The sequence below is a fragment of the Bradyrhizobium nanningense genome, assembly GCF_004114535.1.
In the GTDB taxonomy this organism is placed as follows: Bacteria; Pseudomonadota; Alphaproteobacteria; order Rhizobiales; family Xanthobacteraceae; genus Bradyrhizobium; species Bradyrhizobium nanningense.
Genome location: NZ_LBJC01000072.1, coordinates 1 through 46,007, shown reverse-complemented (window position 1 = coordinate 46,007; position 46,007 = coordinate 1). Strand labels below are relative to the sequence as shown.

Here is a 46,007-nt window from a genome sequence, read left to right as displayed (position 1 = left end):
GGCCGGCTGCGGTGCCGGCGGATTGCCGGACGCCGGGGCCGCGGGCTGGGCGGCCGCGGCCGCCGCCTGCTGCGGCTGGGCCGCCGGGTTGATCCAGCAGGCGTGCACGCGGCTGTCCAGGGTCTCGGCGACCTTGGGGTCGATCTGGCCGCCGAACCGGGTCAGGCAGCGGAAGGCGGCCTGGATGTGGCCGCCGGGGCAGCCGAAGCGATCGTAGAGGTCGAGATGGCGGAACGCGGTATCGAGGTCGTCCCGCCACATCAGCCGCACCACGCGCCGGCCGAGCCAGACGCATTCGGGATTGCCGGCCGGGCCGTTGATGACCTGGGCGGCTTCCGCGAACTCGTCGGTGCGGCGCTGGTTCTGGGCGGCATCCTTGGCGGCGTCGGCAGGCTGGGCGGCGGCCTTGCCCTGATCCGGGGCCGGCGTGCCGCTCTGGGCGGAGGCGCCACCGAGACCGGCGAGAGCGAGAAGGCAGGAGACGGCCAAGGTGGCGGCGAACTGCCGCAGGACCGCATTTCGTGACTCGAACACCCGTTGCCGCATGAATTCCCCAATGTATCCGCTTGCCGTCCGCGTCAGGATCCCGCGGACGCGTCGGTGATGGCGTCCAAATGGGTCTCCAATGCGGCGGAAAAGTCTTTGGGAGTCCATGGCCTGTATTTGGAATTTTGTCCAGCAAAGTCACGATGCTAGGGCCCGGCCGAACGGCCGCGGCCCGATTCCTGTAGGACAGGAGCATATCCGCACCCGGACACCCCCTTGGCAGACGGCGTGCAAGCAGGTAATCGACGGGCCCTTCGCGGAGGACGGAACCGATTTCTCTTCGTACGCCACTGGCGCTTCTGCTCGTTTCACTGGGTGCGATTGCTGCCGTGTGGTGGTGGTTGGCGACGCCGATCACGCTCGCGCGCGCCCCGATCGATCCCGCCGACAAGGTCCAATGCGTCTCCTACGCGCCGTTCCGCGGCGAGCAGACGCCGCTGAACGCGTGGACCCATATCGAGGCCGAGCAGATTGAGCAGGATCTGCGCCAGCTCAAAGAGATCACCGACTGCGTCCGCACCTATTCGATGGAGAACGGGCTCGACCAGGTGCCGGCGATCGCCGCCAAGGTCGGCGGGCTGAAAGTGCTGCAGGGCATCTGGCTCTCCAGCAACCGCACCAAGAATTTCGAGCAGGTCGCGCTCGCCATCCGCCTCACCAAGCAATTCCCGGACATCATCACCACGGTCATCGTCGGCAACGAGGTGCTGCTGCGTGGCGAGATGACGACGGCGGATCTCGTCTCCATCATTCGCCTCGTGAAGACGCAGGTCAGTGTGCCCGTCACCTATGCCGACGTCTGGGAGTACTGGCTGAAGAACCGCGAGGTCTCCGACGCCGTCGACTTCGTCACGATCCACATCCTGCCCTATTGGGAGGATTTCCCGGTGAAGGCGAAATTCGCCGCCGGTCACGTGGAGACGATCCGCGAGCGCATGGTGGTGGCGTTTCCCGGCAAGGAAATCCTGATCGGCGAAACCGGCTGGCCGAGCGAGGGGCGCATGCGCGACGGCGCGCTGCCGTCACGCACCAACCAGGCGCGGGTGGTTTCGGAAATCCTCAGCCTGGCGAAGGCGCAGAAGTTCCGCGTCAATCTGATCGAGTCCTACGACCAGCCGTGGAAGCGCAAGCTGGAAGGCACTGTCGGCGGCTATTGGGGCCTCTACGATTCGGTGCGCCGGAGCCTGAAATATCCGCCGGGCGAGCCGATCAGCAATTTCCCGTACTGGAAATGGTACATGGGCGCGGGCATGGGCCTGTCGGTGCTGGTGTTCGCGGTCGCCCTCATCACGCTGCGCCGGCGGCCGTGGACGCCGCGCTTCTCGGCCTGGCTCGGCGTCGCCATCTCGGCGACGACGGCGGGGAGCCTGCTCGGGATCGGCGCCGACAAGATGTATTACGAGAGCTACGGCATCGGCGGCTGGCTGCTGTGGGGCGCGCTGTTACTTGCCGGCATCCTGTCGCCGATCTTCTGTTCGCAGGCCATGGTGATCGGCCGCAGCCTTCCGACCTTCCTCGATTTGCTCGGTCCGCGCGAGGGGCGCAAATGGTCGAAGCTCACCGCCGTTCTCGGCCTGACGCTCGCGGCGACGGCGGTGATCGCGGCCGCGACCGCGCTCGGCTTCGTGTTCGACCCGCGCTACAAGGATTTTCCCTACGCCGCGCTGACGATGGCGGTGGTGCCGTTTGCGCTTCTGATGCTGAACCGGCCGCAGATCGGCCAGCGTCCGATCGCGGAATCGGTGTTCGCGGGCGTGCTGGCGCTGTCGGCCGTCTTCGTGCTCTTCAACGAAGGCCGCGACAATTGGCAGTCGTTGTGGACCTGCGCGATCTATCTGTTGTTCGCGCTCACGCTGTGGCGGGCGCGGGCCGAGCAAACCCAAGAATGAACAGGCCGATCGCAAGGCCCGACAGCACGACATTGTAGAGCACGATGCCGAGGCCGGCCGCGATGATGCCGACCGTGAGCAGCACGATCGACGGCCGCATCAGGTTCAGCGTCGCAACCACCAGCGCGACGATGCCGAACACCGAATTCTTGAACAGCACGGTCGAGACCGACCGCGCCTTGCAGAGCAGCGTCTGAAGCCCGGCGTCGCAGGCCAGAGCGACCTGCGACAGCTCGATCGCGAGGTAGCGCAGATAAAGCGCATAGCCGACGGACGCGAAGCCGACGACGATAAGGAACTGCACCTGGTAGGGCGTGAGGCGGAAGGGCTTTTTTGTCATGGCCGCAATATGGTCGGGATGGCGCGGGCAGGCAACAGGGGGGATGATGTTTCTGCTGATCCGGCCGGCTTAAGGCGTGCGCGAGGAGCCGTCAAAGCCGACGTTGCGTCCGTTCTGTTCCGCCAGCCGGCGCTCGTATTTTTCAGCCAATGCGAGCAGTCGCTTCCTGATATGGGGATCCGCCTGGTCTGCCAGCTCGCGGATCAAGGTGAGTTGCTCCCGCAGAAACTTCGCGTCCGCCGTCATCTCCGCTCCGAATCAAATCCGTCGCGGATCATGCCGGATTGCGCCGGCTCTGTTGGTGTCATTTGGTACGTTGCCATCGCTCGGAGCTTGCGATGCGGGCGGTCAACGCGACGGAGCCGACCATGTTGGTCAGGCGCCGTCGGCAAAAGTTGAATGATCCTGTCGCAGCACCATCACTTCCTGTGGGTGTTCGAGCCGGTGGTGGTGGTGTGGTGGCGCATTTTCTGTCCGGGCGCGCTTTCCGAGTGGCCCGGGCCCGCGGCGGTATTGGTCTGGTGACCAGGCGCGTATTCGGAAGCGCCGGGACCCGTCGAAGGCTTCGTCGTGTTCTGCATCTGCTGACCCGGCGCGTAGCTCGAAGCGCCCGGCGATTTCGTAGTTTGCGCAAACGCCGAGGATGCCGCCAGCAGCGCGGCCGTCGCGATGATCAATGTCTTCACGCGTGTTTCTCCCTTGGTCATGGAGGCGGCGGGCGATTTCGTATGCGGGCCGCTCCCGTTTACGACCGGGATAACTTGGCAATCGGCGGGTGGTTTCTCTTGCCGGGCCGAAATTTAGGTCCATTGCCGCGTGCAACAACGCGCCGGCATTCACCGTGCGTTCAGGTTGAGGCTGCGTCCGCCCCGGATCGGCGCGGCTTCATCGCCTGAAGAATGACGACAGCGTCGATCCCGCGGACGCCGACGCGGTCTCTGGCTTCGCCGGCGCCGGCTGCGCCGCAGGGGCGGGCGCGGGCTCCTCGCGCTTGGTGCGTTTCGAGGAGTAGCTGCGGCGGCGCTGCGGCTTCTCGGGCTTGGTGCTGGGCGTGGGCGCGGTTTCGGTTTGCGGGGCCGCGTCCTGGTTCTTCTCCGCGTTCTTCTCTTGAACCCTGTCTTGAGATTTCTCTTGTGCCTTGTCTTGAGACTTCTCTTGCCCCTTTTCCGAGCCACGCATCGACAGGCGCTGGCCGTCGAACACGGTGGTCTCGCAGTGACGATTGTTCTCGGCGAGGCTCGCGCAGAATTTCGCGGCGGCGGCGGCGTTGACGAGGGGCCCGGCGCCCAGGCGGAGCTGCATGCCGAGCCCGGTCGTGCCTTCCTTGATCATGATGATCGGTCGCAGCGCTGCGACTTCCGGATTGGATTTGGTCACGCCGCGCCAGAGCGCGCGCAAGGCATCGACCGAATTGGCGCCGCCGAGATCGATCGCGAAACGCGTCTGCTGAACCGCGATCGCGGGGGATTCGCTTTCGGCGGTTTCCGCCGGCTTGGCGGCTGTCGCGACGACTTCGGTCGGGGCGGACGCCGGCTCGGGCTTCTTCTCGGCAGCCTTCTCGTTTGTCTCGGGCTGCATCAATTTCGACGCGGCCGGATCGGGCGGCGCCATCATCGACTTGGACGGGACCAGCGGAATGGTCGGCAATGCCGAGTTCGTTGCCAGCGGTTGTCGCACGAGCGAGGCGGCAGCGGCGCTCTGCGGTGGCGGGCTCGACGGCTCCTTTGCAGTTTCCTTCGACGTTTCCTTGGGTGTCTCCTTGGACGTGTCCTTGGCGGCGTCGGTGCGGGGCTTGTCAGCGGCGGAAGCAGGCGTCGAGGCAACCGGCGCGACGCTGGGAGCCGTGGGCGCAGCATCCTGCGCCTTGCCGGACTGCGGCGGCGGGGTGGTTTGCTTGGCGATGGCGCCGGTGACGGAATCGAGCCCTTGCTCCAGCACTGTGACGCGCGAATACAACCGGTCGCGATCCGTATTCAGCGTCTCGATGGCGGCAGTGAGCCGGCGAGCCTCGATCTGGCTCTCCTTGGTGAGCACCTGGAGCCGATCGGCCTGGCGCGCGAGATCGGCGGAAGCAACCTGGTCGCGCCGCCAGCCGAGCTGAGCCTGATTGGCCATCACCGCGATGGTGACGGCGCCAACGGCCGCCACGCCCCACGAGCCAAGCCGCCACAGCAGGCGGCGGTCGAACGCGCTTTCCTCGGCCAAAAGTCCAGAGAACAGCCCGCCGGTCTCCTTGGCGCCGAAGGCATCCGCCAGTGGGTCGGAATCCTTTGCCATGAACGTTAAGTGCCCAGCCCCGAAGCTGCCCCGAATCAATCAGGGAACATTAACAGGAAAAGCGTGTCGCACTTGAATTCCGGGCGTTTGCGGGGGTAGCAAGGCGGCAGCTTTTGAGGGCGGCCCGCCCCATTTGATTCGGCCGAATCTGACAGGATTTCGATGACCGCCCGTTCCAGCCTCACGATCGTGCTCGCCGCCGGCGAAGGCACGCGCATGCGATCGAGCTTGCCGAAAGTGCTGCATCCGGTTGCTCACCAGACGCTGCTGGCCCACGTGCTCGGCGCGGCACCCAAGGGAACCGGCAGCTCGCTCGCGGTCGTGATCGGTCCCGACCACCAGGCGGTCGCGGACGAGGCGAAGCGCATCAGGCCCGACGCGCTCACCTTCGTGCAGACCGAGCGGCTCGGCACCGCGCATGCGGTGCTGGCGGCGCGCGAGGCGATTGCGCAGGGCGCCGATGATCTGCTGATCGCCTTCGGCGATACGCCGCTGATCTCGGCCGAGACCTTTGCGCGGCTGCGCGCGCCGCTCGCAAGCGGCGCTGCGATTGCTGCGCTCGGCTTCCGCGCTGCCGATCCCACCGGCTATGGCCGCTTCATCGTCGAGGGCGAACGTCTGGTCGCGATCCGCGAGCAGGCCGATGCGAGCGCCGACGAGCGCAAGATCGATCTGTGCAATGCCGGCGTGATGGCGATCGACGGTCGCCGGGCGCTTCAAATCCTTGGGCAAATCGGCAATGCCAATTCCAAGGGCGAATATTATCTGACGGACGCTGTCGAAATCGTCCGCAAGCAGGGATGGGAGTCCGTGGTGATCGAGACCAGCGAGGACGAAGTGCGCGGCATCAATACCAAGGCGCAGCTTGCGGAAGCAGAAGGCGTGATGCAGGCGCGCTTGCGGAGAGCAGCGATGGAGGCCGGCGTCACGCTGATCGCGCCGGAGACCGTTTATCTCGCCGCCGATACCGTGTTCGGCAAGGACGTGACCATCGAGCCGTTCGTGGTGATCGGCCCAGGCGTGTCGATCGCCGACGGCACCGTGATCCATTCCTTTTCGCACATCGTGCAGACGACACTCGGCAAGAACGTCTCGATCGGTCCCTATGCGCGGCTTCGGCCCGGCACCTCGCTCGGCGACGGTGCGCGGATCGGCAATTTCGTGGAGACCAAGGCGGCGACGCTGGAGGCCGGCGTCAAGGTCAACCATCTCTCCTATATCGGCGATGCCACAATCGGCGCCAATTCCAACATCGGCGCCGGCACCATCACCTGCAACTACGACGGCTTTAGGAAGCACAAGACGGTGATCGGGCAGGGTGCCTTCGTCGGCACCAATTCGTCGCTGGTCGCCCCCGTCAAGATCGGCAAGGGCGCCTATATCGGCTCGGGCTCGGTGATCACCCGCGACGTGCCCGATGACGCCATGGCGCTGGAGCGTAACCAGCAGACCATCCGGGAAGGCGGCGCGGCGCGCTATCGCGAGATGAAGACGGGCGGCAAGAAGCCGGAGAAGTGAGAAGCCAGGCGGTTCTTCTCTTGCGAGGGCTGCGCGCGCATGGACGAGGACAAAGAGGCCGCCTTCTTATTCGAGTTCTTCGTCGAGAACGTCATCATGCCGCCGGGACGATGGGTGCTGGACCAAGTTGGAGTGCGCCACACGCATGAGCATGAGATCGCGGCGCTTTTCACTGGACTGGCGTTCTGGGCGTTCGCCGTTTTCCTCGTGTTCGCCCTGGTTCTCGGGTGGTGAGGCGTCCGCTATTCGTCGTCGGCGAATTCGGAGAAGATCGCGCGGGTCAGGCGCCAGCCGCGCGGCTTGGCGCGCTTGACCGGCTCGCCTTCGGGATGCTTCACGAAGACGGGCTTGCTTTCCTTGCCGCGCTGGGGCGGCGGCCAATGCGCCAGGTGCGTGCCGGTGGTCTCGCTGGCGCGCAAATACATCGATGACAGACCTTTGCGGTCGGACGAGCCTTTCATGGCCTCAACTCTCCTGCACCGGAATCGTTGGTCAAACATGTTGACAACAGGTTAACGCGCGCGGTTTAAGGCCGGCCAATTCGCCGCAGGCAAAGCTCAGGTTGCGATCCATGCTGTCTCAATTCGCAATAATTATTGAGTATATGGTTCCTTCCGAATTTCGCTAAAAACCGGACGTGTCGTTTAGGCGATTTTTCGACGATTTGGGGGATAGTGATCCGCATGTGCGGGATTGTCGGCATTCTCGGGCGCAAGCCGGTTGCAGAGCAGCTGGTGGATTCGCTCAAACGTCTTGAATATCGCGGTTACGACTCGGCCGGCGTCGCGACGCTCGAAGGCCGGCATCTCGAGCGCCGCCGCGCCGAGGGCAAGCTGAAGAACCTGGAGAAGCGGCTGGAAGCCGAGCCGCTCAAGGGCACCACCGGCATCGGCCACACCCGCTGGGCCACTCACGGCAAGCCGACCGTCAACAACGCCCATCCGCACGCGACCGAGCGCGTCGCCGTGGTTCACAACGGCATCATCGAGAATTTCCGCGAGCTGCGCGAGGAGCTCGAGAAGAAGGGCACGGTGTTCAACACCGAGACCGACACCGAGATCGTGCTGCATCTCGTCGACGATCTCTTGGCGCGCGGCAACAAGCCCGTGGAAGCGGTCAAGCTGGCGCTGGGGCGCCTGCGCGGCGCGTTTGCGCTTGGCTTCATCTTCGCCGGCGACGACGACCTGATGATCGGCGCCCGCAATGGTCCGCCGCTTGCGATCGGCTATGGCGACGGCGAGATGTATCTCGGCTCGGACGCCATCGCGCTCGGCCCGTTCACCGACACGATCAGCTATCTCGAGGACGGCGATTGGGTCGTGCTGACCCGCAAGAGCGCGACGATTTTCGACAAGGACGGCAACGCCGTCCAGCGCGACAAGATCAAGCACGCCGCCTCGACCTCGCTGGTCGACAAGGCCAATTACCGCCACTTCATGGCCAAGGAGATCCACGAGCAGCCGGAAGTGGTCGGTCACACGCTGGCGCGCTACGTCGACATGGCGACCGAGCGCGTCGCGCTGCCGGTCAAGCTGCCGTTCGACTTCAGGAACGTCCAGCGCATCAACATCACCGCGTGCGGCACCGCGAGCTATGCCGGCTACGTCGCAAAATACTGGTTCGAGCGCTTTGCGAGGCTGCCGGTCGAGGTCGATGTCGCCTCCGAATTCCGCTACCGCGAGGCGCCCTTGCGCAAGGGCGATCTCGCCATCTTCATCTCGCAGTCGGGCGAGACTGCCGACACGCTGGCGGCACTGCGTTATGCCAAGGCCGAGGGCGTGCACACGATCGCCGTCGTCAACGTGCCGACCTCGACGATGGCCCGCGAGAGCGAGACCGTGCTGCAGACGCTTGCCGGCCCCGAGATCGGCGTCGCCTCGACCAAGGCCTTCACCTGCCAGCTGATGGTGCTGGCCAACCTTGCGATCGCGGCCGGCAAGGCGCGCGGCGAATTGTCCGACGAGGACGAGACCAAGCTGGTCCACGGCCTGGTCGAGGTGCCGCGCCTGATGGCGGCTGCACTCACCACCGAGCTCCAGATCGAGAAGCTCGCGCATCGGATCGCCAAGTCGCGCGACGTGCTCTATCTCGGCCGCGGCACCAGCTTCCCGCTCGCGCTCGAAGGCGCACTGAAGCTGAAAGAGATCTCCTACATCCACGCCGAGGGCTATGCCGCCGGCGAGCTCAAGCATGGACCGATCGCGCTGATCGACGAGACCATGCCGGTCGTCGTCATCGCGCCCCACGACCGGGTGTTCGAAAAAACCGTCTCCAACATGCAGGAGGTCGCCGCCCGCGGCGGCAACATCATCCTGATGACGGACGCCAAGGGCGCGGAAGAGGCGACCGTCGAGTCCCTCGTCACCATCGTCATGCCCGATATGGCGGCGGCGTTCGCGCCGATGGTCTATGCCGTCCCCGTGCAGCTGCTCGCCTATCACACCGCTGTCGTCATGGGCACCGACGTCGACCAGCCGCGCAACCTCGCGAAATCGGTGACCGTGGAATAGGCAGGAGGGATCCGGTCGGAGCGCTTCGTGGTCTTCCAAAACCTGCTAGAAGACCCTAGCTTGTGTGCTGCGACCGACTTGGAACCCGAATGACCCCCCGCGACGACGCGCCTGCGCCTCTTGATCCCATTCCGGAACCGCATACCGGCCTGATGGGCCGCTTCCGCAATTATTTCCTGACCGGCCTCGTCGTCACGGGGCCGATCGCGATCACGCTGTACCTGGTGTGGTGGTTCGTCACCTGGGTCGACGGAGTGGTGCGGCCGTTCGTGCCGCTGGCCTACCGGCCGGAAACCTATCTGCCTTACGTCATTCCCGGTTGGGGACTGGTTGTCGCGTTCTTCACGCTGACGCTTGTCGGCTTCCTTGCTGCTAATCTGATCGGCAGGACGCTGGTCGATGTCGGCGAGACCTTCCTCGGCCGGATCCCGGCGGTGCGCGCCATCTATCGCGGCCTGAAGCAAGTCTTCGAGACGCTGTTCTCGGGCAAGGGCTCGAGCTTCCGGAAAGTGGGCCTGGTCGAATTTCCCTCGCCGGGCATGTGGTCGATCGTGCTGATCTCGCAATCGCCGAACGAGGACATTGCGCGCAACCTGCCGGGGCAGGAGGAGCACGTCTCGGTGTTCCTGCCGTGCTCGCCAAACCCGACCACCGGCTTCTTCTTCTATGTCCCGAAGAGCAAGATCATCGAGGTCGACCTCACGGCCGAGGATGCGGCGACACTGATCATGTCGGCCGGCGTGGTGCAGCCGGGCTCGGCGCCCGATCCGAAGAAGGCCGCGGCCCTCGCGGGCATGGCCAATGCCGCGCGTATCGCCAACGCGTCGGCGCTTCAGCCTGAGCCTGCGAAGGTGGAGTAGGGCCATTCCGTTGCGGGATGGCGTCGGTCACGCGCACGTTGGCATCCTCTGCTATTCTCCCGTCGAGCCGAGCGCCTCGCTCGGCGCTCGACCTGGAGTGCATGATGTCCAAGACCATTGCGATCCTCGCGCCCGGCGCCATGGGCAGCGCCGTCGCCCGCCGTCTCAGCGAGCATGGCGCGCGCGTGCTGACGTCCTTGAAGGGGCGGAGCGAGGCGACGCAAAAACGCGCAGCGGATGCCGGCATGATCGGCGCCGATGACGATGCGATCGCCGGCGCCGACATCATTCTTTCGATCGTGCCTCCGGGCGAAGCCGTCGCGCTGGCTGATTGGCTGGCCGGGCTGATCGTCAGCCGCGAGCACAAGCCGGTCGTGGTTGATTGCAACGCCGTCAACGTCGACACCGTGCGTGGGATTGAGGAGATCATCGGCTCGGCGCAGGCGCCGTTCGTCGATGCCGGCATCATCGGCTTTCCGCCGCAAGCAGGGGCTAAGAGTCCGGCCTTCTACATGTCCGGCGAGCACGCCAAGGACGTCGCGGTGCTGAAGGAATTTGGCCTCGACGTGCGGATCGTCGAAGGTCCGGTCGGCGCGGCCTCGGCGCTGAAGATGTCCTATGCCGGCATCGTCAAGGGCCTCGCCGGCATCGGCTCGGCCATGGTGGTCGCGGCCACGAAAGCGGGCGCCGCCGATGCGCTGCGCGACGAGCTTGCGCTCAGCCAGCCTGCGATCCTGGCCCGGCTCGAGGTCGCTCTGCCTGACATGATTCCGAAGGCCTATCGCTGGGTCGCGGAGATGCGGGAGATTTCAGGTTTCCTCGGGTCCGATCATCCGGCCAGCCAGATCTACGAAGGCTTCGCGCGCTGGTTCGAGCATCTGGCGGAAGATGCGAAGGGCGAGGCTGTGGATGCGGAACTGATGAAGGCATTTGCCGCGGGGATCGCGCGGAAGAAGGCCTGATCGTTTTGGCTCACTCGCCGTTCAACGAAACCGAGTCCAGAAAGCCCTGAATGTCCCGGTCGCGTCTCAGGCGCACGACGGGGACATGGGGGCCGTATCGCAGGCGCTCGGCCTCGATGACGGGCACGCGCTCGGTGTCGTAGCGCCAGGCCTCCTTCATCAGCTTCCAGTCGAACTGTTCCGGACACCCCTCGGGCAGATCGGGCCGAGTCGTGTCGCGATCGAAGGACGAGCGCCAGAGAATGCGCCACTGGCAGTGCCAGCGCGGACGGTCGATGACGACGAGAATATCGGCGCGCCCGATCGTGAGATCGAAGGCCAGCCCCGAGAAGCTGCCGTCAACGACCCAAGCGTCGCCCGCGATCGCTTGCGTAACGCGCGCCCGAAAGCCGGCCGTGTCGGAGGGGGTCCATCCCGGCCGCCAGTAGAGCACGTCGAGATGCACCACGGGCAGGTCGAGCTTTCGCCCGAGCTTTAGGGCAAGGCTCGTCTTTCCGCTTCCCTGCGAGCCAACGACGATGATCCGGCGCATGGCGGGAAGGTTTGCATGAAGTCGGCCCGTGGCGAAAGGGGCAGTCTTCTGAACCGGCTCCATCCCCGTCATTGCGAGCCAGCGGGTCCGCGCGAAGCGCGACCCGTTGGCTCGCAATGACGGGGAGCAGACGCCGCGGAGCCCATCTGTTATTGTCTCTGCGGAGCAGTTCGTGTGCAACGGGAGTTCGAATGAGAGTGCTCGTCATCGGCGCAGGGGCGCTTGGCGGCTATTACGGAGCTTGCCTGGTCCGTGCAGGCCGCGACGTGACCTTTCTCGTGCGCGAGACGCGGGCCGAGCAATTGCGGCAGAACGGATTGCGGGTCGTGAGCCCGCACGGCGATTTTGCCGTGCAGCCGAACACCCTGCTGGCAAGCGATCTCAAGGAGCCATTCGATCTCGTGCTCGTCGGCGTCAAGGCCTACTCGCTCGATGACGCGATGAGCCAGTTTGCGCCCGCCGTCGGCACGAGCACGATGATCCTTCCGATCCTGAACGGGCTGAAGCATGTCGACGCTCTCGCCACAAGGTTCGGCGCCGCTCGCGTCCTCGGCGGTCTCGCCAATGTCAGTGCCGGGTTGGACGCGGATGGCCGGGTCGTTCAGTTCATGGCCAACCAGACCATCATCTTCGGCGAGATCGAGGGCGCACTAAGTGAACGCGCGCTCGCGCTGGAGATGCTGCTCGGTGTTCCCGGTATCGACGTGCGCGCCAGCGAAGCGATCATGCAGGACATGTGGGAGAAGTTCGTGCAGCTCTCGACGCTCGCCGGCATCACCTGCCTGATGCGTGCAAGCATCGGAGACATCCTGGCCGTGCCCAACGGCGAGCAGTCGATTTTCCGCCTGTTCGCCGAATGCTGCGCCGTTGCGACGGCCTCGGGATACGAGCCGCGTGCACCGTTCATCGAGTTCGACCGCAAACTGTTCACGACGCTGGACTCGCCGCTGAAGGCCTCGATGCTGCGCGACATCGAACGCGGTTCGGTCACCGAGTCCGAACATATCCTCGGCGACATGGCGAACCGGGCCCGCAGGCTTGGCATCGAGACGCCGCTGCTGGATCTCGCCCGCGCGCATGTGGCGGCTTACGAGGTCGGGCGACGAAGGGCGGCAGGTTAGCCCGCCCCGATCAGCGGAATCGCCTCGTCTCGCTCATACAGATACAGCAGGCACCGCAACGCCTCGCCGCGCTCGCCCTTCAGCTTCGGATCCTCCTTGAGGATGCGGAGCGCTTCGTCTCTTGCCTGGGCGATGAGCTGGCCATGCACCTCCGGGCGCGCGATGCGGTAGCCGGGCAGGCCGCTCTGGCGCACGCCCAGCACGTCGCCTTCGCCGCGCAGCTTCAGGTCTTCCTCGGCGATGCGGAACCCGTCGGTGGTCTCGCGGATCACTTTCAGGCGGGCCTTCGACATCTCGCCGAGCGGCTCCGAGTAGAGCAGGATGCAGGTCGAGGCCTCCGAGCCGCGCCCGATCCGGCCGCGCAGCTGGTGCAGCTGGGCAAGGCCGAAGCGCTCGGCATTCTCGATCACCATGATGGTCGCCGCCGGCACGTCGACGCCGACCTCGACCACGGTGGTCGCGACCAGAAGGCCGATCTCATGGGCGGCGAACTGGCCCATGACCCGGTCCTTCTCGGTGCCCTTCATCTGGCCGTGGACGAGGCCAACGCGGTCGCCGAAACGCTTTTGCAGGCTCTCGAAACGCTTGGTCGCGTTCGTGAGGTGCTCGATGCCCTCGGCTTCGGATTCCTCGACCAGCGGGCAGATCCAGTAGACCAGCTTGCCCGCTTGCAGCGCGCGTCCGACGCCGTCCATGACCTCGCCGAGCCGGCTCATGGCGACGGCGCGGGTGTCGATCGGCTGCCGGCCGGCGGGCTTCTCGCGCAGCTCGGAGACGTCCATGTCGCCGAAATAGGTCAGCACCAGCGTGCGCGGGATCGGTGTGGCGCTGAGCACGAGCACGTCGACGGCTTCGCCCTTGGACGTGAGCGCGAGCCGCTCGCGCACGCCAAAGCGATGCTGTTCGTCGACCACGGCGAGCGCGAGATCGTGAAAGATCACGTCGTCCTGGATCAGGGCATGGGTGCCGACGAGCAGGTCGATCTCGCCTGCGGCGAGCTGGGTGACGATCTCGCGCCGCTCCTTGCCTTTCTCGCGGCCAGTGAGGATCGCGACCCGCATGCCGGCGCGCTCGGCGAGCGGGGCGATGGTCTTGATGTGCTGGCGCGCCAGGATTTCCGTCGGAGCCATCAGCGCGGCCTGCTTGCCGACCTCGGCGACGGCGGCGGCCGCGAGCAGCGCCACGACCGTTTTGCCGGAGCCGACGTCGCCCTGCAGCAGTCGCAGCATGCGCACCGGCTGCTTCAGATCCTCGGCGATGGCCGCCGCAGCGCTGCGTTGCGAGGGCGTGAGCGCGTAGGGCAGGGCGTCGATGATCTTGTTGCGCAGATGTCCGTCGCCGGCATTGCGCACGCCGGCGGGGCGGCGGAGTTGCGCGCGGATCAGGGCGAGCGCGAGCTGGCCGGCCAGGAGCTCGTCAAAGGCGAGGCGCGACCAGAACGGCTGATCGGGCAGGATGTCCGTCAGCTCGACCGGCTGGTGCACGCGGGTGAGCGCTTCGGCGATCGGCGGAAAATTGCAGCGTCGCATCACCTCCGGGCTGATCCATTCCGGCAGGGCCGGCAGCTTCTGCAGCGCCTGCGCGATCGCGCGGCGGAGCGAGCCGAGCGCGAGGCCTTCGGTCAGCGGATAGACCGGATCGATGCCCGAGAGCTTCGAGATCGCTTCCTCGTCCAGCACGCGGTCCGGATGCACGATCTGCGGGATGCCGTCGTACATCTGAAGCGTGCCGGAGACGTAGCGGTTCTCGCCGACCGGCAGCAGCTTTTCGACATAGCCCGGCTTGGCGCGGAAGAAGGTCAGCACGACGTCACCGGTGTCGTCGCTGGCGTAGACCAGATACGGCGCGCGCGCGTTGCGCGGCGGGGGCGGGCGATGACGGTCGACGGTGACCTCCAGCGTCACCATGGTTCCCTGCACCGCGTCACGGATTTTCGGCCGCGCCCGGCGGTCGATCACCTGGCTCGGCAAATGCAGCAACAGATCGACCAGCCGCGGCGTCTCGCTCCGGCTGAGCAAATACTGCAGCAGCTTGTCCTGTTTCGGACCGACGCCGGGCAGGCTGGTCACGGCAGCAAACAGCGGATTCAGGAGACTGGGGCGCATGGATGCGAATCTAGGATCGTTTCGGCCCGTCATGCCCGGCTTTGTGCCGGGCATCCACGTCTTTTTTCGTACCCCGCGCGGGCCACCGGGCCATGCCAAATCGAGGGCTGACACGGCCACCCCGAGTGGCTATATCACCCCGGCCCGGCACGTCCGGGCTTTCTGCGTTTGACTGGATTTGAGACATGACGGGAACGACACGATCGAGCAGCGGGCTGGACGATCGCCGCAAGCGGCTGCTGTTCCGCTGCTGGCACCGCGGCACGCGCGAGATGGACCTGATCCTCGGCCGCTTCGCGGATGCCGAGATCGGCAGTCTGTCGGACGACGAGCTGACGCAGCTCGAGACGCTGCTCGAGGTCAACGATCCCGATCTCTATGCCGCCATCACCGGCGACAAGGTGCTGCCGGCCGATGTCACCGGCGCGGTGTTTGCCCGCATCAAGTCCTATCCGATCGCGGACGGCGGCGTATGAAACCGGGGATGAAATCTCCGGCCGAGCTGCTTGCGCCCGGCCGGGCGCTGACGCTTGCCAATGTCGCGGAAGGCGCCGAAGGTCTCGTCGTCTCCGATCTCGCCCGGGCCATCGCGGCGCGGCCGAAGAAGCCGGCGGTCAGCCTTGCGGTGGTCTGCCGCGACGGGCCGCGCATGCAGCAGCTCGAACGCGCGCTGCAGTTCTTCGCCCCGGATTTGCCGGTGCTGACCTTCCCAGCCTGGGACTGCCAGCCCTATGACCGCGTCTCGCCGCATGGCGGCATCCTGGCGCAACGCCTGACGACGCTGGCCCGGCTTGCATCTCTGACCGGCAGCGACAAGCCGCTGATCGTGCTGACGACGGTAAATGCCGTCGTGCAGCGCGTGCCCGCGCGCGAGCTCGTCGCGGCGCAGGCGCTGTCGGTTGCCCCCGGCAATGTCGTGCCGATGGACACCATCGTCGCCTGGCTCGAGCACAACGGCTACAACCGCTCCTCGACCGTGCGTGAGCCCGGCGAATATGCCGTGCGCGGCGGCATCCTGGACCTGTTTCCGGCCGGCCTCGAGCAGCCGGTTCGCTTCGATTTCTTCGGCGACAGCCTGGAATCGATCCGCTCCTTCGATGCCGAGACCCAGCGCACGCTGCTCGATATGCGCTCGCTCGACCTGGTGCCGATCTCGGAATTCCAGCTCGTCACCGACACCATCCGCCGTTTCCGCATGGGCTACGTTGCCGAGTTCGGCGCGCCAGAGCGCGACGATGCGCTGTATGAGGCCGTCAGCGAAGGCCGCCGCCATCCCGGCATGGAGCACTGGCTGCCGCTGTTCCAGGACCGGATGGACACGCTGTTCGACTACCTGCAAGGCGCAGCCGTCGCAATCGAGCCGCAGGCCGAGGACGCGATCCGCGAGCGCTTCAAGCAGATCCAGGACTATTACGAGGCCCGGCGCGACGCGATGGAGCATCCCGGCGGCGGCGCGATCTACAAGCCGCTGCCGCCTGACCGGCTCTATCTCACCGCCGAGGAATGGACCAAGCGCGAGAGCGACATGCCGCTGGTGCGGCTGACGCAGTTCTCGGTTCCGGCGGACGGGACGAGCGTCGTCGACGCCGGTGCGCGCAAGGGCCGCGACTTCGCGCCGGAGCGCAACGACACCAACGTCAACGTGTTCGAATCCGTGGTCGGCCACGTCATGGCGCTGCAGGCCCAGCGCAAGAAGGTCGTGATCGCGCTGTGGAGCGAAGGCTCGCGCGACCGCATGACGTCGATGCTGCGCGACCACAAGCTGACCCACACCACCGGCGTCAACTCCTGGCGCACCGTGCAGGCGACCCCGCGCAACGAGACCATGCTCGCGGTGCTCGGCCTCGAGAGCGGTTTCGAGACCGACGAGATCGCTATTATCAGCGAGCAGGACATCCTCGGCGATCGCCTGGTACGGCCGCGCAAGGCGAGCCGGAAGCTCGACAATTTCATCTCGGAGGTGACGAGCCTTGCCGCCGGCGACATCGTCGTCCATGTCGACCACGGCATCGGCCGTTTCATCGGCCTGCAGACGCTGGACGTTGCCGGTGCCCCGCACGACTGCCTCGAGCTGCACTATGCTGCCGAGACGAAGCTGTTTCTTCCCGTCGAGAACATCGAGCTGCTGTCGCGTTACGGCTCCGACCAGACGACGGTCGAACTGGATCGCCTGGGCGGCGGCGGCTGGCAGACCCGCAAGGCGAAACTCAAGAACCGCATCCGCGAGATCGCGGGCGAATTGATCAAGATCGCGGCCGCGCGCCATCTGCACGAGGCGCCCAAGCTGCCGGTGCAGGCGGGCCTTTACGATGAGTTCTGCGCGCGCTTCCCCTATGACGAGACTGAGGACCAGCTCGGGGCGATCGAATCCACCCTGAAGGACCTCGAACTCGGCCGTCCCATGGACCGGCTGATCTGCGGCGACGTCGGTTTCGGCAAGACCGAGGTGGCGTTGCGCGCAGCGTTTGCCGTGGCGCTCGAGGGCAAGCAGGTTGCGGTCGTGGTGCCGACCACGCTGCTCGCACGCCAGCACGCAAAGACCTTCACCGAGCGCTTCAAGGGCTTTCCGGTCAACGTGGCGCAGGCTTCGCGGCTGATCGCGACCAAGGAGCTGAACCAGGTCAAGAAGGGCATTGCCGACGGCTCGGTCGATATCGTCGTCGGCACCCACGCGCTGCTCGGCAAGGCGATCAAGTTCCGCGATCTCGGCCTCGTGATCGTCGACGAAGAGCAGCATTTTGGCGTCACCCACAAGGAGCGGCTGAAAGCGCTTCGCTCCGAGGTGCACGTGCTGACGCTGTCGGCAACGCCGATCCCGCGCACGCTGCAGCTGGCGCTCACCGGCGTGCGCGAGCTCTCGATCATCGCTTCGCCGCCCGTAGATCGCCTCGCGGTGCGCACCTTCGTCGCTCCGCATGATCCGCTGATGATCCGCGAGGCGCTGCTGCGCGAGCGTTATCGCGGCGGGCAGGCGTTCTACGTGGTGCCGCGCATCGACGATCTCGCCGAGGTCAAGGATTTCCTCGACAAGAACGTGCCGGAGATGAAGGTCGCGGTCGCGCACGGCCAGATGCCGCCGGCCGTGATCGAGGACATCATGACCGCATTCTACGACGGCAAATATGACATCCTGCTGTCGACCACGATCGTGGAATCCGGCCTCGACATTCCCAACGCCAACACGCTGATCGTGCATCGCGCCGACATGTTCGGCCTGGCGCAACTCTATCAGCTGCGCGGCCGGGTCGGCCGTTCCAAGCTGCGCGCCTATGCGCTGTTCACGTTGCCGGCGCAGCAGAAGATCACCGCGCAGGCCGAGCGCCGGCTCACCGTGCTGCAGTCGCTGGAGACGCTGGGCGCCGGCTTCCAGCTCGCCTCGCACGACCTCGACATCCGCGGCGCCGGCAATCTCTTGGGCGAGGAGCAGTCCGGCCACATCAAGGAGGTCGGCTTCGAGCTCTATCAGTCGATGCTGGAGGAGGCGATCGTCAACCTCAAGGCCGGCGTCTCCGAGCCCGCCGCCGACCGCTGGTCGCCGTCGATCACGATCGGCATGCCGGTGCTCATCCCGGAGGACTATGTCGGCGACCTCTCGGTGCGGCTGTCGCTGTACCGGCGCCTTGCCGATCTCGACACCGAGGAGGAGATCGAGAACTTTGGCGCCGAGATGCGCGACCGCTTCGGCGTGCTGCCGGACGAGGTGCGCTACCTGTTCAAGGTCGCCGCGATCAAGGCGTTCTGCCGAAGGGCCAATGTCGAGAAGATCGACGCCGGCCCGAAGGGCGCCGTGATCGTCTTCCGCGACAATTCCTTCGCCCATCCCGACCGCCTCGTCACCTTCATCCGCAGCCACGGCCAAGCCGCCAAGGTGCGGCCCGACATGAAGGTGGTGTTCCTGCAGGACTGGGAGACCCCGGAAGAGCGTCTCGCCGGCACAACCGAGATCATGCGGCAGCTGGCGCAACTCGCCGAGAGCAAGAAGGCGGCGTGAGCTTCAGGTCTCACCTCTTCATTGCGAGGAGCCCTTGCGACGAAGCAATCCAGAATCTTTCCGCGGAGAGAGCCTGGATTGCTTCGCTACGCTCGCAATGACGGTGCTTGTTGCAGCAGTTCGCGAAAGAACTACGACGCGGCCCTTGACGCATCCGCCGACAGCCGCGCCAGCAGCGACCGTGCCGTATCCGAGGGCGACAGCGAATCCACGCTGACCACGGGATCGCTGCGCATCTCGTGCTTGCCGTTCGAGGTATGCCTCATCACCGCCGACAGACGCCGCGCGATCATATGGGCCGTGCGGAAGTCGGTCTCCGCGAACACCACGATGACCGAGCCGTCCTTCTGCGCCACGCCGAAATCCATCTGCCGCATCAGGCGGCTGAGGATGCGCGCGGCGTCGAGCTGGGCGCGGGAATTACCGGGGTCGAAGGCGAAACGTGCGACAGACAGGCCGCCGCCGCGGGCCAGCGTCTGCTCGACCGCTTTGGCAAAATCGCGGGCGAAGGCTTCCGCCGTGAGCAGGCCGCTGCGCGGATCGAGCCAGCCGCCGGCATCGATCGAGCGCAGCGTGCGGCTCAATTGGGCTTCCATCGCGTGCTGGCGGATCAGCGGCAACGCATTGGCCGCGACCTTGGCCGGCTCGCCCGGGATCAGCTCGAGATTGGGCAGGTCGTAGGTCTGCGTCAGCTGGTGCGCGGTGACGACCACCGGCAGGCTGCGGAAGCGGGTGTCCTCGGCGAGCACCGTGAGAAAGGCGTCGGTGACGCGCGCGGTGAAACCTTCGGCGAGCACGACGCCGTCGAGGTCGCGGGTGTTGAGGTGTTTCGCGGCGGCCTCGATCGAGAGCGCACCGACGACGCCGACGCGTTCGCCGAGCGCGACGGAAAGCGCGGGGTAGGCCGCGCCGCGGCCGATCAGGAGCACGGTGGCATCGCGTGCGGGGTCACCTTGCGGCAGCGCGACCTTCACTTCGGGTAGCCGGCGCAGCACCGTGGCGTGGAGCGTGCGCACGCGCAGCGCGGCGCGAAGCCGTGCGATCAGGCGGTCGGGATTGCCGCCGCGCAAGGAGAAGGGCAGGGCATTGCGAGGCAGCGTGCCCGCCGCATCCACGGCGACGAAAGGAAGATAAGGCGATTGCTCGGCGATCTTCTTTGCGAGCGCAGCCAGATGCGGCTCATGTCCGCCATGCATCACGGCGAGAATTGCAGCTGGCTGCACCTCTTCGACCGCGCGGGCCGCGCTGGCCCAGTCGGTATCGACCACGGGAAACAGCCGGGCCTCGTCCAGCGCCCCGACGAAGGGCGGCCGATCGGCATTGGACACAAAAAGGATCGGGCCCGCCTGGGACATTCGGAAACTCTGATCACGCAACAGATGCCGCGCAATCTAGTTTGGCCGCCTTAATGCAGCGTCAACGTATCAGGCGAAACTGCGCCTAGACCGGCCCGGAGCGGTCGCGAAAAGCCTCGACCATCAGGGGGTTAAGCCCGAGCTCGCTGAGCGCCTCGCGGGCGCGGGCGTTGTCCTGGGCGCGTCCGGCCAGCCTGTGACCGGAAAGCCGGTCGGGCAGCGCGGTGAGCAGGGCGCCCTGGCCGAGCCGGCGTGCCCATTCCTGGAGATCGTTGGAGAGGAAGCGGTAGCCGCCGACGGCCATGATGCCGGAGGGTGGCGCGGTGATGCAGATTGCGCCGCTCGGGCGGTCGAGCCGTGCGGCATAACCGGTATCGACATAGTCGCGCGGCGGCTGCGCCGTCAGGGTTTCACCGACCGGCTGCGGCGGGGCATAGGCCGCGATCGGCACCATCGCGCCGCGCAGGCCGAGCGTGCCCTTCGGCGTCAGCAGGATCTCGCCGGCAATGGACGAGCCCATCTGCTCGCGCGGAGCGCCGTGCGGCCCGGGCATGACTGCCACCGGCATGCCGTCCTCGCCGCGGCGGGCACCGAACAGGCCGGCCTCGCCGAACAGATAGACGTCGGTCAGCGGCGCATGGGGAGCAATCCAGGCATCGCTCGCTGCCACCTGCTCGGGCGCGCGCCACAGGCCGATGACGTTGCGTAAGGACGGCATTCGCGCCGCCAGGTCGGCATCGCCGAGCCGCAGTGCGAGCTGCGCCGGCGCGATCAGCACCTCGCATTCGTGCTCGTTGATCTGCTGCTCCAGAACGTCGTTCTCGAACGGATGATGCAGCGCCAGCGCGCCGCCGGAGAGCAGCCACACCGCGAGCGAGGAGGCGAGCCCGGCGAACGACATCGGCGCGAACGCCGCCATCAAGCTCGCACCCTGCCGGATGTCGGCTTCGAGCGACATCGCGAGCCCGCCGGCGATCAGGCTGAAATGCGGTCGCGGCACCGGACGAAAGCCTTCCGCGGTGACGTCGAAGGAGATCATCGCCGCCTTGCGACCGTCCTGGATCACGGCCCGCGTGGTGCCGGGCGGGCGGGCCAGCACGTCGTCCAGCGACGCCATGCCTTCGGGCAGATCGGTGCCGAAGCCGCAGACGTGACGGATCGAGAAGGCTTCGGCGGCCGCATGCATCGCGAGATCGGCATAGCTGACGCCATCAACCGTGCTCATGGTAACGATGGCGCGGGCCGCGGTGCGGTTGAGTGCGGCGGTCAGTTCGGCGTGGCGCCACAACAGCGGCAACACGGCGACGACGAGGCCGGCGCGGTGGGCGGCAAGCACCGTGAGCACGAACTCGACCGTGTTGGGCAGCTGGATCGCGATGACGGAATTGGCCGGCAGGCCCGATTCGACGAAATGGGCCGACAGCGCCTCGATAGCCCTGTCGGCCTCGGCGTAGCTCATTCGCCGCGGCTGGTGCCCGGTGACGCGTCCCTTGTTGAGGGGATCGAGCAAAGCGGCCGCGTGCGGCTGCCGGGTCAGCGTGCGCTGGAACAGCGTGTCGAGCGTCGGCGATGCGGCTGGCTGGTTCACGGCGTCACTTTGCTTGCGTGGCTTGCGGCTGCCCCTTCGACCACCAGGCTTCCGGCAAATAGCCGGAGAGCGAGGTGGCCTTGGGCCGTTCTATCCGATTCCAGCGCGCGATCCATTGCTCGGATACGTTAAACAGGGGGATTGTGTAGAAGCCCGCGATCAGAGCGCGGTCGAGCGCCCGCACCGACGAGACGAAATCCGTATGTTCACGGGCCTCGAGCAGGGCGGCGATCATGGCATCGATCGCCGGATCCCTGGCGCCCATGTAATTGCGGGTCCCCGGATTGTCCGCGGCCGCGCTGCCCCAGTAGAAATATTGCTCGTTGCCGGGCGACAGCGACTGGTCCCAGCGGTTCTGGATCATGTCGAATTCGAACGCGAGCCGGCGCTGGTCGAACTGCACGGGATCGACCGAGCGTACGCTCGGCTCGATGCCTGCGCGCTTGAGGTCGCGCTGGAACGCGAGCGCGATACGCTCCTGGTCGCGGGTCGTGACCAGGATCTCGAAGGTGAAGGGCGCCTTGGTGGCGCGATTGCGCAGCACCGTGCCGTCGAGATCGTAGCCGGCCTCGGACAGCAGTTTCAGCGCCGCGCGCAGCGTGGTGCGGTCGCGTCCCGATCCGTCGGTCACGGGAAGGCGGTAGCTGCCATCCATGACGTCGGGCGGAATTCGGGCGGCGAACGGTTTGAGAAGCTCTCGTTCGCGCGCGTCCGCTGGCCGGCCATAGGCCGACAGGTCGGAACCCGCGAAATAACCGGCAACGCGCGAATAGAGCCCGAAAAAGTAGTTGCGGTTGACCAGCTCGAAATCGAATAGCAGCGTCAGCGCCTGGCGGACGCGGATGTCGGCGAAGATCGGCCTGCGCGTGTTGAACACCAGGAATTCGGAGGGCTGCGGCAAGCCCGGCTTGACGGTGTCGCGGATCACCTCGCCGCTTTTCGCGGCCGGAAAATCGTAGCCGTCATGCCAGCGCAGCGGCTCCTGCTCGACGCGGAAATCGTAGAGACCGCGCTTGAAAGCTTCGAACTGGCCGTTGGCCTCGCGAAAATAGTCGAGCCGGATCTCGTCGAAATTGTAGAGCCCACGGTTGATGGGCAGGTCGCGGCCCCAATAGTCGGGATTGCGGGTCAGCGTCACGCTGGCGCCGGGTTTCACCGCCGTGACGCGATAGGGGCCGGAGCCAATCGGGCTCGTCAGCGTCGTTTCCTCGAAGGTCGCCACGTCGACCGCGTGCTTGGGCAAAATCGGCATCAGGCCGAGAATCAGCGGCAGCTCGCGATCATTGGCGCCTGCGAGGTCGAAGCGGACGGTGAGGGGATCTGGCGCCTCTGCCTTGACGACTTTGGTGTAGTACTGCCGGTGGTTCGGCCGGCCATGGTCGCGCAGCAGCTGCCAGGAGAACAGCACGTCTTCAGCCGTGACCTGCTTGCCGTCGGAGAAACGGGCGCGCGGATCGAGGCGGAATGTGACGAAGTTCCGCTCGTCGTCGGTTTCGACGCTCTTGGCGAGCAGGCCATAGAGTGTGAACGGCTCGTCATTGCCGCGCGCGAGCAGGCTCTCGACCACGTAGCTCCGCATCTGCTGCACGGCCAGTCCCTTGACGATGAAGGGGTTGAGGCTGTCAAAGGTGCCGAGGACACCCCAGGTCAAGCGGCCGCCCTTGGGAGCATCGGGGTTGACGTAGGGCATATGGGTGAAATCGGCCGGCATCGCCGGCTCGCCGTGCATGGCGATGGCATGGACCTGCTCGGCCCGGGCCGCGTCTGCCGACAATCCGCCGCCGAGAGCCAGGACAAGGGCAGAGGCCAACGCCAGGACGCAAAGGCGGACACCGGGGCCCTCGAAAAGGCGTTGGAATATGAACATCAGCACAGGTTGATTCGAGGACCGTCGTGCCTCGAATCCTATCACAGGGAATTTCCCCGGACGCAGCTGTGGATGTGGCCAAAGGCGCTTGTCGGCATTGATCTTTTCGTCGACCACGTTAAGAAGGCACCCAATCGCGCAAGAGCGTCGAGCCCGTCACTTATCCGCCTCAATTGACGGGGAGAGAGCCGCGCCCAACGCGGCCAGGTTCGGTGCTTCGGAGCGGTTCGGGCACTTCCCGTTCAGAAAGGGTTTTCCGCAATGAATTTCCATTACTTGGCCGCGTCCGTCCGGCCGCGCGGGCGACTTCTCGCCCTGTTGACGGCGACGGTATTGGCCGTTCCGTTTGCCGCCGAGGCTCAGGCGCCGGCTCCGGGCGCGCCCGCGCCCAAGGCGGCCCCGAAAGCCGCTCCCAAGGCTGCCCCCAAGGCTCCGGCGCCGGCCGCTCAGGCCCCCGCCCAGCAGGCCCCGGCCCAGGGCGCTCCGGCGCAGCAAGGTGCGGCCCAGCCGGCCGATCAGCAGATCCAGCTGATCTACGCCCCCTGGACCAAGTTCTGCCTGAAGGGCCAGGACGCCAACGCCAAGCAGGTCTGCTTCACCGGTAAGGACGGCCGCATCGAGTCGGGCCAGCCGGTCATCGCCGCCGTGATCATCGAGCCGGAAGGCGAGCCGAAGAAGATCCTGCGCGTGACGCTGCCGCTCGGCATGCAGCTCGTGCACGGCACCCGCATCATCGTCGACGGCAACCCGCCGCTGCAGCAACCCTATGTGATCTGCTTCCAGAACGGCTGCATGTCGGACTACGAGGCGACGCCCGAGCTCATCAACAACATGAAGAAGGGCCAGAATCTCGTTGTGCAGGCGATCAATGCCAATGGCGCGCCGCTGACCCTGCCGCTGCCGCTGGCCGGCGAATTCCAGAAGGCCTATGACGGTCCGCCGACCGATCCGAAGGTGTTCGAGGAAACCCAGAAGAAGCTTCAGGAAGAGCTGCAGAAGAAGGCCGACGAGCAGCGCAAGAAGCTCGAGCAGCAGGGTGGCGCGCCCGGCGCACCTCCGACCGCTCAAAAGTAATCGGGGGCCAGATCCCGGACACATGAAAAAGGCGCTCATCTCGAGCGCCTTTTTTGCTGGCCGCCTCTCGGAGCGACTCAATTCAGAGAGGGATTGCGCGGGCGGTAGCCGCCATCCTTATTCTTGATGAAGATCTCGGCCACCTGGGAATGCCGGATCGGCTCGCCGGATTCATCCGGCAACAGATTCTGCTCGGACACATAGGCGACGTACTCGGACTCCGCGTTCTCCGCGAGCAGGTGGTAGAACGGCTGATCCTTGTGGGGCCGCACCTCCTCGGGGATCGACAGCCACCACTCCTCGGTGTTGTTGAATTCCGGATCGATGTCGAAGATCACGCCCCGGAACGAGAAGATCCGGTGGCGCACGACCTGTCCGATCTGAAATTTGGCGGTGCGCGCTTTAATCATTCTCCGTCGATAGACCAGGATTGTGGCCGATGCTAGTGGCCTCATCTGGAATTGGCATTCACTTAAGGGGCAGATAGCCCCCAAGTCTTCAGAAAACACTTCATCAATGGTCGATATCCTCAATCTGGCGCTACCTTATTTCGGTCTGATCTTCGTCGGTTTCGCCTGCGGCAAAGTCAAATCCCTGCCGGAATCGGGCCTCGCCTGGATGAACTTCTTCCTGCTCTACGTGTCGCTGCCGGCGCTGCTGTTTGCGATCATGTCCAAGACGCCGTTCGCCGAATTGAACAACCCGCCGTTCCTGGTCGCGACCACGCTGTCCACCGTCGCCGCGTTCACCCTGGCGCTGGTCGTGGGCAAGGTTTTCGGCCGGCTGACATTGCGCGAGGCGACGCTCGCAGGTCTCTCCGGCGGCTACGGCAATATCGGCTATATGGGCCCCGGGCTGGCGCTCGCCGTGCTCGGATCCAAGGCTGCGGCGCCGACTGCGCTGATCTTCTGCTGCGACAGCATCTTCCTGTTCACCATCGTGCCGCTCCTGATCGAGCTGTCCGACCGCGATCATCCCTCCATCGTGCACGCCTTCGGCGTCGTGCTGAAGCAGATCGTGCTCAACCCGCTGATCATGTCGGCCTGCTTTGGCGCGGCCTTCGCATCGCTGCATGTCGAGATGCCTGTCGCGCTCGATCGCACGATCACCTTCCTGCAGAACGCGGCGGCCCCGACCGCGCTGTTCGTGCTCGGCGTGACCGTGGCGTTGCGCCCATTCGACCGCGTCCCATGGGAGGTACCGGGTGTGATCGCAATCAAGCTGCTATTCCATCCGCTCGCGGCGTTCGGCCTGATGCTCGCGTTCGGGCCGTTCGCACAGCCCTGGGCCGCGACCGCCGTGCTGATGGCCTCGCTGCCACCGGCGCTGAACGTGTTCGTGATCGCCCGGCAGAACGATGCCTGGATCGAATCCGCCTCCGTCGCGGTGCTGCTCGGGACCTTCGCGTCCGTGGTCACGCTGACCAGCGTGATGTGGGCGATTCAGACCGGACGGCTGGCGTTTCCGTGAGCGGGCTCAGCGCCGCCAGAACTACCGCCGCCAAGTCGGCGTCAGGCCCTCGCGCATCGCAAAGCGCCTGAGCGGGCCGATGGCGCCGAGCAGGTGCATGCCGACGGCGCGGACCGGCTGCAGGGGGAGGAAATCGTTGAGCAGGGAGCGGTTGGCCATGTCGATCGCAAACGTCCGGCTCAGGATGTCCGGGCGCCGGGCGCGATCGTAGCGCTTGAGCACTTCGTCCGCGCCGGGATCCTGGCCCGCAGCGAGGGCTTCGCCGGCGAGCCGCGCGATATCGGCGGCATCGCGCAGGCCGAGATTGAGGCCCTGGGCGCCGATCGGGGGAACCACATGGGCGGCTTCGCCGACCAGCGCGATGCGGTCGCGGCCGAAGGATTTCGGGCGTTCGATCGCCAGCGGAAACAGGTTGCGCCCGGGCTCCACACTCATGCCTCCGAGGATCGAATGCGACTGCTTCTCGACCGCTGCCGACAGCTCCGCATCGCTCAAGCTCCGCAGCCGCTCGGCCTCCGCAGGTGCCGAGACCCAGACGACGCTGGAGCGGTCGCCGGGCAGGGGCACGAACACGCAGGGACCGTGTGGCGTGTGGAACTCGGTCGAGACGTTGCGATGCGGCCGCGTGTGGCAGACGTTGAAGGTCAGCGCGGTCTGCGTCAGCTCGCGCCGCGTCACCTCGATGCCGGCAGCCTGCCGGCACAGCGAATGCCGGCCGTCGGCGCCGACCACGAGGCGGGCCGAGAGAAACTGTGCGGAGGCGGTGCGGATTGCGACGTCGGCAGCTTCGATGACGATGCTTTCAGCCTCGTCGTCGAAACGGACGAGATTGGGCAGCTCTGCCGCACGCTCTTCCAGCGCCAGCATCAGCGAGCGGTTGTCGATGTTGTAGCCGAAGGCGTCGAGCGCGATTTCGTGACAGGAGAACCGGACCTCCGGCGCGCGGAACAGCCGGCCGGTGTCGTCGACGAGGCGCATGACCTCGAGCGCGGCGGCCTTGTCCTTGCATCGCGACCAGACGTCGAGCGTCTCCAGGAGTTCGACGGAGGCACCGAGCAATGCGGTGGTGCGATTGTCGGCATAGGGAACGCGGCGCGCCACCAGTGCGGTCCGGGCACCCGCCTGCGCCAGCGCGATCGCCGCGGCAAGGCCCGCAGGTCCGCCGCCGATCACGGCGGCGTCATGGAGTGTCGATGCATCTGTCATGGAACGACAAATGACACGCCCGGCGGCAAATTCAAGCCTGCTGATTTTGCCTGATTTTTCGACGAATTGTGGGACCGGGCGGCGCCCTGGCGCATGTGCAAATCGGCTTCATTCTGATAGCAGAAGCTATGGATAGCCAAGAGGATTCCCTGAAGCCCACGCCCGCGATCCGCGCCGCGGCCTTCTCGGTGCACATCTTCACCGCGTTTGGCGCGGCGGTCGCGCTGCTCGCGATGCTGGAAGCCGTGCGCGAGCACTGGGCGGCGATGTTTCAATGGCTGGGCGTGGCCCTGATCATCGACGCGATCGACGGTCCGATCGCGCGTCGGCTCGACGTCAAGAACGTGCAGCCGAACTGGTCGGGCGACGTGCTCGATCTCGTGGTCGACTTCGTCACCTACGTCTTCGTGCCAGCCTATGCGATCGTGGCCAGCGGCTTATTGCTGCCGGTCGCAGCTCCCTTGCTCGGCGTCGCCATCATCGTCACCAGCGCATTATATTTCGCCGATCTGCGCATGAAGGCGGACGACAATCATTTCCGTGGCTTCCCGGCGCTGTGGAATGCGGCGGCGTTCTATTTGTTCCTGCTGCACTGGCCGCCCCTGTGGTCGACGCTGCTGGTGGCCGCGCTCGTCGTGCTGACTTTCGTGCCGTTCCACGTGCTGCATCCGGTCCGCGTCGTGCGGCTGCGCTGGCTGACGATGTCGCTGATCGCGCTCTGGGCGGTGCTCGGCCTCTACGTGCTGGAGATGGATTTTCGCGTCGGCACCGGCGTCACCGTCGTGCTCTGCGCCATCGCGCTCTGGATCAGCTTCAGCGATTCCTTGATCCGCCTGGCAAGATCCCTCGCATGATGCAGCAATCGCAAAAGAACCGGCAAGAAACCGGCAAGCGGTCCGCTTAGCCGTTCCAGCTAGCCGTCGAGTTGACAAGGCAGGCGCGATGCCTTTCGCTCAGCCTTGGAGAAGAGGAGGTCAGGCGATGACCAAAGCGGTCCGTGTGCACAAGGTCGGAGGCCCCGAAGCCCTGGTCTACGAGAGCGTCGAGGTGCCGGCGCCCGGTCCCGGCGAGGTGCGGATCCGTCAGCATGCGGTTGGCCTGAACTTCATCGACGTCTATTACCGCACCGGTCTCTACAAGGCACCGGGGCTGCCGTTCATCGCCGGCAACGAGGCCTCGGGCGAGGTTGCCGCGGTCGGGCCCGGCGTTACAAATTTTCATCCCGGCGATCGCGTCGCCTACTATCACAATCTCGGCGCCTATACCGGCGAGCGCAACATCCCCTGGGAGAAGCTGGTCAAGCTGCCCGACCACATCACCCACGAACAGGGTGCCGTGCTGATGCTGAAGGGGCTGACCGTCTGGTATCTCCTGCACAAGACCTTCAAGGTCGAGCCGCATCACCGCGTGCTGATCCATGCTGCCGCCGGCGGCATCGGCTTGCTCGCCTGCCAATGGGCAAGGGCGCTCGGAGCCCACGTCATCGGCACTGTCGGCTCGCGCGAGAAGGCCGAGCTCGCCGAGGCCAATGGCTGCGACCACGTCATCCTCTACAACGAGGAAGATTTCGTCGCGCGCGTCAAACAGATCAGCCGCAATGAAGGTTGCGACGTCGTCTATGACGGCGTCGGCAAGGCGACCTTCCCGGGCTCGCTGTCCTGCCTGAAGCCGCGCGGGATGTTCGTCTCGTTCGGTAACGCGTCAGGTCCGGTGCCGCCGTTCGCGATCGCCGAGCTCAACCATCACGGCTCGCTGTTCGCGACGCGGCCGAAGCTCAACGACTACATCGGCACCCGCAAGGAGCTGTTGGACGGCGCCGACACGTTGTTTGCCGCCGTCATCAACGGCAAGCTGCACGTGCCGATCAACCACGCCTACGCGCTCAAGGACGCCGCCAAGGCCCATATCGATCTCGAAAGCCGGAAGACGACCGGCGCGTCGATCTTGAAGCCGTAGGTTTCGTGTCCCGGACAAGCTGCAACGCGTGAGCGTTGCGGCGCGGAGCCGGGACCCAGAGGGCGGCACGGGACACTGCGGAGAGATGGGCCCCGGCTCTGCAGCGCACCGCTCCCGGACGATGCTTCGCATCGCCTTGAGAGCGCTGCGCTGCGTCCGGGGCACGAGACTGGTTCTACGCCACCCGCCGGGCCGCGCCGGCCTTGGTCAAGATCCCGTCGAGGCAATCGATCATCTCGGCGATCTCTTCCTTCGCGACGTTCAGCGCCGGCATGAAGCGCAGAGTGTCGACCTGCGGCGCGTTGAGCAGCACGCCGGCTTCGAACGCCTGCGCGACGATGCCGAGCGCGATCGGCAGCTTGAGATCGAGCGCGAGCAGCAGCCCGCGTCCCCGTACGCCGCCGAGGCCATGCCGGGCCGAGACCTTCTGCAGCTCGCTTTCGAGCAGGAGACCGGTCTCGGCGACCTGTTTCAGGAAGTCCGGCTTAGAGATCTCCTCGAGCACCGCAAGCCCCGCGGCGCACATGATCGGGTTGCCGTTGAACGTGCCGCCCTGATCGCCATGCTCGAAGCAGGAGGCGCGTTCGGTCGCGAGCAGGGCTGCGAGCGGCACGCCGCCGCCGATGCCCTTGCCGAGCGTCATGATGTCGGGCGCAATCCCTGTGTGCTCATAGTGGAAGAGCTTTCCGGTCCGTCCCATGCCGGTCTGGATCTCGTCGAAAATGAGTAGCAGGCCGTGCACCTCGGTCAGCGCGCGCAGCTCCTTCAGGAACGCATCGGTCGCGGGCCACACGCCTGATTCACCCTGGATCGGCTCGAGCATCACAGCGACGGTGTTGTCGTTGATCAGCCTTTCGACCGAGGCGATGTCGCTGAGCTTGGCCTTCTTGAAGCCCGCGACCTTCGGCTCGAACAGCGGCTCGAACGCTTTCTTGCCCGAGGCTGACATCGTCGCCAGCGTCCTGCCGTGGAAGCCGCCTTCGAAGCTGATGATCTCGAACGCGCCGCTTTTATGCAGGCTACCATATTTGCGCGCGAGCTTGATCGCGCCCTCATTGGCTTCCGCGCCGGAATTGGTAAAGAACACCTGATCGAACGCGCTGCCGGCGACCAGCGCCTCCGCCAGCTTCAGGCTGGGCTCGTTGTAGAAAGCCGGGCTCGGCGTCAGCAGCCGTTTCGCCTGCGAGGCCAGCGCTTCGGCGACCGCCGGCGGGGAGTGGCCGAGACAGTTGACGGCCCAGCCCTGCACGAAGTCGAGATAGCGCTTGCGGCCGTCGTCCCAGAGGTAGGAGCCGGCGCCGCGGACGAACACGGCTTTCGGCCGTGCCGTGATGTCCATCAGCGCGTCGTACGGATGCGTCGTCATGTCGAACTCCTCTGGAGGCGGGTGGAAAACGGGCGCAAAAAGCAGAAAGGCCGCACCTTGCGGGTGCGGCCTTCTCGAAAACTTCAGCTGAAATTCAGTGGTTCAGCGGCGTCGTCGGACATGGCGCACCCTCTCATCGTCGCGGCAGCGACGACGGAGCATTTCGGTGCGCAGGTTGGTCCGGGCGTTGATCATGGGGCGCGGCAATACATGCGAAGGGCAGGGCTTGTCAAGCGGGCGTTTTGCAAGACACAGCCCTGGCGTGCATCGGTCAGGTCAGGTGCGGCGCTTCCTCGGCGTGCTCGTCGCCCCAATCCGCATCCGCGATGGCGGTGTCCAAGAGCTCGCCGCGCATCAGCTTGAGCGGCGATCTCCAGTACAGCGCGATGTTGTGGAAAGGGTCGGTCAGCACCTTGAACACCCAGACGAGTCCGGTCGTGACGTCGCGCGTGGCGAACAGCTGGAGCATGCGGGCAAGGCCGCCGCCGACGCCGATCGCGAGCCAGAGCGTGCCGACGTGACGGATGAAATCGAGACGCGTGGCGGGCGGATCGAACAGCCCGAACAGGGAAGGGAACGCATATAGCGCGAGCGGTGCGCTGCCCCACACCAGCAGCAGGATGATCTTGCTGGTCTGGTTGTAGCCGACCTTGACCGCTTCCTTGTAGTCGTTGCTGACGTCGTTGACGGAATCATAGCCGTTCGGCTCGAAGAAGAAATGCCCGGTCTGCCGCGTCAGCATCGCAAGCCAGCCAATGATGCCCGCGAGCGCTGCGTCCTTGAACAGCAGCGCGTAGCAGCCGAGGAAGATCACGGCGCTGACGAGGTGCAGCGTCTGGTTGACGGTGCTCTGGTGGTAGAAGCGGTAGTCGTCGAAGCGCTGCCTGCGCAGCATGTCCGAGAGACGGCTCATCAAAATCCTCGCTCGCGTTGAAATCCGCGGCAGAGTTAGGCCGAGTCCGTGACTCCTGCGTGAATGCATTATAGTGTCACATCGCCGGCGCGCGGCTTACGGCAGTGAAGACGACGACGCCTGCGGGCGGGACCGAGACGGATGCGAGGGCCCACGCAGCTGGCCGCACCCTGTACCGATTGTTTCCCGCCGTTTCACCGCTCGACCGGCGGAAACCATCCCGCCGCTGGCGCGTTTGTGATCGAAGGATGCGACTTGGTTCGAACCGGACGCAGCTCGGCTCAGACCAAGAGTGGCGGGACCAACGAGACAGTTTCAGCCTTGTCCGATACGCCTTATCCAATCGACCTCGACAGCGTTCGCGGCGCATTTCCGCCGGGCATCGAAGCGCCCCCGCTGCTGCTCGACTTTGCTACGTGGCTCGACGGGCGCCCGTGGGGCAGCGTCGGCTGCTTTTCGCTGCAGGGCCAGTTCTCCGATCACGCGCCGATCATCGACGGCAGCCCCTTGCGGGACAGGTTTTCGCTGTTCATGCGGCTGCCGGATGGTTCGGCCGTCGGCGGCTGGTACGGCGCAGGTCTCGACCGCGACAATCCGCCGATCGTGGGGCTGGGGTCGGAGGGCGATTACGAATTGCTGGCGCCGAGCCTCGATGGCCTGCTCGCCAAACTGACGTCGCAACAATTCGACAATGCCTGGAGCGATCTCAAGCCGCGCGACGAGGTCGAGTGCCAGACGGTCGAGCTTGCGCAGTGGCTCGCCGGACGGCCGCATGGCGAGCCGACAACGCCCGAGGAAACGTCGTCGGACCTGCCCGACTTCCGCGGCTTCGTGGAAAAGTGGAGTCGGGATCGCGAAGACTATTGGGCCAATCACCGGCTGATGGCCGAGCTCGGCTGGCGGCTGGCCGCGCATCTGCCCAAGGGCAAGAAGCCCTGGGACCAGACGCGCTTTGCGGTCGCGATCGTCGGCAAGCAATACGAGGCGCGCGTGCTCTCGCGCGGGCCCCAGCCGTTCGAGGAAGCGGTTTCAATCGAATCCCTGTTGCGCGATCTGCGCGAGGAGATGCGTCGTGCGCAGCCCGAGCTTGGGTTGTGGTACGCGATGAATTTCGGCCTCTATGCGGACGGCCGCATCATGCCCAACTTCGAATACGATGTCCGCCCGACGATCGACGGCGAGCCGGCGCTGCTCCCCGAAGCCAAGGCCGACCTCGCCCGTGCGCCGCGCCCGGAGCGCTGGGTGCCGAAATGGCTGGCGTGACTGATCCACATCGTCATTGCGAGCGTAGCGAAGCAATCCAGGCTGCCACCACGGAGGGATTCTGGATTGCTTCGTCGCATCAGCGCAAAATTGCTACGCAATTTTGTCGCGAGCTCCTCGCAATGACGGGGGCGTCAGAACCCCGCGACGCTGCCGTGGAGGTCGTATTGATCGGCGCGCTCGATCTTGGCGGTGACGATCTCGCCGACGCGCAAGGGGCGGCGGCTCGTGAGGTACACCGCGCCGTCGATCTCCGGCGCGTCGGCCTTGGAACGGCCCTTGGCGACGGTCGGTCCGACCTCGTCGATGATGATCTGCTGGCGCGTGCCGACCTTGCGCTTCAGCCGGCGCGCCGAGATCTTTTGCTGGCGAGCCATCAGCGCGTTGTAACGCTCCTGCTTGACCTCTTCCGGCACCGGATTTTCGATCGCGTTCGAGGTTGCGCCGGCGACCGGCTCGTATTTGAAGCAACCGAGACGATCGATCTCGGCTTCATCGAGCCAGTCGAGCAGATAGGCGAAGTCGGTATCGGTCTCGCCGGGGAAGCCGACGATGAAGGTCGAGCGCAGAGCAAGATCGGGGCATTCCTCGCGCCAGCGCTTGATCCGCGCCAAGGTCTTGTCCTGCGCCGCCGGACGCTTCATCGCCTTCAGCACCTCGGGGCTCGCATGCTGGAACGGGATGTCGAGATAGGGCAGCACCTTGCCCTCGTTCATCAGCGCGATGACCTCGTCGACATGCGGGTAGGGGTAGACATATTGCAACCGCACCCAGGCCCCGAGCTCACCGAGCTCGCGGGCGAGGTCGAGGAATTTGGCGCGGACCTGGCGGTCCTTCCACGGGCTCTCGGCGTATTTGAGATCGACGCCATAGGCCGATGTGTCCTGCGAGATGACGAGCAGCTCCTTGACGCCGGCGCCGACCAGGCGCTCGGCCTCGCGCAGCACGTCATTGGCCGGGCGCGAGACCAGATCGCCGCGCAGCTTCGGGATGATGCAGAACGTGCAGCGGTTGTTGCAGCCTTCGGAGATCTTCAAATAGGCGTAGTGGCGCGGCGTCAGCTTGATGCCCTGTGGCGGCACCAGATCGAGATGCGGATTGTGCGCGGGCGGCAGCGCGCGATGCACGGCGTCGAGCACGCTCTCGTATTGCTGCGGGCCAGTGATGGAGAGCACGCCGGGATAGGCTTGCTCGATCTGCTCGGGTTCCGCGCCCATGCAGCCTGTGACGATCACCTTGCCGTTCTCGGACATGGCTTCGCCGATCGCCGAGAGCGATTCCTGCTTGGCACTGTCGAGGAAGCCGCAGGTGTTGACGATGACGATATCGGCGCCGTCATGCTTGCGGGCGAGCTCATAGCCTTCGGCGCGCAGGCGCGTGATGATGCGCTCGGAATCCACCAATGCCTTGGGACAACCGAGTGATGTGAAAGATATACGCGGCGCTCTTTCCATGTAATCGCCTGGAACCTGCATCTGAATTGTTCGGATATGCGATCCAACTAATTGATCCGATGGCGAAATTCAATAACTACGTGCGCGGTACAATGCTAAAACGCAGCATTTACACGTATTATGAGGCAATCGGCCAGTAACTAGGGAAGTATGGGACCGATTGAGGTTCCCCAACGTGGAAGTTCGTTTCGATTGAGCGATGGAGGAGCCGAGATGAATTGCTCCAACACGCACCTCTTAGTTGTTATTCCGTCTCTGCTTGATTCCACGGAGTTTAACCGCGATGCGCCGTTTCATCTTCGGCATGGCTTTCGTTACCGTTTTCTATGGAGCGATGTTTCCGGCGCGAGCTGAAGTCGACAAGATCATCCATGTCTGCGACCGGCAAGAACGAATGTGTCCGGAATTCAGGCCACGCGTGATAGCGCCTGATGGGTGGGCGAGGGACGAGGCCGCGAGTCTCAAGTACGGCGCATCGATGTTCGTGCCTCACGGGAAGAGCTTCGGTAAAGCAGAAGTCATTATCTATGCCGAAGGCCGCTACAACAAGGACCGGACCGAATTGGTTCAATGGGTCGCTGCCAGTGATCGGGATTGGGCAACGACATCCGGCAAGAATGCCAAGATCACCGCGCTTCCCTCGGTCAACTCCAAGGTCATTATCAATCGCTACGACAATCCGTCCCTCAAGGACCAGCCCATCGAAGTGATCGCGCATTACGCCGATCTCGACAAGGACGGCAATTCCTACGTCGTGCGGCTAGCGGTCTCCGGCCTCAACGAGGCGGCGGTGCTGGCCGCCGTGCCACTTCTCGACAAGATGATCGTTGGCGCGAAGATTCCGTGAGAGCATGAGCCCAAATGCTCGCTCTCGGGTAACGACCGGTAAGGCTGCGATAGACTACATGAGTTCTGCTTCGCATCCGAAAGCTGAAATCTCGCCTTAGCAAGCACGATCCCGCCTGCTGGAGCGCATTTTTTGGAGCGACGGCTCAAGTTTACATTCGTTGTCTCAGGAGCACCCGAGCGACACGAAGCTGACCTTGGGCGCAGCCATCTGATCCACATCCAAATCTGCCTGATTGACCGGCATGAGCTAGTCCCAATTGCCCACAATTACAACCCTTTGCAGGGCGTTCCGGCGTGCTATGGATGAATCACCTGCCGTGAGTGAGCCATGAGCGCCGACCAGTCGCCCAAAATCGTGATCGTCGACGAAAGCCCGATCCGGGCTGCGATCCTGGAGGAGGGATTGCGGGAGGCCGGATTCACGCAGGTCGTCCATATCAGCGAGATGCAGAGCCTGCTTGCCCGTATTTATGCGGTGGACCCCGACATCATCCTGATTGATCTGGAGAACCCCAGCCGCGACGTGCTGGAGGCCATGTTCCAGGTCAGCCGCGCCGTGAAACGGCCAATCGCGATGTTCGTGGATCAGAGCGATTCCGCCTCGATCCAGGCTTCGGTCGAGGCCGGGGTATCCGCCTACATCGTCGACGGGCTGAAGAAAGAGCGCATCAAGCCGATCCTCGACCTCTGCGTGTCCCGCTTCAATGCCTTCGCCAAGCTGCAGGAGGAGCTCGAGCGCACCAAGTCGCAGCTCGAGGACCGCAAGATCATCGAACGTGCCAAGGGCATCCTGATGAAGGTGAAGGGCCTGACCGAGGACGAGGCCTATGTGCTGCTGCGCTCCACCGCGATGCGCGAGAAGAAGAAAATCGGTGAGATCGCGCAGTCGATCATCACCGCGTCGGAGATGCTGAAATGACCGCCCCCCTCCGCATCGGGTTCATTCCGCTGGTCGATGCCGCCGCGTTGATTATCGCCGTCGATAAAGGATTTGCTGCCGCCGAGGGTCTCGAGGTCGAGCTGGTGCGCGAGGTCTCCTGGTCCAACGTCCGCGACAAGCTCAATATCGGCCTGTTCGACGCCGCGCATCTGCTGGCGCCTGTGGCGATCGCGTCCTCGCTCGGGCTCGGTCACGTCAAGGTGCCGATCGCCGCGCCCTTCAATCTCGGCATCAACGGCAATGCGATTACGGTCTCGCCGGCTCTCCATGCCGCGCTGATGGAGGAGATCGACGGCGACCGGTTCGATCCGATGGTGACGGCGAAAGCGCTGGCGAAGGTGGTTGCCAAGCGCCGCAAGCTAGGGGCCGAGCCGCTGACCTTTGGCATGACCTTCCCGTTCTCGACCCACAATTACCAATTGCGGTTCTGGATGGCTGCGGCCGGGGTCGATCCTGACGAGGACGTGCGCCTCGTGGTGTTGCCGCCGCCCTATATGGTCGACAGCCTCGCCAATGGTCATGTCGATGCATTCTGCGTCGGCGCGCCCTGGAATTCGATCGCGGTCGATCTCGGCATCGGGCATATCCTGCATTTCGTCTCCGACATCCTCGACCGCGCAGCCGAGAAGGTGCTGGCGGTTCGCCAGGTCTGGGCCGACAAGCATCCGGACGTGGTCGCTCGTCTGGTGCGCGCGGCGGTGAAGGGGGCCGAGTTCATCGAGAATCCTGCGAACCTGATCGAGGCGGCGCAGATCCTGGCGCAGCCCGAGCGGATCGGCGTCGATGCCGAAGTGATCCAGCGCACCCTGACCGGACGCCTGAAGATTTCCCCTGACGGCACCTTCCGCGAAAGCGGCCGCTACCTCCTGGTGGGGCGGGAGGAGGCAGGGCGCCCCGATCCGGTTCAGGCCGCCTGGCTCTATGCGCAGATGGTGCGCTGGGGGCAGACGGCGCTTACTCCGGAGGGCGTCAAGACGGCGATGGCCGTGTTCAGGCCCGACCTGTACGATGCTGCCCTCGGCCGCCGGCCGCCCGAGCAGGCACCCGCAGCCTTCGGCGCATTTGCCGGCCCGGTGTTCGATCCCGACAACATCCGTGGGCATCTTGAGGCCTTCGAGGTTGGGCGCTGGCGGACCTGATTCCGTCTGCATCATTTTTGAGCACACCGATTTGCCGCCCAAATATTGATCAGGATGCACGAATTTCGTGAAAATGCACGGCCCGGGATTTTTCGGGCCCGTTCCTAATCGCCTGAAAAGACAAAGCTTTCCATTTCCCCCAAGCTGGCACGCAACTTGAATGTTGCAGTGCGGCCAGCTTGTCACAGGCGCCTGCTGAGCCGAGTCCCGCAGCAACGAAGCTGATCGGACCGTGGGGGTAGCGAAGCCGGCTCTTGCAGCCAGCCTCGGTCCTCGCGGGTCGCGCAATATCCGTCGATGCCACCCAGGTGGCCGCAGGAGCTTCGTTACCGACCATGAAAATCGATACGCTCGCAGTCGACTTTACCGACGAGCAGAAACGCTATCTCGAAGGCTTCACGACCGGTCTGCAGATCAGCCGGGTTGGGCGAGGTCTGGGCGGCAGCAGCGCCGGCAAGGCGAATGCCGAGCCTGCTGGTCCCGATGCCGTGCACATCAAGGCGCAGGACAAGGTGCTCGCGTCGGGCAAGAAGCTCGCCGACCAGGAGAAGTTCAAGCGCGACGAGCATCCCTTCGATGCCTATCCGCGGCTACGCCAGCAGGCGCTCGACAATGCGCCGCCGAGCCCGGCGGACAATTTCCGCTGGCGCTATTACGGCATCTTCTACGTCGCGCCGACGCAGGATTCCTACATGAGCCGCCTGCGGATTCCGAACGGCATCATGAAGCACTGGCAGCTGTCCGGCCTTGCCGACCTCGCCGACGAACTATGCGGCCCGTATAGCCACGTCACGACGCGCGCCAATCTCCAGCTCCGCGAGATTCCGCCGAAGAACGCGGTCAAGCTGCTCGAGGGCATCCAGGAGCTTGGCCTGTGCTCGCGCGGCTCCGGCGCCGACAACATCCGCAACGTCACGGGGACGCCGACGGCCGGCATCGATCCGCAGGAAATCATCGACACGCGGCCCTATGCGCGCGAATGGCATTACCACATCCTCAACGACCGCTCGCTGTACGGTCTGCCGCGCAAGTTCAACGTCGCCTTCGACGGGGCCGGCAGGATTGCCGTGCTCGAGGAGACCAATGACATCGCGTTCACGGCGTATGAGGTGAAGGACGGTTTTGGCGTCGAGCCGGGCGTCTGGTTCCGGCTCGGCCTCGGCGGCATCACCGGCCACAAGGATTTTGCCAAATATTCCGGCATCATCGTCAAGCCAGAGCAGGCGACCGCCGTTGCCGACGCCATCGTGCGCGTGTTCATCGACCATGGCGACCGCACCAACCGCAACAAGGCGCGGCTGAAATACGTGCTCGACGCCATGGGCCATGACGGCTTCCTCAAGCTGGTCGAGGAGCGGCTGAAGACGCCGTTCACCCGCGTGCCGGAAGAGGCATTCGCGCCGCGGCCGGCCGCCGACCGCATGGCGCATGTCGGCGTGCACAAGCAGAAGCAGGAGGGTCTGAACTGGATCGGCGTGTCGCTGACGCTCGGCAAGCTCAGCTGCGATCAGATGCGGGGTCTCGCCAAGGTTTCGCGCGACCTCGGCGACGGCGAGATCCGTCTGACCGTCTGGCAGAACTTGCTGATATCGGGCGTGCGCGATGAGAACGTCGAGCTTGCGATCGCGGCGATCAAGCAGATCGGGCTGGCGGTCGAGGCCTCGCACATCCGCGCCGGCCTGATCGCCTGCACCGGCAATGCCGGCTGCCGCTTCGCCGCCGCCAATACCAAGCGCCATGCCGCCGAGATCGGTGACTGGTGCGAGCCGCGCGTCGCGATGGACAAGCCGGTCAACATCCACGTCACCGGCTGCCATCATTCCTGCGCGCAGCATTACATCAGCGACATCGGCCTGATCGGGGCGCGCGTGCCGGTCAACGAGGACGACACGGTCGAGGGTTATCACCTCTTCACCGGCGGCGGCTTCGGCCCCGACGCCGACGTCGGACAGGAGGTCTATCACGACCTCAAGGCCGAAGACGCGCCGAAGACGGTCGAGGCGCTGCTCAAGGCCTATATCGCTCATCGCTCGTCTGCCGACGAAACCTTCCTTTCCTTTGCGCGCCGCCATGACGGCGAGACGCTGCGCAAGCTTGCCGATGCACAGGTGTCCGCATGAACCAGATCACTCCTCCGCCCAGGCTCGATATCATTCCCGCCAGCGCACCGTTCTCCGATGCGCAGCGATCCTGGCTGAACGGCTTCTTTGCCGGGCTGCTGTCGCCTGATGTCGCCGCGCCGCTGTCGGCGGAGCAGGGCGCCGCCGTCATGCAAGGCGCGGCCGGCGACGGTGACGACGGCGAAGCGCCCTGGCACGACCAGACCATGCCGATTGCCGATCGCATGAAGCTCGCCGAGGGACGCCCGGTGCGCCGCAAGATGATGGCGGCGATGGCGCAGCAGGATTGCGGCCAGTGCGGCTACAATTGCCACGATTATTCGGAAGCGATCGCCAGCCGCAGCGAAGCACGGCTCAACCTCTGCGTCCCCGGCGGCAAGGAAACCGCGCGGATGCTGAAGTCGCTCTACGAGGAGCTCGACAAGGCCCCGGCGGTTAAAACGGCGGACAAGCCGGACGCTCCGGCGCCGGCCGTGACGGTCACGATCGCAGAGCCGGGCCGCTCGCGCGACAACCCCGTGACCGCGACCTTCCTGTCGCGCCGCCTGCTCAACAAGGGGAAGTCGGAGAAGGAAACCTATCACGTCGAGTTCGATCTGTCCGAGAGCAAGCTCGACTACGTCGTGGGCGACAGCTTTGGCGTGTTCGCGCGCAACGATGTCGGTCTCGTCGACCAGGTCATCGCGCTGCTCGGCGCCTCCCATACCACCAAAGTGAACGGCAAGACGCTGCGCGAGGTGCTGATCGACGACGTCTCGCTGTCGCCGGCGCCCGACACGCTGTTCGAGCTGATCTCCTTCATCACCGGCGGCGCGGCGCGCGAGAAGGCGCGGGCGCTGGCGCAGGGGGAGGATCCCGATGGCGATGCCGCGACCCTCGACGTCATGGCCGGGCTGCAGAAGTTTTCCGGCACGCGGCCACATCCCGAGGCCTTCGTCGAGGCACTGGAACCGCTGCAGCCGCGGCTCTATTCGATCTCGTCGTCGCATAATGCGACGCCCGGAAAGCTGTCGCTGACGGTCGATTCCGTGCGCTACGTCATCGGCAAGCGCAAGCGGCTCGGCGTCGCCTCGACCTTCCTCGGCGAACGCATCGCCGAGGGCGAGCAGCTCAAGGTCTATGTGCAGAAGGCGCACGGCTTCGGCCTGCCGAAGGATCCGAAGACGCCGATCATCATGGTTGGTCCGGGCACCGGCATCGCGCCGTTCCGCGCCTTCCTGCTCGACCGCAAGGCGACCGGCGCGCCCGGCAAGAACTGGCTGTTCTTCGGCCACCAGCGCAGCGATTGCGACTTCTTCTACCAGGAGGAGCTCAATGCGATGAAGACCTCGGGTCTGCTCACGCGCATGTCGCTGGCCTGGTCTCGCGACGGCGAAAAGAAGTTCTACGTGCAGGACCGCATGCGGGAGGTCGGCCGCGAGGTGTGGACCTGGCTCGCCGAGGGCGCGCATTTCTACATCTGCGGCGATGCCAAGCGCATGGCCAAGGATGTCGAGCGCGCGCTGGTCGACATCGTCGCCCAGTTCGGCGCGCGTTCGACCGACGAGGCCGTCAGCTTCGTCGCCGAGCTCAAGAAAATCGGCCGCTTCCAGGCCGACGTGTACTGAGTGCCGTTACAATACGTCATCCGGGCCGGTTCCAACTGGCTCGGATTTGAACGAATAAGATTCTGGGAACCCGCACCTGGAAAGAATTTATGTCTGCGATTGGCCCCTTGCGGAGCAGGCGTATCGCTATTTCCGTCGCCGTCTTGCCTCACACCCTGGGTGATCCCTCATAATCCCGCAAATGGGGCGTTGGAGATCGACCATGCGCGAACTATCGGCGGAAGCCAGACTTCACCTTTACGCGCGCTCGCTCTCGCAGCGGACCCGGGCGAACGTCCATCATTTCGCGCTCTACAGCGCGTTCGCGATCATCGCGGCGATCGTGTTCGGCACGCTCTCGGTGCATCCGTTTTAAGGTGAGTGCCTAGGGTGGGTTAGCCTGCGGCTGCGCGAAGCGCAGTCCGCTGGCGTAACCCACTACTTGTACCGCCCGCCGCAGAGGTGGATTACGCTTCGCTAATCCACCTACGAACAAGCCTCACCCGCGCCTGAACGGCGCGACCTCGATCCCGGCATCCTTCAACGCCTGACGCAGCGTCCGCGCGATCTCCACGGCGCCGTGCGTGTCGCCATGGATGCACACCGTGTCCGTGCGCATCTTGATCACCTTGCCCGTCACCGAGACCACCGCGCCGTCCTGCACCATGCGCACCACGCGCTCGGCAATGGCCTTGGCATCGTGCAGCACCGCGCCGGGCTTCTTGCGGGAGACGAGGTTGCCGTCGTCCTCATAGGCGCGGTCGGCGAACACTTCGTGCACCATCGGCAGGTTGGCGTCTTCGCCGGCCTTCACCAGCTTCGAATTGGCGAGCACGACGAAGATCAGGCTGGGATCGACGGCTTTGATGCCGGCGGCGATCGCCTTGGCCGTCATGTCGTCCTCGCAGGCGACGTTGGAGAGCGCGCCATGCGCCTTCACATGCGTGACCTTGTGGCCGGCCGCGGTCGCGATCGCCTGCAGCGCGCCGATCTGATAGGCGACGAGGTTCTCGATCTCGGAGGCTTTGAGGCCCGCAATCGGGTGCCGGCCGAAGCCGTGCAGGTCGCGATAGCCGGGATGCGCGCCGACCGAGACGCCGCGCGCCTTCGCAAGCTCCACCGTCCGGCGCATGATATCGGGGTCGCCGGCATGGAAGCCGCAGGCGACGTTGACCGAGCTTGCGAGCTCGATCATCGCGGCGTCGTTGCCCATCTCCCACGCGCCAAAACCTTCGCCGAGGTCGCAATTGAGATCGATCGTCTTCATGGGTGCTCTCCGCCTTCCGGTCTCGTTGTTACGTTTAAGGCTCCGTGGTGACCTGCCATGTGCCGGCATCGACGGCGTTCACCGCGTGGCCCGCCACATTGGCATCGCTGAGCGCCTCGATGTTGAGCGCGACGCTGTCGGCCGCGCGCAGGCGATCGGGCAGGGTGCGGATCGTTTGCGCGAACTTCTTCGCCTCGTTCTGCGCCTCGGCCACGCTGACGGCCTTGAAGCGAAACGCCGTCCCCGCCGAGGTCTGTGCGAGACGGCCGATGTCGGCGGTGATCACGGTTGCGATCTTCGGATAGCCGCCGGAGGTGCCGCGGTCCATCATCAGCGCGATCGGCGCGCCGTTGCCGGGCACCTGGATGCTGCCGTTGACGGTGCCGTCGGAGACGATGTTGTGACCGTGCAGATGCTTGATCGCGGGGCCTTCGAGTCGGTAGCCCATGCGGTCGGAGGTCGCCGAGATCTTCCACTCGCTGTCTAGGAACAGCGCCTTGTTGGCGTCGTCGAACTCGTCGTCCTGCGGCCCCAGCACGACACGGATTGGACCGCTCACGGGTTTCGGCAATTCGATGCGCATCTCGGGTGCGCCGCTCGCGGCATCGACGCTGAATTCGTCGCCGGCCTGGAGCGGGCGCGGGTAGGGGCTGCCGAGGCCGGCGCGGGCATTCACCGCGAGACTGCCGAACACGAGTTCGCCCGTGATGGCGCCTTCGATCGCGAGATAGGTGAAGGCGCCGCCGCGGGCAAAGCCCAGCGTCAGCGTCTCGCCGTCCTTCAGCGTCACCGAATTGTCCATGGCGACCGCGTTTCCGGCGACGTCCGCGTTGCGCGGCGCGCCGGAGATCGCGACGCGCACGGCGCCGTCACGGGCGGTGAAGGCGGCACCGAACGGGCCGATCTCGACGGCGGCCGCGAACGGCGCGTTGCCGACGAGTGTGTTCGCCGCAGCCAGCGACAGCCGATCCATCGCACCGCTCACCGTCAGGCCATAGCGCTGCGCACCAAAGCGCCCGCCGTCCTGGACGGAGCTTGCCGGTCCAATGCTGGCGACGATGAGCCGGCTCATGCGTCCACCTGCTCGGCGATGATCTCGCCGGCTTCCGCAGCGCGATCCAGCTCATCGAAGGTCTTGTGGTCGATGGCGAAAAACGTCACGCGGTCACCGGGTTCGGTCAGGAAGGTCGGGTTGCGGTGGAGCTGATAAGTTCGCACCGGCGTGCGGCCGAGCAGATGCCAGCCGCTGGGGGCGGCCAGGCACTGGATTCCGGCCTGGACGCCGCCGATCGAGATCGTACCGGCCGGCGTCAGCAGCCGTGGATTCTGCCGCCGCGACATGTGCAGCGATTTGTCGAGGCCGCTGAGATAGGACCAGCCCGGCGTGAAGCCGATCATCGCGACCCTGTAGTCGCCGCCCGCATGCCGGCCGACGATGTCGTCCGGCGTGGTGTTCAGCGCCTTGGCGACGTCCTCGAGGTCGATGCCGTGCTCGCCGCCATAGGCGACGGGAATGCGCCAGCGGCGCGCCTTAGTCACCGGCGGGGGCGACTGGATCGCGATCGGAAGCAGCTTGTCGCCGAGCGCGTCGAAACCGATCTTGCAGGGGTCGTAATGCACGAGCAGCGAGCGATAGGTCGGCACGGTCTCGGTGATGCCGTCGATCGGACTTGCTGCGAGCGCCTTGTCCAGCGCCAGCACGCGCTGGTTGGCATCCTCGTCGATGGTGCGGCTGAACTCGACCGTGACGGCGCTGTCGCCACTGGGCAGAAGGCGGGGCGGGGGAAGCGTCGCGGCCATTGAGCTGTCGAAGAGCTGTCGAAATCGGGCTTTGCAAAGCGCGGGCTCGACCTTGAGTTCCGCGTCACTCCTGCTTCGCGTAAATGCGCCCGCAAGTCCAATAAATTAATGCAGGGGGAAGCGATAAAGCCTTGTTATCGCGTCGCATAAAGGCCCACCGGCCCTGCGTTATTGCTAGCCTCTTGGCCCTTGACGCACGGCCTGCGGCTCGCAAGATGCGCGCGTTATTTCCCGCACCTCGGAGCTCGTTGTCGTCCATGTCGCTGTCCCCCGAAGCCCGCAAGACCCTCGCCGGCATCACCACTGCCACCATCACCACGGTCCTGCTGAAGAAGGGCCTTCGGAATGTGTGGATGCGCGGCGCGCGGCCGCTGCGCCCCGGGCTGCCGCGGCTGGTTGGGCCGGCCTTCACGCTGCGCTTCGTGCCGGCGCGCGAGGATCTGGCGACGCCGGAATCCTGGTCCTCGCCGATCTCGACCCGCACCGCGATCGAGGCGATGCCGGAGGGCTGCATCACGGTGGTCGACGCCATGGGCATCACCGATGCCGGCATCTTCGGCGACATCCTCTGCGCCCGTATGGTCAAGCGCGGCGTCACGGCGCTGGTCACCGACGGGGTGGTGCGTGACGTCGAGGGCGTGCTCGGCACCAATCTTCCGGTCTGGTGCGACGGCTATGCCGCGCCGCCTTCGGTCGCGGGCCTCACCTTCGTCGGCTGGGGCGAGCCGATCGGCTGTGGCGGGGTTGCCGTTTTCCCGAATGACATCGTGGTCGCCGACCAGGACGGCTGCGTGCTGATCCCGCAGGCGATGCTCGACCACGTGCTCAACGAGGGCGTCGAGCAGGAGCGCATGGAAGCCTGGATCGTCAACGAGGTGAACAACGGCGCGGTGCTGCCGGGCCTGTATCCCATGAACGCCGAGACCAAGGCGCGCTACGCCGCCAGCAAGAAGTAACGGACAAGGAAACGAGGACTCTCATGGACATCACGCTCGCCGGCACGCGGCCGACCCGCCGCGCGCCCAAGGAACACTTCACCGGCACCGTATGGCAGGACCCCATCAACATGGCGCCTGCGCCGGCACGGCTGAACGTCTCGCGCGTCGCATTCGAGCCGGGTGCCCGCACCAACTGGCACCACCATCCGCTCGGCCAGACGCTCTACGTGATTTCGGGCGTCGGCCGCGTCCAGACCAAGGGCGGGCCGGTCAGGGAAATCCGCCCTGGCGACACCGTCTGGATTCCGCCCAGTGAAGTGCACTGGCACGGGGCCTCGCCGACCAACAGCATGTGCCACATCGCCATGCAGGAAGCGCTTGATGGCGTCTACTCGACCTGGCTGGAGCCGGTGACCGACGCGGAGTACGGCGCGGCGCTGGGCTAAGACTCCCGTGTCCCGGACAAGACGCATCGCCTTCAGGCGATGCGTCGCCGATCCGGGACCCAGAGCCTTCCAGCGACCACGATGCTGGGTCCCGGCTCTGCTCAGCAGCGTTGTACGCTACAGCGCGTCCGGGACACGGCAACGGCAACTTACACCTTCGCCGCCGTCCACGTGCCCGTGCACAGCGCGCCTCGCCACGTACCGGAGCCGACGGCGCGGCTTAGACGCCTCTAGTTCACCCGCGTCCAGGTTTGGCCGCCGCAGAACATGCCGCCGAAGGCGCAGCCCTGCACGTTCAGGCGATCGGTACCCTTCATCGCGATGGTCGAATCGTAGGTCGAACCGGAGTTCGGATCGAGGATGCGGCCGGACCATTTCTGGTCCTTGCCGGGCTTCATGTTGATCAGAACCTGCTCGCCGTTCTGGTTCGATTTGCTGTCGACCGAATAGCCGCACAGATTGCTGCCGCATTGCTCGATGCGGACCTTGCCTTCCTTCTCCTCGGTGAGCCAAACGCCGAGCGGTGAATTGAGATCGCGCGTGGCCGCAGCTGCCGGGGCAGGCGGAGCGACGGCCGCCGCCTGAACGGGGGCCGGTGCAGGGGGCGGAGCGGGAGGCAGAGGCGGCGCCGAAGGGGCCGCAGTCACGGCCGGGCCCGGCGGTGCTGTCGTCACGGCGGGAGGAGCCTGCTGCGCGGCTGGCGCGGGTGCTGGAGGAGGCGCCGGTGCTGCGGGCGGCGGCAGCACGGCCGTCTCGGCC

The 46,007-nt window shown here is 65.5% G+C and carries 42 protein-coding genes; 22 read left to right on the top strand and 20 right to left on the bottom strand.

The window, feature by feature from the left end; all coding sequences use genetic code 11:
- The coding region (locus XH84_RS33320) for a beta-1-3, beta-1-6-glucan biosynthesis protein (RefSeq protein WP_128948592.1) at nucleotides 1-546 on the bottom strand (546 nt) is incomplete at its 3' end.
- A gap of 329 nt (nucleotides 547-875) precedes the next feature.
- Here XH84_RS33320 and XH84_RS33315 point away from each other — a divergent pair.
- On the top strand, nucleotides 876-2,435 hold the full coding sequence (locus XH84_RS33315; protein ID WP_164936092.1) for a glycoside hydrolase family 17 protein: 1,560 nt from the start codon (nucleotides 876-878) through the stop codon (nucleotides 2,433-2,435).
- On the opposite strand, the gene XH84_RS33310 is transcribed toward XH84_RS33315, so the two are convergent.
- The 4 genes from XH84_RS33310 to XH84_RS33300 form a co-directional block, all read right to left on the bottom strand.
- Nucleotides 2,395-2,775 (bottom strand): hypothetical protein, encoded by a 381-nt coding sequence (locus XH84_RS33310; RefSeq protein WP_128918167.1) that lies wholly within the window; start codon nucleotides 2,773-2,775, stop codon nucleotides 2,395-2,397. The two genes, XH84_RS33315 and XH84_RS33310, sit on opposite strands and share 41 nt — an antisense overlap.
- 69 nt (nucleotides 2,776-2,844) lie before the next feature.
- A complete protein-coding gene (locus tag XH84_RS40205) occupies nucleotides 2,845-3,021 on the bottom strand; it encodes a hypothetical protein (RefSeq protein WP_164936091.1) in 177 nt (58 codons plus the stop codon).
- A gap of 173 nt (nucleotides 3,022-3,194) precedes the next feature.
- Nucleotides 3,195-3,461, bottom strand: a complete 267-nt coding sequence (locus XH84_RS33305) for a hypothetical protein (RefSeq protein ID WP_128918166.1) — start codon at nucleotides 3,459-3,461, stop codon at nucleotides 3,195-3,197.
- 199 nt (nucleotides 3,462-3,660) lie between these two features.
- Nucleotides 3,661-5,052, bottom strand: coding sequence for a hypothetical protein (locus XH84_RS33300; protein WP_128918165.1), 1,392 nt, complete (start codon nucleotides 5,050-5,052; stop codon nucleotides 3,661-3,663).
- Between the two features lie 162 nt (nucleotides 5,053-5,214).
- Here XH84_RS33300 and glmU point away from each other — a divergent pair, with 162 nt between their 5' ends.
- Together glmU and XH84_RS33290 are read left to right on the top strand one after the other, a co-directional pair.
- Nucleotides 5,215-6,570, top strand: a complete 1,356-nt coding sequence (glmU, locus tag XH84_RS33295; protein ID WP_128918164.1) for a bifunctional UDP-N-acetylglucosamine diphosphorylase/glucosamine-1-phosphate N-acetyltransferase GlmU — start codon at nucleotides 5,215-5,217, stop codon at nucleotides 6,568-6,570.
- A gap of 39 nt (nucleotides 6,571-6,609) precedes the next feature.
- Nucleotides 6,610-6,804, top strand: a complete 195-nt coding sequence (locus XH84_RS33290) for a hypothetical protein (RefSeq protein WP_128918163.1) — start codon at nucleotides 6,610-6,612, stop codon at nucleotides 6,802-6,804.
- Between the two features lie 8 nt (nucleotides 6,805-6,812).
- On the opposite strand, the gene XH84_RS33285 is transcribed toward XH84_RS33290, so the two are convergent.
- Entirely contained in the window at nucleotides 6,813-7,031 is a 219-nt protein-coding gene (locus tag XH84_RS33285; RefSeq protein WP_128918162.1) for a hypothetical protein, read from the bottom strand.
- Between the two features lie 222 nt (nucleotides 7,032-7,253).
- On the opposite strand from XH84_RS33285, the gene glmS reads away from it, so the two are divergent.
- The 3 genes from glmS to XH84_RS33270 all read left to right on the top strand — a co-directional run bounded on the left by glmS (nucleotide 7,254) and on the right by XH84_RS33270 (nucleotide 10,902).
- Nucleotides 7,254-9,080 carry a glutamine--fructose-6-phosphate transaminase (isomerizing) gene (gene glmS / locus XH84_RS33280; protein WP_128918161.1) on the top strand — a complete coding sequence of 609 codons (1,827 nt, stop codon included), beginning with the start codon at nucleotides 7,254-7,256 and terminating at the stop codon, nucleotides 9,078-9,080.
- 89 nt (nucleotides 9,081-9,169) lie between these two features.
- On the top strand, nucleotides 9,170-9,940 hold the full coding sequence (locus tag XH84_RS33275; protein WP_128918160.1) for a DUF502 domain-containing protein: 771 nt from the start codon (nucleotides 9,170-9,172) through the stop codon (nucleotides 9,938-9,940).
- Nucleotides 9,941-10,044: 104 nt separating this feature from the next.
- Nucleotides 10,045-10,902 (top strand): NAD(P)-dependent oxidoreductase, encoded by an 858-nt coding sequence (locus XH84_RS33270; protein ID WP_128918159.1) that lies wholly within the window; start codon nucleotides 10,045-10,047, stop codon nucleotides 10,900-10,902.
- Between the two features lie 10 nt (nucleotides 10,903-10,912).
- Here the strand turns inward: XH84_RS33270 and XH84_RS33265 are convergent, their stop codons facing one another.
- Entirely contained in the window at nucleotides 10,913-11,434 is a 522-nt protein-coding gene (locus XH84_RS33265; RefSeq protein ID WP_128918158.1) for a P-loop NTPase family protein, read from the bottom strand.
- A gap of 191 nt (nucleotides 11,435-11,625) precedes the next feature.
- Here XH84_RS33265 and panE point away from each other — a divergent pair, with 191 nt between their 5' ends.
- Complete coding sequence (gene panE, locus XH84_RS33260; RefSeq protein WP_128918157.1) at nucleotides 11,626-12,555, top strand: 2-dehydropantoate 2-reductase; 930 nt, start codon at nucleotides 11,626-11,628, stop codon at nucleotides 12,553-12,555.
- Here the strand turns inward: panE and recG are convergent.
- Nucleotides 12,552-14,660, bottom strand: a complete 2,109-nt coding sequence (recG, locus tag XH84_RS33255) for an ATP-dependent DNA helicase RecG (RefSeq protein WP_128918156.1) — start codon at nucleotides 14,658-14,660, stop codon at nucleotides 12,552-12,554. The genes panE and recG overlap by 4 nt on opposite strands.
- Nucleotides 14,661-14,845: 185 nt before the next feature.
- Here recG and XH84_RS33250 point away from each other — a divergent pair, with 185 nt between their 5' ends.
- Nucleotides 14,846-15,136, top strand: a complete 291-nt coding sequence (locus tag XH84_RS33250; protein WP_128918155.1) for an FAD assembly factor SdhE — start codon at nucleotides 14,846-14,848, stop codon at nucleotides 15,134-15,136.
- The gene (mfd, locus tag XH84_RS33245; protein ID WP_128918154.1) at nucleotides 15,133-18,651 is read left to right on the top strand and encodes a transcription-repair coupling factor; all 3,519 of its coding nucleotides are present in this window, start codon (nucleotides 15,133-15,135) and stop codon (nucleotides 18,649-18,651) included. The genes XH84_RS33250 and mfd overlap by 4 nt, the downstream gene beginning before the upstream one ends.
- Nucleotides 18,652-18,782: 131 nt before the next feature.
- Here mfd and XH84_RS33240 read toward each other — a convergent pair whose 3' ends face one another.
- From XH84_RS33240 to XH84_RS33230, 3 genes are all read right to left on the bottom strand, one after another.
- Entirely contained in the window at nucleotides 18,783-20,006 is a 1,224-nt protein-coding gene (locus XH84_RS33240; RefSeq protein WP_128918153.1) for a GGDEF domain-containing protein, read from the bottom strand.
- An 85-nt stretch (nucleotides 20,007-20,091) separates the two neighbouring features.
- Nucleotides 20,092-21,594 carry a class I adenylate-forming enzyme family protein gene (locus tag XH84_RS33235; protein WP_128918152.1) on the bottom strand — a complete coding sequence of 501 codons (1,503 nt, stop codon included), beginning with the start codon at nucleotides 21,592-21,594 and terminating at the stop codon, nucleotides 20,092-20,094.
- Between the two features lie 4 nt (nucleotides 21,595-21,598).
- Nucleotides 21,599-23,461: an extracellular solute-binding protein gene (locus XH84_RS33230; protein WP_164936090.1), complete on the bottom strand. Its 1,863-nt coding sequence runs from the start codon at nucleotides 23,459-23,461 to the stop codon at nucleotides 21,599-21,601.
- Nucleotides 23,462-23,722: 261 nt separating this feature from the next.
- On the opposite strand from XH84_RS33230, the gene XH84_RS33225 reads away from it, so the two are divergent.
- Complete coding sequence (locus XH84_RS33225) at nucleotides 23,723-24,535, top strand: invasion associated locus B family protein (protein ID WP_128918150.1); 813 nt, start codon at nucleotides 23,723-23,725, stop codon at nucleotides 24,533-24,535.
- A 77-nt stretch (nucleotides 24,536-24,612) separates the two neighbouring features.
- Here XH84_RS33225 and hspQ read toward each other — a convergent pair whose 3' ends face one another.
- Nucleotides 24,613-24,945: a heat shock protein HspQ gene (gene hspQ / locus XH84_RS33220; protein ID WP_018317973.1), complete on the bottom strand. Its 333-nt coding sequence runs from the start codon at nucleotides 24,943-24,945 to the stop codon at nucleotides 24,613-24,615.
- 106 nt (nucleotides 24,946-25,051) lie between these two features.
- Between hspQ and XH84_RS33215 the strand changes: the two genes are divergently transcribed.
- Complete coding sequence (locus XH84_RS33215) at nucleotides 25,052-26,005, top strand: AEC family transporter (protein WP_128918149.1); 954 nt, start codon at nucleotides 25,052-25,054, stop codon at nucleotides 26,003-26,005.
- A gap of 21 nt (nucleotides 26,006-26,026) precedes the next feature.
- Here XH84_RS33215 and XH84_RS33210 read toward each other — a convergent pair whose 3' ends face one another.
- Nucleotides 26,027-27,211 carry a UbiH/UbiF family hydroxylase gene (locus XH84_RS33210; RefSeq protein ID WP_128918148.1) on the bottom strand — a complete coding sequence of 395 codons (1,185 nt, stop codon included), beginning with the start codon at nucleotides 27,209-27,211 and terminating at the stop codon, nucleotides 26,027-26,029.
- A gap of 128 nt (nucleotides 27,212-27,339) precedes the next feature.
- On the opposite strand from XH84_RS33210, the gene pcsA reads away from it, so the two are divergent.
- Together pcsA and XH84_RS33200 are read left to right on the top strand one after the other, a co-directional pair.
- Nucleotides 27,340-28,065 (top strand): phosphatidylcholine synthase, encoded by a 726-nt coding sequence (gene pcsA, locus XH84_RS33205; RefSeq protein WP_181769293.1) that lies wholly within the window; start codon nucleotides 27,340-27,342, stop codon nucleotides 28,063-28,065.
- Between the two features lie 127 nt (nucleotides 28,066-28,192).
- Nucleotides 28,193-29,167, top strand: a complete 975-nt coding sequence (locus XH84_RS33200; RefSeq protein ID WP_128918146.1) for a quinone oxidoreductase family protein — start codon at nucleotides 28,193-28,195, stop codon at nucleotides 29,165-29,167.
- Between the two features lie 175 nt (nucleotides 29,168-29,342).
- Here XH84_RS33200 and XH84_RS33190 read toward each other — a convergent pair whose 3' ends face one another.
- Nucleotides 29,343-30,533, bottom strand: coding sequence for an acetylornithine transaminase (locus tag XH84_RS33190; RefSeq protein WP_128918145.1), 1,191 nt, complete (start codon nucleotides 30,531-30,533; stop codon nucleotides 29,343-29,345).
- Nucleotides 30,534-30,804: 271 nt separating this feature from the next.
- Nucleotides 30,805-31,446 carry a hypothetical protein gene (locus tag XH84_RS33185; protein WP_164936089.1) on the bottom strand — a complete coding sequence of 214 codons (642 nt, stop codon included), beginning with the start codon at nucleotides 31,444-31,446 and terminating at the stop codon, nucleotides 30,805-30,807.
- 321 nt (nucleotides 31,447-31,767) lie between these two features.
- Here XH84_RS33185 and XH84_RS33180 point away from each other — a divergent pair, with 321 nt between their 5' ends.
- Complete coding sequence (locus tag XH84_RS33180; protein WP_164936088.1) at nucleotides 31,768-32,709, top strand: hypothetical protein; 942 nt, start codon at nucleotides 31,768-31,770, stop codon at nucleotides 32,707-32,709.
- A gap of 134 nt (nucleotides 32,710-32,843) precedes the next feature.
- Here XH84_RS33180 and rimO read toward each other — a convergent pair whose 3' ends face one another.
- Nucleotides 32,844-34,163, bottom strand: coding sequence for a 30S ribosomal protein S12 methylthiotransferase RimO (rimO, locus tag XH84_RS33175; RefSeq protein WP_128918142.1), 1,320 nt, complete (start codon nucleotides 34,161-34,163; stop codon nucleotides 32,844-32,846).
- A 283-nt stretch (nucleotides 34,164-34,446) separates the two neighbouring features.
- Here rimO and XH84_RS33170 point away from each other — a divergent pair, with 283 nt between their 5' ends.
- The 6 genes from XH84_RS33170 to XH84_RS33145 all read left to right on the top strand — a co-directional run bounded on the left by XH84_RS33170 (nucleotide 34,447) and on the right by XH84_RS33145 (nucleotide 41,173).
- A complete protein-coding gene (locus XH84_RS33170; RefSeq protein WP_128918141.1) occupies nucleotides 34,447-35,010 on the top strand; it encodes a hypothetical protein in 564 nt (187 codons plus the stop codon).
- A gap of 330 nt (nucleotides 35,011-35,340) precedes the next feature.
- On the top strand, nucleotides 35,341-35,931 hold the full coding sequence (locus tag XH84_RS33165; protein ID WP_128918140.1) for an ANTAR domain-containing response regulator: 591 nt from the start codon (nucleotides 35,341-35,343) through the stop codon (nucleotides 35,929-35,931).
- Nucleotides 35,928-37,091, top strand: coding sequence for a CmpA/NrtA family ABC transporter substrate-binding protein (locus XH84_RS33160; RefSeq protein WP_128918139.1), 1,164 nt, complete (start codon nucleotides 35,928-35,930; stop codon nucleotides 37,089-37,091). Before XH84_RS33165 ends, XH84_RS33160 begins: the two co-directional genes overlap by 4 nt.
- A 335-nt stretch (nucleotides 37,092-37,426) precedes the next feature.
- Nucleotides 37,427-39,211, top strand: coding sequence for a NirA family protein (locus tag XH84_RS33155; RefSeq protein WP_164936087.1), 1,785 nt, complete (start codon nucleotides 37,427-37,429; stop codon nucleotides 39,209-39,211).
- Entirely contained in the window at nucleotides 39,208-40,818 is a 1,611-nt protein-coding gene (locus XH84_RS33150) for a sulfite reductase subunit alpha (RefSeq protein WP_128918137.1), read from the top strand. Before XH84_RS33155 ends, XH84_RS33150 begins: the two co-directional genes overlap by 4 nt.
- Nucleotides 40,819-41,020: 202 nt before the next feature.
- Complete coding sequence (locus tag XH84_RS33145) at nucleotides 41,021-41,173, top strand: hypothetical protein (protein WP_164936086.1); 153 nt, start codon at nucleotides 41,021-41,023, stop codon at nucleotides 41,171-41,173.
- 123 nt (nucleotides 41,174-41,296) lie between these two features.
- Here the strand turns inward: XH84_RS33145 and XH84_RS33140 are convergent, their stop codons facing one another.
- From XH84_RS33140 to pxpB, 3 genes are read right to left on the bottom strand one after another with little or no spacing between them, the layout of a single operon-like run.
- Complete coding sequence (locus tag XH84_RS33140) at nucleotides 41,297-42,064, bottom strand: LamB/YcsF family protein (RefSeq protein WP_128918135.1); 768 nt, start codon at nucleotides 42,062-42,064, stop codon at nucleotides 41,297-41,299.
- 34 nt (nucleotides 42,065-42,098) lie between these two features.
- Nucleotides 42,099-43,136, bottom strand: a complete 1,038-nt coding sequence (locus tag XH84_RS33135; RefSeq protein WP_128918134.1) for a 5-oxoprolinase subunit C family protein — start codon at nucleotides 43,134-43,136, stop codon at nucleotides 42,099-42,101.
- The gene (gene pxpB, locus XH84_RS33130) at nucleotides 43,133-43,864 is read right to left on the bottom strand and encodes a 5-oxoprolinase subunit PxpB (protein WP_128918133.1); all 732 of its coding nucleotides are present in this window, start codon (nucleotides 43,862-43,864) and stop codon (nucleotides 43,133-43,135) included. Before pxpB ends, XH84_RS33135 begins: the two co-directional genes overlap by 4 nt.
- A 257-nt stretch (nucleotides 43,865-44,121) precedes the next feature.
- Between pxpB and XH84_RS33125 the strand changes: the two genes are divergently transcribed.
- Together XH84_RS33125 and XH84_RS33120 are read left to right on the top strand one after the other, a co-directional pair.
- Nucleotides 44,122-44,820: a ribonuclease activity regulator RraA gene (locus XH84_RS33125; RefSeq protein ID WP_128918132.1), complete on the top strand. Its 699-nt coding sequence runs from the start codon at nucleotides 44,122-44,124 to the stop codon at nucleotides 44,818-44,820.
- Between the two features lie 23 nt (nucleotides 44,821-44,843).
- Nucleotides 44,844-45,248: a (R)-mandelonitrile lyase gene (locus tag XH84_RS33120; protein ID WP_128918131.1), complete on the top strand. Its 405-nt coding sequence runs from the start codon at nucleotides 44,844-44,846 to the stop codon at nucleotides 45,246-45,248.
- 230 nt (nucleotides 45,249-45,478) lie between these two features.
- On the opposite strand, the gene XH84_RS33115 is transcribed toward XH84_RS33120, so the two are convergent.
- A partial coding sequence (locus XH84_RS33115) for a DUF2147 domain-containing protein (protein ID WP_164937415.1) occupies nucleotides 45,479-46,007 on the bottom strand: 529 nt, incomplete at its 5' end.

What these genes read in the sequence shown, in the direction of transcription:
- XH84_RS33290 (WP_128918163.1), top strand. Translation starts at nt 6,610, where the DNA reads ATGGACGAGGACAAAGAGGCCGCCTTCTTATTCGAGTTCTTCGTCGAG.
- rimO (WP_128918142.1), bottom strand. Translation starts at nt 34,163, where the DNA reads ATGGAAAGAGCGCCGCGTATATCTTTCACATCACTCGGTTGTCCCAAG.
- XH84_RS33185 (WP_164936089.1), bottom strand. Translation starts at nt 31,446, where the DNA reads ATGAGCCGTCTCTCGGACATGCTGCGCAGGCAGCGCTTCGACGACTAC.
- XH84_RS33165 (WP_128918140.1), top strand. Translation starts at nt 35,341, where the DNA reads ATGAGCGCCGACCAGTCGCCCAAAATCGTGATCGTCGACGAAAGCCCG.
- mfd (WP_128918154.1), top strand. Translation starts at nt 15,133, where the DNA reads ATGAAACCGGGGATGAAATCTCCGGCCGAGCTGCTTGCGCCCGGCCGG.
- pcsA (WP_181769293.1), top strand. Translation starts at nt 27,340, where the DNA reads ATGGATAGCCAAGAGGATTCCCTGAAGCCCACGCCCGCGATCCGCGCC.
- XH84_RS33230 (WP_164936090.1), bottom strand. Translation starts at nt 23,461, where the DNA reads ATGTTCATATTCCAACGCCTTTTCGAGGGCCCCGGTGTCCGCCTTTGC.
- glmS (WP_128918161.1), top strand. Translation starts at nt 7,254, where the DNA reads ATGTGCGGGATTGTCGGCATTCTCGGGCGCAAGCCGGTTGCAGAGCAG.
- XH84_RS33225 (WP_128918150.1), top strand. Translation starts at nt 23,723, where the DNA reads ATGAATTTCCATTACTTGGCCGCGTCCGTCCGGCCGCGCGGGCGACTT.
- XH84_RS33155 (WP_164936087.1), top strand. Translation starts at nt 37,427, where the DNA reads ATGAAAATCGATACGCTCGCAGTCGACTTTACCGACGAGCAGAAACGC.
- XH84_RS33125 (WP_128918132.1), top strand. Translation starts at nt 44,122, where the DNA reads ATGTCGCTGTCCCCCGAAGCCCGCAAGACCCTCGCCGGCATCACCACT.
- XH84_RS33210 (WP_128918148.1), bottom strand. Translation starts at nt 27,211, where the DNA reads ATGACAGATGCATCGACACTCCATGACGCCGCCGTGATCGGCGGCGGA.
- XH84_RS33215 (WP_128918149.1), top strand. Translation starts at nt 25,052, where the DNA reads ATGGTCGATATCCTCAATCTGGCGCTACCTTATTTCGGTCTGATCTTC.
- hspQ (WP_018317973.1), bottom strand. Translation starts at nt 24,945, where the DNA reads ATGATTAAAGCGCGCACCGCCAAATTTCAGATCGGACAGGTCGTGCGC.
- XH84_RS33160 (WP_128918139.1), top strand. Translation starts at nt 35,928, where the DNA reads ATGACCGCCCCCCTCCGCATCGGGTTCATTCCGCTGGTCGATGCCGCC.
- XH84_RS33140 (WP_128918135.1), bottom strand. Translation starts at nt 42,064, where the DNA reads ATGAAGACGATCGATCTCAATTGCGACCTCGGCGAAGGTTTTGGCGCG.
- pxpB (WP_128918133.1), bottom strand. Translation starts at nt 43,864, where the DNA reads ATGGCCGCGACGCTTCCCCCGCCCCGCCTTCTGCCCAGTGGCGACAGC.
- XH84_RS40205 (WP_164936091.1), bottom strand. Translation starts at nt 3,021, where the DNA reads ATGACGGCGGACGCGAAGTTTCTGCGGGAGCAACTCACCTTGATCCGC.
- recG (WP_128918156.1), bottom strand. Translation starts at nt 14,660, where the DNA reads ATGCGCCCCAGTCTCCTGAATCCGCTGTTTGCTGCCGTGACCAGCCTG.
- XH84_RS33145 (WP_164936086.1), top strand. Translation starts at nt 41,021, where the DNA reads ATGCGCGAACTATCGGCGGAAGCCAGACTTCACCTTTACGCGCGCTCG.
- XH84_RS33250 (WP_128918155.1), top strand. Translation starts at nt 14,846, where the DNA reads ATGACGGGAACGACACGATCGAGCAGCGGGCTGGACGATCGCCGCAAG.
- XH84_RS33150 (WP_128918137.1), top strand. Translation starts at nt 39,208, where the DNA reads ATGAACCAGATCACTCCTCCGCCCAGGCTCGATATCATTCCCGCCAGC.
- XH84_RS33170 (WP_128918141.1), top strand. Translation starts at nt 34,447, where the DNA reads ATGCGCCGTTTCATCTTCGGCATGGCTTTCGTTACCGTTTTCTATGGA.
- XH84_RS33275 (WP_128918160.1), top strand. Translation starts at nt 9,170, where the DNA reads ATGACCCCCCGCGACGACGCGCCTGCGCCTCTTGATCCCATTCCGGAA.
- XH84_RS33310 (WP_128918167.1), bottom strand. Translation starts at nt 2,775, where the DNA reads ATGACAAAAAAGCCCTTCCGCCTCACGCCCTACCAGGTGCAGTTCCTT.
- XH84_RS33120 (WP_128918131.1), top strand. Translation starts at nt 44,844, where the DNA reads ATGGACATCACGCTCGCCGGCACGCGGCCGACCCGCCGCGCGCCCAAG.
- XH84_RS33285 (WP_128918162.1), bottom strand. Translation starts at nt 7,031, where the DNA reads ATGAAAGGCTCGTCCGACCGCAAAGGTCTGTCATCGATGTATTTGCGC.
- XH84_RS33135 (WP_128918134.1), bottom strand. Translation starts at nt 43,136, where the DNA reads ATGAGCCGGCTCATCGTCGCCAGCATTGGACCGGCAAGCTCCGTCCAG.
- XH84_RS33270 (WP_128918159.1), top strand. Translation starts at nt 10,045, where the DNA reads ATGTCCAAGACCATTGCGATCCTCGCGCCCGGCGCCATGGGCAGCGCC.
- XH84_RS33190 (WP_128918145.1), bottom strand. Translation starts at nt 30,533, where the DNA reads ATGACGACGCATCCGTACGACGCGCTGATGGACATCACGGCACGGCCG.
- XH84_RS33240 (WP_128918153.1), bottom strand. Translation starts at nt 20,006, where the DNA reads ATGTCCCAGGCGGGCCCGATCCTTTTTGTGTCCAATGCCGATCGGCCG.
- glmU (WP_128918164.1), top strand. Translation starts at nt 5,215, where the DNA reads ATGACCGCCCGTTCCAGCCTCACGATCGTGCTCGCCGCCGGCGAAGGC.
- XH84_RS33200 (WP_128918146.1), top strand. Translation starts at nt 28,193, where the DNA reads ATGACCAAAGCGGTCCGTGTGCACAAGGTCGGAGGCCCCGAAGCCCTG.
- XH84_RS33265 (WP_128918158.1), bottom strand. Translation starts at nt 11,434, where the DNA reads ATGCGCCGGATCATCGTCGTTGGCTCGCAGGGAAGCGGAAAGACGAGC.
- XH84_RS33300 (WP_128918165.1), bottom strand. Translation starts at nt 5,052, where the DNA reads ATGGCAAAGGATTCCGACCCACTGGCGGATGCCTTCGGCGCCAAGGAG.
- panE (WP_128918157.1), top strand. Translation starts at nt 11,626, where the DNA reads ATGAGAGTGCTCGTCATCGGCGCAGGGGCGCTTGGCGGCTATTACGGA.